The sequence below is a fragment of the Nostoc sp. genome (assembly GCF_036917635.1).
Lineage (GTDB): Bacteria > Cyanobacteriota > Cyanobacteriia > Cyanobacteriales > Nostocaceae > Nostoc.
The window spans coordinates 1-57,671 of sequence record NZ_JBALCW010000023.1; the positions used below are offsets into that span (position 1 = coordinate 1).

Consider the following 57,671-nt stretch of genomic DNA (forward strand, 5'->3'; position numbering starts at 1 on the left):
TCTGTGAGGCTGCTAGAGTATGGCATTACTACTTTATACAACTTTTGCGCTCACTTTACTTCAACACAGTAAAAGATGTCAAATGGGTTCTATATTTGGCTCGTAGTTGCGCTGTCTTCGCTAAAGCGCAACTACGAGCCAGTGATGATTATTTGCGCCCACTTACTTAATAGGCGAGAAAATATTCTAGTTGCTAGTAGGCTACGGATGGAGTCGTATCGTTTGAAGGTGGAAAATAGAGAAGATGGCATTGACTAAGAAGTTACCACAATATTATTGGTAAACCAGCAATGACAGAAGCAACACCTGTCCAGAGTGTAAACCGCTCAATATCTACTTCATCCAAAGCAATGCTCATTTGCTTAATTGCTAATACAAGCGCTGTCAGTAGCAGCACAAATAAGGCAAGGTACTCAAAATTAATTATCATTCATCCTCCCTATCTCTACAAAAAAGTAGTTCTAATAGGTTTTTACCAAGCTTTGGCAAGGGTTTTTTGTTTCAGATTTAACAATTCTGGCTAAAAATTATTGAACAGCAATAAATCACAATATTAGTCAGCAAAAGCGATCGCAGCTACTGGAACTCGGTAATTTTGGTAGTAGTACGGAGATTAGCGATAGGCACTTGGGACTATCGTAGACGATCAGGCTACGGGACACTAGCAAACCAGCAGTAGTAAATTCGATTTGGGTTGAGATTTTGGGTGTTTGGAGTGTGTATTTGGGAACACTAACTAAAGAGTCCTTCAAGTTAGCTACAATTCTATGACTGTAATGGTTCTAGATATTCCCGTTGACTTCAATAAAAGCCAAGGGGAGCAAGAGATTTTTAATCCTCTCAAAGAACTTGAGAGTAAGTGTTATATTTTCCATTCAGTCCGATGGATGGGTAGCCATAACCTACAACTCAAGCTAGGAAAGGGTGAAGCCAGATTTCGCAATCCAATATTTATTCCATCAAGCTTAATTTTTGAATGCCCAGTTATAAAATATTCTTTTAATTCAAGAGCAAAATAACTTAGATAATTGGCCAATAGGATAAATCGCCCCAATAGAAAAAATAAGGATGAAATGTTATCACTTAAGTATTGGGATTTTTGGAAGTTATTGTTAATAATTAAAAATCGGCTTTCATTTAAGTTGCGATTTAATTTATATGTTATGTAAATATTTCAAAACAAATAAAGATATTTGAATATAAATAATATTTAATGCTGACATACTTGACAAACTTATTGTCCATCTATCCTGTCAATAACCAACCCGTGCAGATGCTCTTAAATCTTGAGTAAATCACTACCTTAAATCGGCTTTAATTCTAATTCCTATGGCTACGTTACTAAAACCTGCATCGCAAACCAATATTTTACTCGTAGATGATAACCCTGATAATCTACGTCTGTTAGCCAAAATGCTAGAGTTACAGGGTTATATCGTTCGCAAATCGCTCAATGGCAGAATGGCATTACAAGCTGCTGGGCGAGAGCCACCGGATTTAATTATGCTCGATATTAATATGCCAGAAATGAACGGCTATGAAGTTTGTCAGGAGTTGAAACTTATAGAAACAACACGTAATATTCCGATTATTTTTATCAGTGCGATAGATCATCTCAAGGATAAAGTACGAGCCTTTGAGTTGGGAGCGCAAGATTATATCACTAAGCCATTTCAAGAGTTAGAAGTACTAGCAAGAATTAAAAATCAATTACTTATTCAACAACAACAGCAACTTCTAGTTCAGCAAAATCAACAATTAGAGGAGGCAAAAGCAGCAGCAGAAATAGCTACTCAAGCTAAAAGTGAGTTTTTAGCCAATATGAGTCATGAAATCCGTACACCAATGAATGCGGTGATTGGAATGACGGAACTATTGCTTGATACAAATATGGATAAATATCAGCAAGATGCTGTTGAGACAATCCGCTCTAGTGGAGAGTTTTTATTATCTTTAATTAATAATATTTTGGATTTTTCTAAGATTGGCTCAGGCAAAATGAAACTGGAAGCAGAACCATTTGATCTAGTAGCTTGCTTGAAAGAATCAATAGCCTTACTCGCTATCAATGCCGCAGCTAAAAAATTAGAAATTAGCTTTAATTTAGCAGTAAATGTACCCAGAATAATTATAGCAGATATTACTCGTTTACGTCAGATATTAGTTAATTTATTGAGTAATGCCATCAAATTTACTCCAAATGGCAGTATCACAATTACAGTTACAGCCCATATTGTAGGTGAATGTAGTAACGTTACAGCATTAAATGGTGAGGCTACTTATCAGCTAGAGTTTGCTGTTAAAGATACAGGGATTGGTGTGCCAGCAGACAAACTAGATCGATTGTTTCGGTCTTTTAGTCAAGTTGATTCTTCGACTACTCGGTGCTATGGAGGCACAGGTTTAGGATTAGCTATCAGTCGCCAACTGTGCGAATTGATGGGCGGAAATATGTGGGTAGAGAGTCAGGTAGAAAAGGGATCTACTTTTTATTTTACTATCGTTGCCTTGGCTAGTTTCCCCTTAGTAACGGCAGACACTAATGTTCAGTTGGATACTAACCAAACAAGTACTCAGCCATCCGAGCTGATCTTACTCAACTCTGCGATCGCCCAACAGTTCCCCTTGAAAATTTTGCTGGCAGAAGATCATCCAGTTAATCAAAAGCTAGCTTTATTGATGCTCAAACGATTGGGATATCGAGCCGATGTTGTCAGTAATGGATTAGAAGTTCTAGAAATTATCCAGCACTTATGTTATGACGTGATATTCATGGATATTCAAATGCCTGAAATGGATGGAATACAGACAACTCAGTTGATCTGCCAAAAATATCCAGTTGGTTCTCGTCCGCGAATTATTGCCGTGACAGCGCGTGCTTTTGAGCGCGATCGCCAGGAATGTCTAGCAGCTGGGATGGACGATTATATCAGCAAACCCATCCGTATTGAGATGCTGGCTCAAGCTTTAAGTCGATGTGTATCGGTAGTTTTTAGAAATTCTGATTTCAAGTCCAGCAACTGCTCAGATGTTGCATTAGCAGACTTGCCAGCCATTAATACTCAAGCTATTCAACAGATCCGCGAGATTGCAGGAGAAGATGAGACATTTTTAACAGAAATTATTGATTGCTATCTAAAAGATTCTTCACAAATCTTGGAACAAATTCGGGTTGCTCTGACTGAGGGTGATGCCACAACTTTAAAGTCCCTAGCCCATAGCTGGAAATCCAGTAGTGCATATTTAGGAGCAACGACGCTGGTGCTTCTTTGTCAAGAAATAGAAGCGATCGCTTTTTCTGAAATCACCCATGTTTCAGAGCGGCTACATCATGTAGAGGCTGAATTTGAAAGAGTCAAAGCAGCTTTATTAGTACTCGAACAACCCAAAAATGATGGGTGAAGGCAGGGGGAGCTCTTGAGGCTCTGTGTCCTCTGCGCCTCTGTGGTTCGTTTTGTCCAAAAAGAGCAACGGCTTTTTGAAAGTTTTATGATATTTTAGCCACAGTTTGGGTTAGAGTTGGATCTGCGCTTCGCAGCAGCGCTTCGCTATGGCTTCGAGCTGGAAGTTATCTACCAAATATTTTAGAGCATTGGCCAGAACTCCCTCCTGGTTGGGGATTTGAGCGATGAGATTGTAGAGTTTGGCATCGTTAAGATCCAAAGCTGCTTGATGCACCTGAATAATCCACTCTGGCGACATTACCTGAAAATCTTTGGCAGTTAGAGATTTCTGAACTAAGGTTTGCTGATCTAACCTTGGTAAAGCATCTTCGCGGTAGCGGTAGCAGACTCCCAAGTAGTGCGCTATCTTATCTAATAAGAAAGTTTGTAGAAATGGTTTGGTGATGTGGTCGTTACAGCCTGCCTGAATGCTGTTGGCGTAGTCTTCCTCAAAGGCATAAGCTGTCAGCGCTATAATCACCACGTTTTTACCTACTTTACCTACTTCCCTCTCTCGAATTTGCCGAGTAGTTTCGTAGCCATCAATTCCCGCCATTTGAATGTCCATTAAAATCAGGTGGGGCTGCCATTTTTCCCACAGAGCGATCGCCTCATACCCGTTTTGAACTGCACAGACCTCGAACCCTACTGATTCCAGGAGCCTAACGAGCAGCTGACGGTTTTCTCTAAAGTCTTCCACCACTAGAATCCGATAAGTCGGCTGTCTTGCTTCTAAACCGATAACAGTGCGAGTTGTTTCAGAAGCGATGATATCCACTGAGTTTACCAGACTTAGTAAAACCTCACAAGTGAAGGTTGACTCTTGATCCAGGGTGCTTTGCACTGTAATATCACCACCCATTAAACGGGCAAACTGACGGCTAATCGATAAGCCTAAGCCTGTACCTTGAGCATGGCGACCTCGTTCTGTTTGTATGAAGGCTTCAAACACAGTTTCCATATCAGACTGAGCGATACCACATCCAGTATCCTGGAGTTCGAGATGCAGGGTGATGATTGGTTTGGAATCAGAGGTATCAGAGGAACTGCGTTGTATTGAATCAACTGAGTTAAGCAAAGCTTTTAATCGCAAGGTGACACTGCCTGTTGTGGTAAATTTAATTGCATTACTTAATAGATTGAGGAGAATTTGCCGCAGTTTTGATTCGTCACCATAGACATAGTGAGGAACGCTCTTATCTTGGTGTGTGATCAGATCAATTCCTTTCTCTAAAGCTTTGAGAGCAAGCATATCTGTGATGGAGTCGATTAGCTGATGCAAATCGAAACTGTTTTCTGTTAGCTGTAACTTACCCGCTTCAATTTTGGACATTTCCAACACATCGTTGATCAGGGTTAGCAAGTGTTCTCCACTGCGGCTGATGATGCCTAAATGCTCTTGAAACTCAGATGGAATTGCTTCGCTACGGTTCATCAACTGAGTAAATCCCAAAATGGCATTCAGGGGAGTCCTGAGTTCGTGGCTCATTTTAGCGAGGAACTGACTTTTGGCACGGTTAGCGATCGCGGCTTGTTCTGCGGCTTGTTCTAGGGCTGTCTGGGAAAACTCCAGCACTACCAACATTAGTGTATTTCGCATCTCAGTAGCGGCTTCCAGTTCCGCAGCCTCCCAAGGCAAAGAAGTTTCTTGCATGGTTTCTTTCCACAGTTGAAACGACTTGCGGGGACATAATTTCATTTCTCCAATTTCGTTGATTGTTACCGCATCCTGGGGGTTACCCGCCCAATTCACCGACTGGATTTGCTCTGCCCGAAACCAGATAATGTGGTAAGACGTTTTTTTTACATGGTTGAATAAAATTGAAATTGCCAGGATGCCGCTAGCTTGATCTTTAAATGCCTCCGCTTCTGGATATAAACGGGAGACGGAATCGGTAGCAAACACTTGTTCTCCCTTGTGTTGCACCAACCATTTTACAAGCTCCAGTACCTGGGTAGCCGATGGTGTTTGACCAACTAATGTCAGATGACCATCAAGCAAAATCGCGGCTCCTTGAGCATGAACTAGATCCAGCAATTGAGGAGTATGTCGGCTCAACACTTGCTCAATCAAATTGGCATCCTGCAATAACGTATGTTGCAGTTCATTCTGAATCGCTTTTACCTGCGTTCGGTAAATATGGAATTCTCGTTCTTGCTGATGCACCAGTTCGATGGAGGCAAACTGTGCTAAAAATTCACAGGCTTTGCGAGTTTCATAATCCACTAGTTTTGGGCTGTAGTGGTGACAGGCAATTAATCCCCAGAGGCGTTTGTCGTTGAGCAACGAAATTGTCATCGACCCAGCAACCCCCATATTCTGTAAATATTCAATATGATAGGGAGACACTCCCCGTAACAGAGAATTACTCAAATCAAGGGGTGCATCCGTCAGAGGATGGTTGGTGGGAATCAGGGAGACAGGGGTGTAATTGACATCGGGAATAAATCGCATCCGGTTGCGGTAAAACAACTGGCGGGCTGGCGCGGGAATGTCTATTGCCAAATAGTGCAGTCCCAGATAACTTTCTAGATGCCTCTGTTTTTCCTCCGCAATCACTACACCACTATCGTCTGCCTCAAAGCGGTAAATCATCACCCGATCAAACCCAGTCATTGCTTTCACCTCTCTGGCAAGGGTTTGAGCCAAAGAGGTCAGGTTAGTAGCATTACGAAGATTAGCGATCGCACCTTGCAGGCTGTGATAGAATTCAATTGAATAGGCGCTTTTGATGGATTGTTGAGGTTCTAGTTCTAGAATCAACCCATCTAGCATCCGGTACATTACACCTGTGAATGTCTCATTTTTCGATTGCCAATCAGTCTGAGCAACCTTCCGCCGCGTTTTTAGCTTAAACGGATTGCAAATCTCTAGGTTGTTTTGAGCTAGATACCCAATAAGTCGCTGCACTTGAGCGTCAGAAAACAACCTCTGTAAAGGTTGACCCAGTAATGCTTCTGCCGAAATTCCAAAAAACTGTTCCAAGTTTTCACTAATCTGCAAGATTGTGAGGTGTGGCTCTTGCAGCATTAGCAACATTCCATGCGGCTGAATATAACCGGGAGCATACACCGATTCTTCACTGCACACTTCTAAAGCCGTTAGTAGGGAAGGGGTGACTAAGGTTGGATTTGGTGACTGCATAGCTGAGGTAAGTGGCTTTGGAAACCAAAAAGTTGTGAATCTAAATTGAAAATTGCAGGATTGGCTCAAACCTACACGGTAAGGAATTTTACCCAAGACCAGTTTAATCCTTCTCTAATCTTTGTGGATAGAGCAATTAATTTTCGCTTCTTCAATAGACATCTCCGAAAAAGAATGTAGAGACGCTTTCTTCGTAGCGGCACGAAGTCCAATTTCGCGTCTCTACAAGGGTTATGAATAACGCATATTTAATTTCTGGAGATGTCTAATGGAAAAAAATATGTCACACAAGCAAGTAGTAAAAACCGACTACAAATCCTCGACTGGTTAAAAAGTGGACAAGTGACAAGTAGGCAGGCGATCGCATTGGTCTGGCGCATAATATAGTAGCGCTAAAGTACAACTCCCTTGACTTTTTGACTCAATGACCGCTTCTAATGATATTTGGCTACCTGCACCGACAAATTTAACTCTATTACAGGATGAGATTCATGTCTGGCGCATAGAACTTGACCAACCAGAACTACAGCTGCAAAATTTAGCAGCAACTCTTTCCAGTGACGAAATTACTCGTGCTGAACGGTTCTATTTTCACGAACATCGCCAGCGTTTCATCGCTGGTCGTGGTATTGTGCGAACTATATTAGGTCGCTATTTGGGTATCCAGCCGCTACAAGTGCAGTTTAATTATCAACACCGTGGCAAACCAGTATTAGCAGATACATTTGCCGATAGTGGACTGGAGTTTAACTTGTCTCATTCTCAAGGGTTGGGTTTGTGTGCGGTGAATTGCACCCGCCAAATTGGTGTAGACCTAGAATATATTCGCCCGATGTCTGATTTAGAAGCTCTTGCCAAACGGTTCTTTTTACCGAGAGAATATGAGATGTTGCGATCGCTATCTCCCAACCAACAGCAAGAAGTATTTTTCCGTTACTGGACTTGTAAGGAAGCTTATTTAAAAGCAACTGGAGATGGACTATCCCAATTAGAGCAAGTTGAAGTATCGCTGACTCCCACAGAACCAGCTAAATTACAAATATCTGAAGACTGGAGTCTTTTTGAACTAGTACCTGCTAACAATTATGTTGCAGCTGTTGCTGTAGAGAATTTTGCCTGGAACTTAAAATGTTGGCAGTATTAGTCATTAGTCATTAATTATTATTTCTTCCCCTGCTCCCCCTGCTCCCCCTGCTCCCCCTGCTCCCCTGCTCCCCCTGCTCCCCCTGCTCCCCTGCTCCCCTGCTCCCCTGCTCAAGAACAGCTTACTTATCTTCCTGCATATTTCTCACAATTTTTGTCACCAGGTTTCTGGGTACAAATCTGACGCATTTTGCCAGTAGTTTATTCATAAAACCTGGAATGACAATGGTTTTGCCCTTCATTAAGGCGCGAAAACCAATTTCGGCTACTGTTTTTGCATCCATCATTTTCTTGCCCTTGAGCAACTTAGAGTCAGCCATTCCGGTTCTTTCATGAAAGGCAGATGCGGTTGAGCCTGGGCAAAGAACTGTCACAGTGACACCTGTACCTTCTAATTCATTAGCGATCGCTTCTGAAAAAGATAAGATATAAGCTTTGGTAGCAAAATAAACCGCCATCAACGGCCCTGGTTGAAAAGCAGCAGCTGAGGCAACGTTTAATATTTTCCCTTCACCTTGCTTTACCATGTGTTTCACAAATAGCTTAGTTAAATGAGTGAGACACACCAAATTTACCTGTAGCATTTCTAGTTCAGTAGCTAGGTCTGTTTCGTGAAATAATCCATAGATGCCAAATCCAGCATTATTTACCAGCACATCAACCTGAATATTAGCAAGTTGCAACTCTGCAAAAATTTCTTCAGGAGCGGTTGATATGGATAAATCCTTGACAATAGTTTTGACAAGATTTCCAAATTTTTCTTGGAATTTAGCTGCAATTTCTACTAATTTTAACCCGTTTCTGTCTACTAAGACCAGGTGGTAATCATGAGCAGCAAAAATACATGCTAATTCGTAGCCAATTCCAGCAGCTGCCCCAGTAATAAGAGCAGTTTGTTTGCCCTGAATTTGATGTGTTGTGTTCATGTAATAATGTTGGTGAATTCAACTTGATGAAGCTGCGTTGCATTTAGAGTGGTTCTTGCTCTACAATTAAGTACGCGTAATATCGTAATTGACAATAAATGTCTTGAGTTATTACCCTTTCAATTGCTTGTGTAATGCGTTGAATAGATGTAGCAATCCAAACGTAAATTTAGGATTTATACATCGAAGAAGTTAGGCATTAATGAAGTTGGGTTATTTTAAACTACTAGCGCTGGCTTTTGATTACCCACAAAAGCAAGCAGGTAAAATCAAACTTTTATGCCCGACACTAACATTCTATCCTCAATTACTTCTGTCAAGGGGTGAATCCTAAAAATTTACATTATTGAGCATAAAAAAACAGGGCAATTATATTGCCACTGTTGATGTATGAGTTGTTGCTGGCATCTGAAATATTGGATATTCAGTAGTACTGAGTTTTAAAAAATGGACTAAATCAAATTATTTTGTAGGATGTGTTACGGCTTCGGTAACGCACCGGAATTATCCTGAATGGTGCGTTACTTTACTAACACATCCTACGCAATTTCGGAATTATTAAGCGATATTTAAGAAACCGGTTTGAATCAAGTAAGCGGTGTAAGTCATAAACAATTGAGAGTCAATTGGAGGACAAACAATAGAACTACCTACTAGTGCATTGAGAGTATCTTGACAGCTAATGTGGGGTCTTCTAGCTTGTAAGTACAAATCAGGAATAGTCAGTTGTTCATCAGACCAGCGTTCTAGCAAAAATGGTCGTAGAGTATATAAAGGATTCTCTACTGAAGACACATTATCGATTAACTCCGATTGCCATTTTTCGTAGGGAATCATATCAACTGAATAACCAAAAGAACGTATCCACTCAACTAACGTTTTCAAAGAAACAGGTTGGGGATGTTGTAAATTGAAAGCTTTACCTATGGATTCTTTTTGTCGTGATAGATAAACGATCGCTTTACTTACATAATCCACAGGAGACATATCTAACATATAATCTACATCAGGGAAACTTCCCATTTGTAGACAGCCTTTGGTCATCAAATTGATAAAGTCATGTGTGTTACAAATGCCTGTTTTGCTATCACCTGAAATCAGTGGTGGTCTATGGATAGTTACAGGAAGTCCACGGTCACGAGCAATTTTGACTAACTTTTCGGCTACCCATTTAGTTTGTGAGTAACCAAGATAAATACCTTCCCAATGATTGAATTCATCCTGCTCTTTAACAACCTTACCAGCATAAGCTGTGGATTCAAAAACAGCAACACTAGAAACGTAATGTACAGGCTTGACTTTAATTTGACATGCCAGCCTCAAAACTTCTTGAGTTCCTAAAACATTGGCTGCCTTCAGTGCTGAGTATGGAAAAACATAATTCAACAAAGCACCACTATGATATATAGTATCAATATTGGCAGCTAAACTTTGAAACTGTTCCGAACCAACGCCTAACAATGGCTGAGATAAATCGCCGATAATAGGAATAATTCTGGAATTAAATTCTTCCTGCCAAATTGCATACTGGTGCAGATTTTTTTGGAGTTTGCTTTTGCCTTCTTCGGCATTAGCAGCACGCACTAAGCAATAGATATCCGCCTTAGTTTCTTGTAGCAATTCCCGGATGATAAAAGCTCCTAAAAAGCCGGTTCCTCCAGTTAAAAAGATGTTTTTAGGTTCACCCACAAGCACATTAGATGCCGCACCAGGATGGATAGTGGGGTCAAGAACAGCCTCAGCACTTAAATCTAGAATTGAGGGTGCAGTGTTTGTATTAGAGGATGCTGCCTTTGTATCTTGAACTGGTGGACCATCTTCCACTTCTTCAGCTAAACGCTGTGAAAGAGCTTCAATATTTGGGTAATGCCACAGCAGCAAAGGAGATGGTTGAAATCCGAGCAATTTTTCTAAATTACTTACTAGAATCATTGCTTGGGCTGAATCCAAACCATAGTTTTCTAAATGTTCTTTGACATCTATTTCATCAGTTGGTACTTTTAGCAATTTAGCTAAGTTAGACACCAAAAATGTTTGAATATCGGCTGCTGTAAAAGACTGTTTTATAGACATGTTTAAATCTCCGTTAATGTAGAAGGAACAGGATGATACTGACTGTAATAATCGGAAGCTTGCAGCCCTTGAATTTTCAAATTTTGGACACGATACAAAAAGGCTGCACCAGTCATAATTTGATTAGCAACATCAACTACCCGACGATTATTTGGTTCAGACAGGTAGGAACCCCGTACCCAGTCATTGAAACCGCCCATTGCGGGGCCACACCAAATTTGATAATCTACTTCTCTACCTTTTTCACCAGAACTAGACCACCGAGAAGATAATCCTAAATACCAGCGGAAAATCAAGGCCATTTTCAGTTTAGGATTATTGACTGCTTTCCCAAGTTTTTCAGGATTTTTTTGGGACAAATAAGCCGCAGTTCCTTCCCATACTTCAGCAATAGTTTTGCGAAAAACTTGTTTCTCTAACTTTTCTCTTTCTGCTAGAGGAATGTCTTCAATTGAGTTATAGCTGCGATAGAGTTCAAATAATTTTTGCGCTCGCATGGGAAACATCGTACCCCGTTTGAGAACTTGTAATTTGACTCCCATTTCAAACATATCAGCGGCTGGGGCCATTATCATATCAGCCATTTCGGCTTGGGATAATAACTTTTTGGTATGTTCACAAGCCCCAGATTCAACGCATGACTGATTAATTGAACCAGTCATTATATAAGCAGCACCCATCATAAAGGCTGCTAATGCTGATTGTGGTGTGCCAATTCCCCCTGCTACGCCGATTCTAATCGGTGTTTTGTAATGATATTGGGCTTGAATTTCATCCCGCAAGGCAATAATAGAAGGTAATAAACAAACCAGGGGACGGTTATCTGTATGTCCCCCAGAATCAGCTTCGACGGTAATATCATCAGCCATCGGAACTTGGGCTGCAAGAGTTGCTTGTAATTCGGTAATTAATCCTTGTTCAAGAAGTTCTTTGACAATTCTAGCGGGTGCTGGTTGCAGAAATTTTGTCGCAACTTCTCGGCGAGAAATTTTGGCGATGACTTTATTTTTGATTTCAATTTGATTGGCGTTATTTAAACCCAATCCAGCAAGACGGTAATAAACTATGTTGGGTGTCAAGTCGAGAAATGCAGATGCTTCTACTGTTCTCACTTGATATTTGAGATATAAATCTACGGCGCGGCGTTCAATTGCCGGTTCGTTAGGGCTATGAATTAAATTAAATGCATAAGGCCCTTGAGGTAAAGCTTCTTGAATGCGATTTATGGCTGTTTCTAAACGGTCTGGAGTTAAACCCCCTGCACCAAAGGAACTCAGTATTTGCTCTTTTCCAAGTGCAATGACCATTTCTTCGGAAGCAATTCCGCCAGCCATTGCGCCGGTGACGTAAGCATATTTTACTCCATGAGAAGAGAGAAAATTCGGGTCTCCAAATTGTTGAATACGGATTGGTGCGGCAAATGTTAGCAGTTCTATTTGTGCTGTTGTGCCATTATCACCAGGGGATAAATATCCCTCATTTGTAACTCCGATTTTTCCGGCAATTTTCACGATGTAGCAGGGTTTATCTAATACCATCAATTTATTTTTGATGGTTTGTTGTTCAAAAGATACAGTTTCTAATGAACCTTTCCAAACTTGGTTTTTGTTATAAGACCAGGTGGAGAAGTTAAGGCCATTATCGTGTTTACTTAGTACCGTATCTACGGTTGTCACGGCAGTTATCCCTCGGTTTACAAGCAATTGATGATAGATGTAGACTCTCTAAAGGAGTCTACGTTTTATTTTTTTTAACGAACCGCAGAGGCGCAGAGGACACAGAGCAAGAAAGTAATACCAATTCTCTAGGAAGATGCACGTAATAATTAAACGAACCGCAAAGGACGCGAAGGGGAGGCAGCGCGCTCTTGGGGGTTTCCCGCATGAGCGACTGCCGTCGCAAAGGAAGAGAAAGTTTAGAGAGAATTGGTATAAGATATTAAGATTCTTCGTTAAGCAAGTTTTGGGCGCAAGCTAGTTGCAATTGAATTATTTCGCTCATTTGTTGACTGTAATCTTGTCTAGCTTGTAAGAAGGCTGTGTGGGCTTTAGTTATTTTTGAATTATTAGCATTGAGCTTTTGATACTGGGTCTTATTTAAATCGAACATGCTGATGATGCTACTAATTTTTTGAGGAATTGGCTGTTGGATTGGGCTTGATTCAGAAGATTGTAATTGTTCTTTCGTTTCAAAACCGTTATCAATGATATTTTTCGGTTTGACTTCTTCTGGTTGAGTTGCGGATGGCAAGATATTTTTTGGGATTATGTCGTTGGAAGTGTTAAGATAATCTGTGATTTCAGATTGTTGGATGTTAGGTATATTTGGATGCTGTTTTTTGAAGCGATCGCTCCTAATATCCCCAACTAAATCTTTAAGTATTTTGCGATTTTTGTCGCTCAAAATTGTAGCAGCAATTGCTTTTCCACCCAAGGTAACTGTTCTCAATGTTGCTTTAGTTTTATTAGCGGTTTCTTGGGCTTTGCTATACAGTGGTGATAAATCTACGTTCACCTGATGACTGAGTAGTTTTGCTAATGCTTTGACCATTGAAGCATGGTCATCCATCCCTCGACGATTCAGAGAGACTGTAATATGTTCTTTGTTCCCAAGAATTTTATCAATCCATCGGGAACAAACGCTACCAGCACCCGCTTCTAAAAATATTCGCACGCCATCACCGTAAACACGATTAACTAATCGGGGAAAATCAAGTTCTTGGCACAATCCTTTGGCGATGTTGTGAGCAATCGCACCACTTTCAAGTACAATGGGTTGATAATCGGCGGCTGAATAAAAAACAATACCGGGCAGATTTTGCGATGGTAAGGTATTTACCTTCTTGATTTCCCCGTACTGCGATCGCATCGCTTCACAATGTATCACATGATCGAAGGGAGCGGGGAAAGAATTACAACCTAAAGTTGCAATCACTCGCTTACAGGCGGCATCTTCACCAGCAATTAATACTTCTTCTGGTGTGTTAATTTGAGTTAGATAAACACGAGTCTCATATTTCAGGCATTCTCTAACTTGGGATGGAGTCGCCATGAGAACATAGGTATTCCAAAAATTGTTGTTTGGTGCATCTGTTAATCCCCAATATTCCCGGACAGCATTTTTAGGGCCAGATAATTTATCACCAAATAGAGGTGATGAGTTTAAGGTATTACTTCCACCCTCAAAATCACTCCAAACTCCTTGGGCAACCATCATGCTAGTTTCACCCAAGCTATACCCAAAAACGCATTGTGGTTTGACTTGAAAATCATCTCTAAAAATTGCCGTCATGTATCTAGCAAAGGCAATTTCACTTTCAAACATTGCCAGTGAATCATCTAATAATTGTTTTTCGAGAGTTTCTAGTTGCCTGGTTGTCAATTTTGGTAAACTTCTGGGATAAACCAACTTTTCCACATCGGCAGCCCGGTTGTAGAGATTGTTACTTTTTAAGTCTTCAAAAACTTTCGGAAATAACCGGAAGACACTGCGACCAATGCCAATATAAGAATTGACTGCTGCGGGATAAACGTAAGCAACTGTTCCAGTTTTACCTAATGGTTTGGCGGTGAAATAACTTCCGATTGGTGTTTGCCAATCTGTGCCGTTTTCAAAAGCATTATTTACACCTTTACGAGCCGATTCAATTTCTTTGAATAGTTCTTTGGTGTTACGTCCTGTGATAGATAAGACGTATTTGGCATTAGATTGCTGTTCAAAAGTAGCGAATATTTGGCTAGCGGTAGCTGATAAAGAAGAACTCGCTTCTATGGTATGTTGGAGATTGTTGAGAAGATCGGAAATAGTGGTGCGATCGCTAACTGCGATAGGAAACAGATGAAATGGCATTTGTTGCAAATATCTGTTGTCGCGCTCCTCTTGGCTGGGTTCCTCCGATAAAATTAAATGGGCGTAACTGCCATCTATACCAATACTATTAATTGCTGCTATTCTGCGTGTAGCGCCTTTATCGACAAACCAAGGTCTTGATTCCATTGCCACATAGAAGGGGCTACCTTCCCATACTTGCGGTGTTTTTACACCAGACCATTTGGGAGTGGCAGGAATATATCTATAATAAAGACACAGAGCCGTTTTGATTAAGCTAGCAATTCCCGATGCTGTATAAGTGTGGCCGATATTCGCTTTAACGCTGCCCAATGCACAGTGCAAACCATTGCCCACTTGCGGATAAGCTTGCAATAAACCTGTGATTTCCGCCTCATCCTGCTGGGGAACGCCACTACCAAAGACTTCTACATAATTAACCTCTGTAGGTTGAATCTCAGCCATCTCGAAAGCTTGTTTGCAGACATCACTGATAGCTGAAGCATCAGGTTTTACCAGAGCGTCACTCAAGGTAGAATTACTTTGTGCGAAACTCATAGCATCAATTACTGCATAGATGCGTTCATTATCTTGTTTAGCAGCTTCGTAACGTTTGAGGACGACAGCACCCGCACCTTCGCCAACTGTCCAGCCATTTGCTTGTTGGTCATAACCCAAGGTGTTGACACCCGTGTTAATTGCTGCGAATTGGTTGCGAAATAAGATATTTTCCACACCACCTGCTAAATCTACCGCACCCACAACCACCGCGTCTACTTCTCCCGTAGCGAGTAGCATTTGGGCAACCTCCAACGCTTTCAGGGCGGAATTTTCGCCAGCGCTGACGGTGAATGCAGGGCCAGTGAAATTCCATAAAGCAGAAATCCGGCTGGCCATGATGTTGGCGATGTGACTCACATATTCGCCAATTTCTACTGGTTGGTGAATGCTATCTTTAACAATGGTTTCCAATTGGCCCAGTTGTTCAGCAGGTAAAGAAATTCCTTGATTGAGTAAGCCGTCCTTAACTTGCCAAGATAAATCCCATCTTTGTTGTAGCTGATGTACTGAAAATTCTGTCTCAGCAGCGACAATCACAGCGACATTGCCACCCTCTTGTAGTTTCGCATCTTTCACGGCGCGATCGCTAACTTTCAAGAGTAACAATTGTTGCGGGTTTAACTTATCTATTTCATTGGGTGGGATTTTGCACGATAAAGTATCGATTTCAAAATCTTTGATATATGCCCCAATTGGCGCTTTCCCATCGGTTAAACCGTACTCTTTAAGTAAGCTTTCTTGATTTTCTATCCCATGCCATCTTTGAGGCGGTAGAGAAGTAAAATGTTGTGTCCCATCATAAATACTGCGTTCAAAAGCATCTAAACCATTGCAGTTACCAAAAAAGGCATCCATGCCCACAATCGCAATTTTGACAGGTGGAACAGGTGGAGTTGATTCAACTGATTGTGTTGTATTTCCTTGTTCTAAAATCAGATGAGAATTAGTACCGCCAAATCCAAAAGCGCTAATAGCAGCCCGTTTAATTGATGCGTTATTATTAGGCCATGCTGTCGCTGTTCTAACGATTTTGTCGGCAGAAATTGTACTTTTCTCTGATGTTAAAGGTTCCGAAACATTCATGGTTGGTGGAATTAGACCATGCGACATACTCAAAATCACCTTAGTTAAGCCAACCATGCCAGCAGCAGTTAACAAGTGACCAGTATTTGCTTTCGCAGAACCCACCAGAGGCGCAGCTTGATTTTGACCAAAGAATGTTTCTATGGAGTTAAATTCTGTTGTATCTCCGAGTAATGTGCCGGTAGCGTGACACTCTAAATAATCGATGGTTTTGGGGCTAAAGTTTGCCTCATTGTAAGCTCGTTCAAAAGCTAAAACTTGTCCTTTCGGATTCGGGCTGAGTAAATGCTTACCCTTGCCATCATTTGAAAGCCCATTACCGCAAATAGTAGCGAGAATATTATCGCCATCTCTAACAGCATCAGAATATCTTTTTAACATTACCATCCCCACACCATCGGCGGGAATTAGCCCTCTAGAGGATTTATCTAAGGGGCGACTGATGCCGTTTTCTGCATACCCTTGAACACCGGAAAATAACATCCGCACGAAAAGGGAATCTGCACAACTGATGGCTCCAGCTAACATCACATCAGCTTTGTGTGACCATAAATAATGAGATGCTAATTTAATGGCATAAAATGATGACGAACAAGCAGCATCGAGACATAAATTAATCTGTGAGAGTGAGAAAGCTTGAGCAATTATAGATGCTGGTAAGCCAGATATTAGGGCATTGTGAAAAGACGCTTTAGTTGCAGTTGGGACAGCTAAATCAAAATCTTCATACTGCAAAAGTTCTCTGACAGCAGGGTTAATAGTTTGCTGGTAAATTGGAGAGAATAACTGGTTAGATAATTTGGTTGGGAATGACAAATTACCTAAAATTACGCCACATTTTGAGAGAACAGTTTGATTACCCCAATAACCACTGTGTACAATTGCTTGTTTAGCCGCATACAATGACCATTTGAAAGTGTTATCTAAACTATCAACAACCTCTGATGGTAGATTGTATTCAGATGGATTAAATTGGAAGTTGCGAATGTACCCACCTTTAAGGGAATAGGTTTTGTCTGGTGTACCTTTAACTGGATTGTGAAAGATTGTTGGGTCTACTCCGATTTCTTCGACAGTTGCAGAGGATGTCGAATCTTTTTGATTAACAATATTCTGCCAGTATTCTTCAGGATTTTTCGCATCGGGGAATAGGCATGATAATCCGATGATGGCTATTTTTTCCACTGTTGATATGCTCCGAGTTTGGGTATTTAGCAAGAGATAATTACAAGGCAGGATTTACGCCGTTCCCCAAACTTCAAAGATGCAACTTATAGTAACCTTAAGATTGCTACTACAACATTTCATTAATTCGCAGCGAACTCTCTGCGTTCCTTTGCGTTTCCCTCTGCGAACCTTTGCGTTTAAATTTCACCCCTCAATTCCTCACTAGCTTCTGAGCAATTTCATTGACCAAATGATGGCGTGTGCGTTAAGCATTCGTGAGTATATTTTTCCTTGGCGATCGTGTATGATGAAATTTGCGATCGCACTACTCGGTGTTTTAGATTTTACTTCACAAGAAACGTAAAATGTTTCGTTATGTGGTACCATCGCAAACTGTTCAAATCTTTCGACTTTTCCCGGTAAACAACCTTCTTGGTGAAAGTGTTGTGTCCAAACCCATAAAGCGTGCATACTCAAGTCAGTTGTGTAAGGATTCACCCATTGGACGGGGAATTGTCCTTGTTGCTGTGCAGTGAGTTCTGGCCACAGACATTCTGTTGTGATTTTTTCAGGACTGATGTTTAAAACTCTCTTAATTTCTTGAAAACCGGGGCCGTGAAATAATGTCGCCTCACCATTTTGGTAAAAAGCTTTGCCGGTAGCTGTGATGATATTATCTGGTTCGAGATTGAGAGATTCATAGATGGGTGCATCTGGGATTTCTCGCTGGAGATGGAGTTGAGCGCTAAAATGATAATGGGTTTTACCTTCAGCATTTTTACTCCAGATTTTTGCTTTAAGTTCGATGCTTTCAAGGTTAATTTTGGAAATTTCTTCTACTTCTAAAATATGTTCATTCGCCAAGGTTTCATTAAAAGTAATCCCCTTGAGAACTTTGAAATCTTGGTAATAAAACAATCGATAACCAGGATATAATTGTTCACAGGCGTTGATAATCCAGGTCATTGCACAAGTTGCCGGTAAAACTGGAGAACCAGCAATAGTATGATCGTGCAAAAATGGGTTAGCCTCCAATGTCATTTGGCGACGAATGCGATAAGTTCGTAATTCTGAATCTAACTCCACCGCCATTGGAACGAGTGGACTACCAATAACAACTTGTGCCGTTGCATGATTGGCGTTACCCATTTCTTTAACCAGCATTTGCGCCCCAACTGCAATAGGAATTATGTCAATTTTTCGCTCTTGAAAAATCTTCTTTAATTCGGCTGTCACCATCCCACTATCCCAAGCGCCCCAATTGATAGCGACTACATGACATGAGGGATATTGTTGCTTGAAAATATGGGCTGATTTGTTCAGAATTTCATTTGCGATCGCATAATCAGATTGTCCAGGATTTCCGTAAAAGCCGGTGACTGAAGAAAACAAAACTAAATGTTTAAGTTGATTCGGATTAACGCAATTTAGTAGATTTTCTAATCCATGAACTTTAGCCGTGTAAACTTTTTCAAAATCTTGTTCTGTTTTCTTTTCAATTAACTTATCCGCTAAGTTCCCAGCGCCGTGAATAATTCCAGTAATTGGGCCGAAATGTTGTACAGCATTTGCAAGTTTTTCTTGTAAAGCTTGCATATCTGTAACATCAACGCTGATATATTCGGCTTTAGCTCCAGTTTTTTCAATTGCGGCTAAAGTCTTTTTAATTTCCCGACTGGAGGTAATTTTGTTATATATTTTTTGGACATTCATGGGTGTGGGCTTCTCCCCTTGCGAAAGAAGATTTTCCATGATGGATTTTTTCAATGCAGAGTCATCAGAATTTTGAGCAAAATCTGGCTCATTTTCTAATAATTGAGAGCGACCAAGGAGGATGAATTTACCGGGTTCCTGTTGGGCTAACCTGATAGTACACTCAGCCGTAATCCCTTTTGCACCGCCGCTCACAACAAAAACTGATGATGGGGCTGTTTGTATCATAAATCCTCTGATATAAATTCGTAATTCGTAATTCGTAATTCGTAATTCGTAATTAAAAGATGCTCTAGAAAGCTGGTTACAAATTCTTCCCTATCTCTTCCTCTCTCTCCTCTCCGGTTCCTTTGAAAAGCTTAGTAGAACTTTGCCTCAGTTCATAGCGAATCGACTCAAACAAACTTTGCGTTCCTCTGCGCTTTACTCTGCGCCCCTTTGCGTTTAAAATCAAACCCTTACATTTCACGCAGAGGCGCAGAGAGAAGAGATAGAGGGATTAACTAATCAGCTACAATGGTGACTCGTCCCTGTGAACCATACCCAACCTCACTAATATAAAGATTAGGATCGTGAATTTCCGCTATGATGTTCTGTACCGACTGCTTGGCATCAAGTCTAGGACTTAAATCGATCGCACGGGTAAACACCTTTGGCCATTCCCATCTCAGAGTCTTGCTCAATCCAAATAAACCAGCAGCGATCGCCCCAAAGTTCACTTTATACTCTAAACCGAAGGCTCCATCAAGGTGAGCAACTGTGCAGAAACAACTACGTCCATGCTTTGCGGCTTCGTTGAGGGAGGGTTTCAGGTGTTTCGCCATCAAAAATACGTGCTTGACGATCGCCTTTTCTGCTTCGTTATAAGGGATTGTTCCGGTGTTATTTGCGACAAATATCGGATGTAGATGGATGAAAGCCCCGATCGCTCCACAGTGAGATGCGATCGCTTCTAATTGTTGTTGAAGATGTTCTTCACTCAAGTTTGCTAAGGTGACGCGGGTTACTCCTGTGGGTAAGGGCGCTTGTTGGGCGATGAGCGATTGGGGAAAGCTGATAACTACTACTTTCCAGCCTTTCTCAATTAAGGATTCAGTTAATTTATAAGTGGTGAGGGAACCATCATCGGTAATTAAACCGATGTGTCCCTCTGGTAACTTAAAATCCAAATAATCGGGTTGTGGTAAGCTTCTGAGTTTGACCGGATGGCGCTCGATATTATGCTCTAATTCCGGTGGTTGTTGGACAAACTCAGGCTCAGACTTTTTTTTTTCACCTCCAGCTAACTGCTGTAGGTAATCAACAATTTGACCGATGGTGCGGAGTTCTCCGAGTTCTTCGATATTTGGCTTGGGTAAGTTGGGGTACATTTCTTGCATCGCCCCTAAAATTTCTACCCGTTTGATCGAGTCAATCCCTAAGTCGGCTTCCATGTCCATTTCCAGTTCCAGCATCTCCACTGGGTAGCCGGTTTTATCGCTGGTGATGGCTAACAGGGTTTCACCTAAGTCTGCAAATTCATCACTTATAGCGGCTTCTGGTTCTGGTTCTGGGGTGAATGCAACAACTAGGCTTGGTTCAGGTGCAGTTACTACCTCAACTACAGGTACAGCCTCTACTGAAATCTCAGTCCCCTGTTGTACTTCGTGAACTGCAATTTCTACAGTAATACTTTTGGAAGTGTGAGATTGCAGATACTCGACAACTTGACCGATGGTGCGTTTTTCTGCAAGTTCTTCTAAATTAGGCTTGGGTAAGTTGGGGTACATTTCCTGTAGCGCCCCTAAAATTTCTACCCGTTTGATCGAGTCAATCCCTAAATCAGCCTCCATATCCATGTCCATTTCCAACATCTCGACTGGGTAGCCCGTCTTATCGCTGGTGATGGCTAACAGGTTTTTATCCAAGTCAACAATATCGATGGTTGCGCCAGATACAGGTGTAGCAGTTGTAGGCGCTGGTTCTGGGATAAATGCAACAACTTCGTTGACTGGAGGTGAGCTAATTTTGACTACAACCTCGCTTTGAGGTTCTACAACTGGAGCAGGTGGCTCAACAGTGGCGAAGTGCGGAGTCGGAAGTAGAGACGCGATTGATGGCGTCTGTTCCGCAGATACAGGAGTTTCAACTACAGGCTCTATAACAGCCGGCAGAGGTGCTTGAGTAACATTTAAGCCATTTTTAGCTACAGGCTCAATTACAGGCAAAGGTTGGCTTGCTACTATCTTTGTAACAGGCTCAGTTACAGCTAAAGGTTGGCTTTCTACTATCTTTGTGGCGGCGGGTACTGGTGCTTTTGTGGTGAAAGGAATAAACTCGCTTATCTCTGTTAGTTTGCTTCCTCCCTCACCAGAGATGATTTGAGAATATTCTTGCTGGATGAGTTGGAAAAAGTTTTTAGTATATTCCAACTGCTCTTGGAGATATTGTTCATGGATGCGTAAAGTTTCACCTTGTTGGGAGTGAAACTGCATCATGCTCCGCTCTAAGCTTTCCATGACAACTAGCTTCATTTTGCCAGTTTCGGCTGTTGATTTACTTTCACTCAACAAAGAATTCTGCTGCTGCATTAGTTGGAAAAACGCTCTGGCGTATTCCATTTGATGGTTGAGATAAGTACCGTGAACTTGTAAATTATCGGCTTGATTTTCCTGGAACTGTGTCAGGAGATATTCTAAACTTTCTAAAAGTTGTTGATAATTTGTCAGTTTTTCTGGCGTTGGTTGCATCTTAGATTCCTGGGCTGGTTGTGAAAGGGTCACAGGATTCATTTGTTGCTCTGGTTGGGCGATGATTTTAGTAGCGATCGCAGTTGTTTTTTTATGTCCATTAGTTTCGATCGCTGCGATAGTTGGAGTCATACCTGGGCTGCTAAACAAAGGAGCCGCATCAGCATATTCAGGGGTGGGTAATGTGACTTTATGCCCATCCTGCAAAGCTAGAGCGAAGGCATTTTTCGTTTTTTCGGATCTGTAGTTTATCCCGTTTAAACGGACATTTAATGTCTTCTTCGTCTCAATTGGCGGTATAGTTTGGGGAAGTTGGTAAGGATCGAGATTATTCAAAGCCAAACCAATCACTCGCAATTGGACAACTGCTTCTCTCAAAGAGCGATCGCTATTCTTTTGAGTGCTGGGGTTCAGAGATACAGTAATATGAGGGCGATCGCCAAGAATATCTTTTACCAAGTTGGTCAAAATTCTCCTCGGCCCAAATTCCACAAAGCAAGTACCACCGTCCGCATAGATATTTTCAATTTCCTGTTTAAACAGCACTGAATTAGAAAGGTGCGTTTCCAGGATTTTTTGAATATTTTGCGCTTCCTTGGGATACTGCTTACTGGTAACATTGCTGTAAACAGGGATTTTTGGACTTTGGAACTTGACAGACTTGGTGGCGATCGCAAATGATTTCTGAGCAAAGGCGATTAACGGTGTATGGAACGCTGCGGAAACAGGTAACAATACAGCTGTATATCCTTTCTCGTGTAAAGCCTCTCTAACTCTGACGATTTCTGCGGTGGGGCCAGCCAAGACAAATTGAGTGGGAGAATTTTGATTTGCGATCGCAACTTGGGGAAAATGTCTCAGCACAGCTTCCACTTTGCTGATATCCTCTTTCACAGCCAGCATACTACCCGCATCATGATCCGGGTCTTCGGGAGCCGCCATTGCTTGACCCCTAGCCTTCACCAAAAACAAATAATCTTCGGTACTCAAAACCCCCGCAGCCCATAGCGCTGTGAGTTCCCCAAAGCTATGACCAGCCACAAAATCTGACTTAAACCCAGCTTGTTGCAATATGCTGTACATCCCTGCACTCAACACCCCAATGGCTGGTTGAGCGTATTCTGTGCGTTGTAAGGCAGCAATTTGGACATTTTTTTCTGTCTCTGTAAACACAGGATGAGGGAAAACGATTTCTGATAACGGCTGCAAATTATCCTTAATTAACAGGCTATCCATATAACCATGCAGACGGCGCATCAAAGGGAAATTCATTACTAGTTCGCGCCCCATCTCCAAGTATTGCGAACCTTGACCAGAAAATAGAGAGACAACTTTTCCGCCCAACTCCATACCAGAGGAACGGTAATAAATCCCTTGGGGATGCTCCCAAGATGCTGCTGTACCCTTATGTTTCAGCCAGTCAATGCTAGTTTGCAGCAACTTGCAAGCTTCTTCGAGATTCTCAGCCACAAACCCAAATCTGGCAGCAGAGAGGGGAATTTGTTGTGATTTGCATTCCTTGACTAATTGGGCGTAGTGTAATTTACTTTCAGGCGATACTCCTGCGGAGTCACTTCGTGAACGCAACTTAGCTAAAATATCTTCCGATTTGCTCAACAATTGGTCTACTGTCGGAGCAAATAACAGTATTTCAGTAGCATCAGTGTGTAAGCGGTAAGCGGTGTTTTGGTCAGCTTCATATTCTTCCAAAACGACGTGATAATTAGTTCCACCAAAGCCGAAAGAACTCACCCCAGCGCGTCTAGGTGCTTCCCCTTCTGGACGAATCCAAGGTCTAGTTTCGGTATTCAAATAAAACGCCGAATTTTTGATATTGAGTTTAGGATTCGGTTCAGTAATATTAATTGTCGGCGGTAATACTTTGTGATGTAAAGCCAAAGCAGTTTTAATCAAACTCGCCGCACCCGCCGCCGCTTTTGTGTGTCCGATTTGTGATTTTACACTACCCAAAGCGATGTGCTGCTTTTTGTCATCATGAACATCAAAAAAGTCTTTTAAAGAACCGAATTCTGTCGGATCTCCAGCCATTGTACCAGTGCCGTGTGCTTCCATCAAACCAACAGTAGCGGGAGAGAAACCGGCATCTTCATAAGCACGTTCTAAGGCTTTAACTTGGCCTTCTTTGCGAGGAGCATAAATGCTCTTGTAACGCCCATCGCTGGAAGTACCAATACCTTTAATTACGGCATAGATTTTATCGTTGTCCCGTTCAGCATCTTCTAACCGTTTGAGGACAATCATCCCAATACCTTCACCCAGCATCATCCCATCAGATTTAGCATCAAAAGGTTTGACATTTTCACTAGGAGTAACCGCCGGTGTTTTGCTGAAAGATATGTAAGCCATGATGGTGTTATCGGTATCAACACCACCAGTCAGCATCATATCCGAACGATGTTCAACTAGCTCACTAATTGCCATTTTCAAAGCACCGAAGGAACTAGCGCAAGCCGCATCAACAACACAATTCATCCCGCCAAAATTTAGGCGATTGGCAATTCTCCCCGCGACTACGTTAGCTAACATTCCAGGGAAAGCGTTCTCATCCCATTTCACATAAGCACTTTTGATTTTATCAACGATTTTTTGGGTATCTTCGTCAGATAAACCACTGCTTTTGAGAACTTTTTCCCAAATCGGATATTCCAATCTCGCAGAAAGTGGCATTCCTAATTGCTTGGCCATAGCCACGCCTAAGATTACCCCAACCATCTCGCGGTTAAACTCACGTTTTTCGCCATAACCTGCATCTTCCATTGCCTCTTTTGCAACTACTAAACTTAGTAGTTGCGATACATCTGTGACTTCCAAAATGCTAGGTGGTATGCCGAATTCCATCGGGTTAAAATCTACCTCAGGAAGAAACCCGCCTCTTTTACAGTAGGTTTTATCTTCAGTAGTTCTGGGATTGGGATCGTAATAATCTTCCACACTCCAGTGCGTGGAAGGAACATCAGTAATACAGTCAATTTTATTTACGATATTTTGCCAATATTCGCGCAGATTTCGGGCTTGAGGCAATAGAGAAGCCATCCCAACAATCGCTATAGGATTGTGTTGCAATTGTCTGTTAATTCTGTTAATTGACACTGATTTATCTGATTTATCTGACTTCATGCTTTTTTCCTCTATAGACTTCATTACAGCCTTTTCACAGTTATTGATAAGGCTTTCTAACTCCGCTAAGGCAGTATCAATCGAATAAGCAGACATAGGGCATAGTTAGTACTGTGGATTGTGTAGCTACAGTAATTCTGTTGCCTACTAATTAATGAAAAACTCTGGTTTGGTAAGCAATTAGCTATCTTCTCTTTGCTAAACGCTTGTCTTGAAATCAACACCATACGATACATACTGCCGGGGTAAAGCCTTATGTTTCTAGGCGACTTTGGCACACTGCGATCGCAAAAAAATGTTATGCAACGCTAGATTATTGATGTTGTGGCAATAGTTCGATGACGTTGTTAAAACTGGTAAAATAGTCTTGGAGTGTAATACCTGCTTGACCTGTGAATTTAATCCATTTGTAATGGTAAAGATTTTGAGTAATGGTATCCTACTGGAGTGAAGGGAACTGAGGAGTAGCTAAGAGAACAGAAACGTTTTTTCACCCAAAACCGTTTGATTATCTAGGCTAATCACAGCAACATAGCTATTATTAATGACAACGTTCTGTACCTTGTTCAATGTCATAGCCAGTTTCAACGTCTGGGATAATATATTTTATGCTATTTTAACCAGGAAAGTTGACAATTTAGTTACACAAAAGACACCACCTTTAATCCGAATTTATGCAACTTGAAAAAGTACTTAAACGATAAACAGGTGAGAAAAAAGCAGTTATCTCTAGTTATTTTTAATTTCAAAATTTAAGTTAAATAACTAGTTTCTCTAACCACTTTAAAGCATGGAATTAATAAAAACACTAGCATACTTTACAGAAACTAAATCATTCCTTTAAACTTATTTTATAAAGAAACTTCCACTATTACCGATCTGAATCCTTACTAAAATTCAGCACTAAAGTATAATTTATGACTATATAATTGTGTAAGATATTTTGTTATCTACGGGTTAGCCAAAAATTTCTGCTGGATTAAGTTAACAATGCAAATCTGTTGTCTAGTAAATAACAATTCCATGAATACATAGATAAATTGAATAACCATAAGTATGTTTTCTCAGATAAACATCATAATTGAATCAAAGTTTTGGGTTATTTTTCAATATAAGTCAAGTTAAGACGCAAAGCGGTTATTTATAAAGCAAATGTTAATTTTTAGTATGTTCCTTGATAAACATAATTATGATTACACCCTTTAAAAGAGGGGAGCATCCCGTCAGGTGCAAAAACCTTGATAGCCCTCATCCCCTAACCCCAAATCCCATCATTTGGGAGAGGGGGAACTAGAATTATGTCTCCCCTCTCCCAGATGATGGGCTACGGTGTACACACAAGTCTTTCTCAAGGTAATTGTGGGTTTATCGGAGCAGCAGAAAAAACCTTACCCTGGTTCTGCTACGCTTTCACCTGTCCCTCTCCGATGCTTTGGAGAGGGATGTCGGCCAGGACAGGGTGAGGTTTTGGAGGACTTTTGAGGAATTTATTCCAAAGCGGGATGACAACGAAGCAGAAAATTTACAAGTATGTTGGTAATTACAAGGGATTGACCCCTTGTTAAAAGTAAATAAACTTCCCTCACAGTATACTCGTGTATTTTTAGATATGCGTTGACGTAACGCACCAAAGGTATCGCTTCATGCTTTTAATTACTATGAAGAAAGCTGATAATAATGTCTAATAGTACACAACCTTCCTAAGAATAATCTGTTAGTAATATTAAACATGCTTAAGAACTAACTATATGTTGAGATTAAATTACTAGGCAAGGAATTAGTAATGAGTAAATTTATTCAGTTTATAATCAGACTGTGATGAAATATTTTAGTTAGATAATCATGACTTATACAAATTAAAGTACTTGACAAAATTATATTTTGTTGTCATACTAAATGACAAGTTTATCTAATTTTTGAGTTCATTTTTACCAACGCTTCGTTGTTCTTGAGAGTTAAATTTTCTGGCTATCGCTATTGTATTTTACGCTACGGGATTAGATGTCAAATTAGGATATAACTTAGGAAGCTTTGAAGTAACACCACCATTAATTTTCACGCCCCAATAGTGAGTTTTGGCGGCAAAAGCGTACAACAATTGATATAAAACCAATTTAGACCCATGTACTTTATTAAGGTAGAAATCTTAGAGGAAAAGCCCTCTTGGTAATTTGCGGATGAGTCTATATCTAAGCAACTAAATATAACCAGGCTATCCCCTAGAAAACAGAATTGGAATGAAAATATGGCAGTAAATAAAGAAAGCCGATTATTCACAAAACCCGTAGGGCGATCGCAAGTAATTTTAGCAGCTTCTCTCACCTTGGCGGCGGGATTAATAGCTTTTTATAGTTTGATACCGTTTTGGTCTAAACCGAAAGTTGTGACACCACAAGCGAATCCTCCAAAAGCTGCCACTCCTGTGAAACTTGCTGTGACAGCCTTGGGACGTTTAGAACCAGAAGGCGAAGTTACTTCTTTGACTGCTCCCGCTTCTAATAACGGGGTACGAGTAGAAAGACTGTTGGTAAAAGAAGGCGATACGGTTAAAGCAGGGCAAGTACTGGCATATCTAGAAAATTATGGTCGTTCTAGAACCGCATTGCAACAAGCTTTAGACCAACTGCAAGTTGCCAAAGCTAAACTAGCGCAGGTGAAATCTGGAGCGAAAACCGGAGATGTCGATGCTCAAAAGGCAGCGATCGCCCGTTTAGAGCCACAATATAAAGGAGACGTTGCCACCCAACAGGCGACAATCGCCCGTATCCAGGCGGAAGTAGACAACGCTCAATCCGAAAACGATCGCTACCAGCAATTATATAGACAAGGTGCGATCGCGGCTTCAGTAGCAGATACCAAAGCTTTGCAACTCAAGACTACACAACAGCAGCTAACAGAAGCCCAAGCCACCCTCAAACGGACTCAAGACACCTACCAAGAACAACGCAAGCAAGCACAAGCGCAACTCACTAGTATTAGTGAAGTGCGTAGTGTAGATGTTCAGGTAACACAAACCGAAGTCAACAGTGCAACAACTTCTGTTCAACAAGCAAAAGCCGACTTGGATTTAAGTTACATCAAATCTCCTATAAATGGCAAAATTTTGAAAATTCACGCCAAAACCGGAGAAGTAATCAGCACCACCAGAGGATTTGCTGAGATAGGTAAGACATCTCAAATGTATGTGATTGCAGAGGTGTATCAAACCGATGTTCAAAAAGTGCGTGTAGGACAAAAAGCCACAATTACCAGCACTGCATTTACTGGAACAATAAAAGGAACTGTAAAAGAGATTGGTTGGCAAGTTGACAAGCAAAACATCTTCAGCCTAAACCCTGGCTCAGATACAGACCGCAGAATAATTGAAGTTAAAATCTCTATCGATAGTCCCGCAGATAGTGAAAAGGTTGCTCGTTTCACCAACTTACAGGTAGATGTAGGCATTCATATTTAGTCATTGGGGATGGGATATTGGTCATTCACAAATAACAAATGACAAATAACAAATAAATCCATGATTTTCAAAATTCCTTTAGGATGGCTACAGCTAGCCCAGCAAAAAGTTCGTTTAGTAGTAGCTGTCGCTGGGATTGGTTTTATTGTGCTGCTAATGTTTGTGCAACTTGGTTTTCAAGATGCTCTCTATTCAAGTGCGACCGCAGTACATCAGAATCTCAAAGGAGATTTATTTTTAGTTAGTTCTCAATATAAATCTTTGACCTCAAATCAAAGTTTTTCGCGGACTCGTTTGTACGAATCTCTGGGGTTTGATGGCGTAGAGTCAGTTAACCCCATGTATTTGCAATTTGCCAAACTGAAAAATCCAGCAACTGGTGAGAAATATTCAATATACGTTATTGGTTTCGATCCAGGTAGACCTGTGATAAATCTCCCAGAAGTTGAGAAAAATTTAGATAAACTGAAAATTCCCGATGTCGTGTTTTTTGACCGGAGTTCTCGCCCAGAGTTTGGCCCAATAGCTCAAAAATTTAATGCGGGAGATACTGCACAGACAATTGAAATATTTCCCTTCAATTCATTAATTGGCTATAGAGTTAGAATTGGTGGCTTATTTAGCTTAGGGCCTTCCTTTGGGGTAGACGGGAATTTACTTGTCAGTGACTCAACTTTCTTGAGGATAAATCCCAATAGTCGTCCGGCAGATATGATAGATATCGGTTTGATTTCCCTCAAACCTGGTACTAATCCAGAAACAGTACTAAAAAATTTGCAAGCAACTTTGCCGAATGATGTCCAAATTTTTACACGTCAAGGTTTCATTGATTTTGAGAAAAAATATTGGGCTGTTAGAACACCGATTGGTTTTATACTTAACTTGATGTTGACAATGGCTGCGGTTGTTGGTGTAGTTATTGTTTATCAAATTCTTTACAGCAATATTGCTACCCAGTTCGTTGCTTACGCCACTTTAAAAGCCATAGGTTATGCCAATAGATATTTGTTGAACGTGGTATTTCAGCAAGCTTTGATTTTATCAATTTTAGGTTATATCCCCGGATTTATTACTTCTGTTCTGTTATATAGCTTTGCAGCAGAAGCAACTAAATTACCAATATTTATGACCATAAATAATGCACTGATTGTCTTAACTTCAACAGTTCTCATGTGTATAACTTCAGGTGCGCTTGCTATCAATAAACTCCGCTCCGCAGATCCGGGAGATATTTTCTAAATAAGACAAGTTGCTCTCAGCAACTTTTTAAAGGTAGGTATTTCGCTACAGTCTACTGTTTATAAAGTCAACAATACTAGGTTTGTAGTCAGCGCTTTAGCGCTCAAATCAAAGACTAAAGTCCTAACTACAAACTTATTCACCCATCAACGTTGGTGTGATGGGCTACTAGGCTTTTGCTTTAATCCAAAATCTCAAATTGGTATACGTCAGATATGAACCTCAACAATAAAACTCTCCTAATTACTGCAATTGATGAATTTGTCGGTTTGCGTACAGCCGAGTTAGCAATAGCGCAAGGAATGAAGGTTCGTGGACTACAAACTTCTCCAGAAAAGAACAAACAATTAGAGCATTTAGGTGTTGAGATAATTATTGGTAATATCAGCGATTCTGCTATTGCTCAAAAGGCTTGTCAGGGAATAGATATAGTTTTACATACAGAGCAAATTGCCGAAGAAGCTGGCTCAATTAGCCATTTTCGTGATATCAATGTTGGCGGTACTGTCAACATGGCTAAAGCCGCTAAACAGGCTGGTGTCAAAACATTTGTGCATCTATCTAGTGTGATGGTTTACGGTTTCAACTATCCTGATGGTGTTACAGAATCGGGCCCCCTCTCTGGCGAAAATAATCCCTACTGTCAAACTAAAATAGAAGCTGAAAAAGCAGTTTTAGAACTGAATAATCCCTCAGATTTTGGCATCATCGTAATTAGGGCTGGAGATATTTATGGACCAGGAAGTATCCCCTGGATAGTCAGACCAATTCTGATGATGCGTCAAAAATTATTTGCCTGTGCCAACGATGCTAAAGGAGTGATTAATCATGTATATATAGATAACCTGATTGATGGCATCTTTCTAGCGATAGAAAAAGAAACCTATGGTGAAATATTCAATATCACCGACGGACAAGAAACTTCCTGGAAAGAATATTTTATGCGTTTAGCAGCAATGGAAGGTTTACAAGCACCCCTTTCATTATCGAAAGATGAAATCAAGTTGTTTCTAAAGCTACGTGTTCAAGGACAAAAACTTTTTCGGAAAAAAGTTGATATCTTACCAGAGTCTATAGATTTTATGACTCGTCCCTATGCTTGTTCTATTGTCAAAGCCCAAAATCTGTTAAATTATAAACCAACAATTGACCTAGAATCAGGAATGCAGCGAACACACGAATGGCTGCAAAAAACAGATATTCAAAGTTTGATGAAATAGTCTTTTGGAAGTGGTACTGCAAGGCGAAAGTCAAAATAATTCGTCATTCGTGATTACGAATTAGTAATTATTCGGTCAAGCTAGTGCAAGAGGGTTTGTAGTAAGCAGAAAGCGTGCGTAGAAAACAAGGACTAAAGTCCTTACTACGAACTTGTTTAACCCTCAATTCAAAGCTGACAGACTAATAAGTAAGTGGGCGCAAATAATCATCACTGGCTTGTAGTTGCGCTTTAGCGCAAGACAGCGCAACTACTGTCTAGCTACTTAGGGAGAATATAAGGATTAGAATAGTAGCTTGGGTTAAGGAACGAAACCCAACATTATCAAGGCTTTGTTGGGTAACGCTTAAGCTCAAGCCAACCTACTAAATTCTAAATTCTGACTTCTAACTTCTGACTTCTGGATTATTACGTTGCATCTGCCTAACAATTATCTGCAATTAAGCAATAATCCACAGTTTTTTAGAATACGTGTTTTATATGAGTAGCAATCAGCCACGATTGAGCATCGGGTTACCTGTATATAATGGTGAAAAATTTATCAAAGAAGCCATAGATTCACTCTTGGCTCAGACCTTTGAAGATTTTGAACTAATTATTTCAGATAATGCATCTACAGATAAAACTGAAGAAATCTGTAGAGCTTATGCCGAGAAAGACCAACGTATTTGTTACTACCGCAATGACAAGAATATCGGTTGCGCCCGTAACTTCAATCGAGTTTTTAAATTGTCTTCGGGTGAGTACTTTAAGTGGGCAGCCTATGATGATCTACATGCTCCAGATTTTATCAAGAAGTGTATTGAGGTGCTTGACCAAGATCCTACCATAATCTTGTGTCACTCCCAGACATATTTCATGGATGAAAAGGGGAGTTTTCTCCAAAATTACGATATCAAACTCAAGGCAGATGCACTAAAACCACACGAACGTTTTCACGAATTGCTGACCAAACATTTATGTTATCAATGTTACGGTGTAATTCGCGCCAGTGCCTTGAGAAGGATACCGCCTATGGGTGGTTATGGTAATGCAGATGGAATTCTCTTGTTAAGACTTGGTATTCTCGGTAGGTTTTATGAAATTCCTGAATACCTATTTTTTGCCAGAAGCCATCCACAACAATCAATGAGTATGTATTTCCCTAATTATTTGTTGTTTACTAACAACAGTAAAAAACACTCATTGAGTATGCTGCCTGATTTTTATGCGTATGCAGTGTGGTTTGATTCAGCAAAGAAAGGACAAATTTTATTGCCACATTGGAGAATCCTTTGGGAGTATGTACTCTCTATATGGCGGAGTCCCTTGAGTTTGTATGAGCGGCTGTGTTGTCATAGAAGTTTACATCAGCAGTTAAAAGGTACAGAATATCTTCTGCTGAAAGATTTGCTAATGGTGGTGCAAAAACTTTGGGAAGGTTGGCAAGCAGCATCAATTAAAAAACAGCAAGTCAGACTTTGAACAAATAAGTTAAAAAATCAAAGCTGGTAAATACAGCTTTTTCTTAACCCACGAATCACCTATTATTCACCACAAAGCTATGTTGAAACTATCTCAAGTTTGTCATGTTTTGCTTGCTACTTTAGCGAGCATCAGCTTTGCTAAAACAGTGAATGCAGAGCCAACTGCAACACTAAATGTTGTAGTCAATGGAATACATCACCAAAAAGGTGAGATTTGCTTCAGAGTTTACGCAAGTGAACAAGGATTTCCGATGAGTAATTCTAATGGATCTCAAAGTGGCTGCGTTAAGATTACTGGCAATTCTGTAAAAAAACAATTTACCGGTTTGAAGCCTGGAACTTATGCTGTCGCTGTAGTTGACGATCAAAATGGCGATCGCAAACTCAATAAAGACTTTTTCGGTATTCCTAAAGAAGGTTTTGGGATTTCCAAAAATCCAACTGTGTCTATACAAACAGGTTCGCCAAAGTTTCGTGATGCCAGTTTTGTTGTAAACAAAAATACAACTATCAACATCATCATGAAATATTCGCTGGATTCGTAAAGGAGTGGGGAGTAGGGAGTGGGGAGTGGGGGGACTGGGGACTCGGAACTGGCTCTCTACAAGAAAGATATTTCTGATTCCCAATCCCTAATCCTTAATCCCTAATCCCTAATCTCTAATCCCTAATCCCTAATCCCCAGTCCCCAAGCCCTTATTCTGTCGGAGACTAAAAATTTAATGGAAGATTTGGCGATATTTTTGTCTAAGTCTTTGATGGGTTGGCTGGTTATTCAGGTGTGTTTAACGCTTGTCTTTATATGGTATTTGCGCTCATCTAAAAAAAAATTATTACCAGATGAGCAGTTACCCAAAACAGCAGTGATTCTTTGCTTACGCGGAGCCGATCCGTTTTTGCCTAGATGTTTGCGATCGCTCCTAAATCAAAACTATCCCCAGTATGATTTAAAATTGATCGTTGATAGTCACGAAGATCCCGCTTGGAAAATTGCCAGTGAAACCATCACAGAGCAAGAAGCGACTAACGTTCAAATCAGCCCTTTGAGAATAGTACGCAACAATTGTAGTCTCAAATGCAGTTCTTTAATCCAAGCTGTCCGTGAGTTGGATGATTCTTACAAAGTGGTTGCTTTAGTAGATGCTGATACTATAGTGCATGTAAATTGGTTGCGAGAATTAGTCAGTCCTTTGGGGGATGCGAAAGTAGGAGCAACAACGGGTAATCGTTGGTATGTACCTACAGGTAAATATTGGGGATCTATAGTACGCTACGCCGGTAATGTATCCACTGTTGTGCAAATGTTTCTCTTCCAAATTCCTTGGGGTGGAACTTTAGCTGTGAAAACAGAAGTACTTCGCCAAACAGAACTGCTAGATAAGTGGGGACAAGCTTTAGGCGAAGATTTTATGATGCACGACATCCTCAAAAAACAGGGATTGCAGGTAAAGTTTGTGCCTTCGCTGCTGATTGTAAATCGTGAAGAGACTAATTTATTCAACTTAATAGATTATCTTAAACGCCTCATGCTGTATTCTCGACTGTATCACCCACGTTGGTTAGCTTTAGTTAGTGAAGCTGTTTCTAGCATTTTGTTTCCGACTACAGTCATCATTTTAATTCTTGAGTCGTTATTAGAGGCAAAATGGGAAGGTGCGGCTCTCTTGTTAGGCTGCTATGGAGTTTATACTGTCGGGTTACTGTTGATAATGCTCGTGTTGGAATTAGAGATACAGCGAGTGGTTCGCTCTAATAACCAGGCGATGCCTATCGGCAAGCCGTTGCACGTCTACGCAAAATTATCAGTTGCTACAATCATCAAAATGTTGATTGCGATTCCCTTGACACAGTGGGTTTATGGGTTAGCGATGCTATCATCCCTGTGGGTTTCAACAGTTACTTGGCGCGGTGTTTCCTATCGGGTTCAAGGCCCCTGGAATGTCCGGCTAGTTGAATATCGCCCTTATCAATGGTTGGATCAGCCTATTGATAGCAAGGTTTCTCTTTGAACTAAATCGTTAAATATGAACTAGGGCATGAAAGTTATTACACTAAACATTCCCTAGTCTTTAAATTATATAATCTTATATTTAGTATAACTATCTTAGTTATAACCTTTGTCAAAATACACGTTTTGGCTTGTTAATTACCAAAATCTATTCGTATTAATGGCAAGGGTTTAGACAAATATATTAAGGGGAATTTTGGCTTAATATTTTGGAGGTTTTGATAGCTTCTAATCCAGATTTAAAAACATCCTCTTCACAATGAATAACTTCGTATAGTTGAAAACGCGTAAATCCTTAGTCTAACTGTATTAGTCGGAATTTGTGAGCAGAATAATCAGGATGTTGATGAAGCATTTTCTGCGTCAGTTCTAAATTCAAAACCAGCATTTTTGTGAAATATTCCTTTTTTTATGACTAAGAAACCACTTCGGATTGCACTGTTTACAGGATTATACGCTCCTTTCTTAACTGGAGTTTCCGTAGCAGTCCACCAACGGGTTCGTTGGTTGCTAGAGCAGGGACATGAGGTTTTTCTAATCCATCCACAAATCAACGATCGCTATCCCAAAAATGTTGGCGATCGCCCGATGCCAGGTTTAAATGAAATTCAGTCTTTCTCCAACTTCTCTGCTTACGCATTCCCCACACAACCACTGCTATTTTACAAGTCTCTTCCTCAACCGTTGAACTATCGATATTGGAGCGATACCAAGTTGCTGGAGAAATTCCAGCCTGATATTATCATAGTTGAAGAAGCCGCGCAAATGAGAGGTTTATACTCATTTTTCTTGCAAGGTTATGGTCGCCCAATCGGTACCGAATACGCAAGAAAAACAGGTACGCCAACAATATCACTCTTCCATACAGATATTGTTGCATATATCAAATATTACTTTGGGGATAAATTCTTTAATTTGGTTCGTCCCATCATCCCCGCTTTAGTTAAGCAATTTAGTGAGTCTTATGACTTCAATTACTTTTCTTCTAAAGAACAACTCACTAAATACGAAGAACTGAAATGCCAACGTGCCGAATATGTCCCTTATCAAGGCATTGATTGCGAAAAATTTCACCCGCGAAACATTTCTTATAACCCTATTCCTAACGACAACCGACCAACTCTCTTATTTGTTGGACGCATCACCCCAGAAAAGAATGTCAACCAACTACTTGATATATTTCCGCTCATCGCTGCCAAAATCCCTGATGTTCATCTGGTGATTGTTGGTAGTGGCCCACTAGATGAGGAAATTCGTCAACGGGCCGAAAAATTTGGATCGGGTATTACTGTATGGGGCGAGTCTCACGGTACAGAACTTTTAGGTTGGTTTGCCAGAGCGGATGTCTTTGTCAATCCCTCCATTACGGAAAACTTTTGCACTACAAATAATGAAGCGCTAGCGTCTGGAACCCCTCTGGTTGCAGTTATTGCACCCTCAACCTCAGAACAGGTATCTCCCGGTCGTAACGGCTTTCTTGCCCAACCCAACAACCCCACAGACTTCGCCCAAAAGGTGATTGCGATTTTAGAAAATCCCGATTTGAAAGCAGATATGACTCGGAACGCTCGCCCCTCGATACTCGAATTTGATTGGTCGGCATGTATGCAAAAACTTGAAGAGAAACTTTACCAAATCGTTGAAGAAGGCAGAAGCAGCAAATCATCCAGTCAGGGAAGGGTTAATCGAACTCAGGTTAATTAGCGATCGCTTCAGTTTAACAAAGGCTGTTACTTCAAGGGTGCGATCGTAGACCGCGCACCATATCATGTCAGCGTAATTGGCACTGGCTCCCCTTAATCCCCCTCATCGCTTGCCATGAGGGGAGACAAAGCATAGCTTTGGCTCTTTGGGGTTCTTCGGATTTAATAAGTATACATGCTGTAGGGGCAATTCATGAATTGCCCTTACCTGAAAATAAAAGTTTCGGCTATTGTTTGCGTAAGTTCTAAAGCAATCAAGCGGACATGATATAGCAGTCCTAAATCATTCGTGAAAATTATATCTCTCTTTCTTCTTTCTTTCCTTTGCGTCCTTGGCGTCCTTGGCGGTTCGTTTCCTAATCTATATTTTTCACAACTCAAATAGGATTGCTATATAAATCCCCCCTACCCACCCAAAACTCTGTGGGCGCTTTCATATTTTTGCAGCAGATTGAATAACTAATAGACATCTCCGAAAAAGAATGTAGAGACGCGAAATTTCGCGTCTCTACAAAGGTTTCATTTTGCAGATATTTTATTTCCGGAGATGTCTAATTTCAATCAACAGCCTTCTTCACTGCATTACTTGCATCTTCAGCTGTGCGCTTAACATTTTTACCAGCATCTTCAGCCCCACGCTGAACATTCTTTGTCACACCTTCGGTTGCATTCTGGGTATTTCCCTTGAGATTTTCAATTCCTCGTTGAGTACCCTTAACTACGCCTTCTCCCAATTCATTAGCTGAACTGCCGATATCTTCACCCAAGTTCTTCACTCTTTCACCAAGGGATGTACCTTGTTTGTAATTTTGACCATATTGTTCTGGGCTGTCAATTCCCTTCTGGTCAATATTTTTTTGAGAATTTTTTGCCAGTGCATCAGCTCTGTCGTTAGCTGCCTTTTCATCTAATTTCGCTCTGGGATCTACATCACTAAAATTATTCATCCCACCAGCCGGAGAGGAGAGAGGATAATCTTTTGTAGAATCGTATCGTTGAATATAAGGTGACTCAGGCTGTGGTGGTTCTGTTGCTATTCCTGGGCTACTACAAGCTTGGGTCACAAATAAAAATGTTCCTGCCAAAAAAACAGTTAAAACTTTCAAGGGACGAATGCTTTTGAGCCAATTCATTGCTTTTTTCATACTTCTACTCCTTGCATTTTTCTGACTAAGTTAAACTTCAACCAAGATGGCATTTGCAATTAATTTTACATCCAAGGCATTCAGAAAAATAAGAGTTTTATCTGCCTACTGCTGGATTTTTTTGTAATTCCGGTCTAGCAGCAGCTTCATCACCCTTATCTTTCAAAAAGCCGGAAGCTTCTTCAACATTCTCTTTTACAGTCTCAATCCGATCTTGAATCCGCTCTCCTACCTTTGGTTCATCCTGAATCAAACCACCTGGTTCAGGTTCTTGGAAGTCCTTGTCTGTGATAATTGGTAGTTCTGCTTCTTTCTCGATTCGACCTGCTGGTGTCTCAGCACCAGGATAGAGTATCTTGGATTTTCTATTTGTTGTAGCAATCAACAATTCCGAACTTGGTTGTAAGCTAGCTTGGTCGCGTCCCTGATTGGCTTTTGGATTTACTATTTTTGGATCGGTAGACAATCTGTTGTTGGTATAGTTGTCTCCTCCATTCTTATAAGGATTGTTTGCTCCACCAGCTTGTACAGCAGGATTTTGTGGATTTGCACCTTGAGCATTTGCCCCACTACAAGCAGTGCTAACTATCAACAATAGTCCAGCTAAAAAGATAGTTACTATCTGGCGCAATCTTATTTTTTTCAAGAATAGTCTCACAGTGTTCACGTAGTCCTCCTTACCAAAATATTAATAAGTTCAGATTTTGCTGAATCTTTGGAGTGGTCAGCAAGTTTTTGTGCTTGTTTTGGTTCGCTCATTTGATAACCTTTTTAAGGATATGAATAATAAAATCCACTTGACCTCTAGCGCAGGCTACATTTTAATTACTACAAAAATAATATTTTTATCTAACTCTAGAGAGATATAAAATAAAGTAATATAGGTTGCGTCATGAAGCAATTTTTAAGTTGGATAATTTTGGGCGGAACGCTGTTTTTTTTAGCGAAAGCTCTGAAGGATAATTGGATTGGAGTGACTGCTATCCGCATTGATGCGGTAGGATGGGCAATTATGGCGATCGCTACAGGCATCACTTTACTAGCACATACTTGGGCTGGCTGGATCTGGACTTGGATTTTGCAAGAGTTAAATCAACCTGTATCGCCTCGCCAGTTCATCCAGGTTTATCTAAAAACGAACATAGCTAAGTATTTACCAGGTAATATCTGGCATTACTACGGGCGAATTGTCGCCGCCAAAAATGCCAATGTTTCTGCTGGTGCAGCCACCTTAAGCGTTTTGCTAGAACCCCTACTCATGCTAACGGCTGCTTTAATCATCATTGTCTTATGCAGTAGCCAATTTGCAGCAGCTAATAGTACTTTTGTTCTACAAATATTACAATTGCTGAGTTTAGCTGTAGTCCTTTGTGCGATTCATCCTTGGTTTTTAAACCCCGTTATTCGCTTTTTCTACAGATTGAAAGCAAAAAAATCTGCTGCTACCACTGAGACAACTGTTCCCTTGAGTCTTAAAAGCTATCCCCTACGCCCTTTGTTAGGAGAATTGGGCTTTATGGGACTACGCGCCACTGGGTTTATATTAACTATGTTCGCCTTGGGTTCGTTGAATGTGAATCAAATTCCTTTGTTATTAGGGGCTTTTAGCTGCGCTTGGTTATTGGGGCTTGTGATTCCGGGTGCGCCTGGTGGGTTAGGTGTGTTTGAAGCGACTGCGTATGAACTTTTACGACACCATTTTCCATCTGCTTTAGTATTTGGTGCGATCGCTCTATATCGCCTCATTAGTATTCTAGCTGAAACTGCGGGTGCTGCTTTAGCTTGGTTAGACGAACGCCTTGCTAAATCATGAATCAAACGACACTCATTTTTGTTTATCTACTTTCATCTGTGAAAACACCCGATAAGCATCCAGATTTAAGTGCGGATTACTGCTTTGCTCTTCTTCCATCTTAATCAAGTTATATTCTACATTTTCTGTGTAAATTGCAAACGTTATATTAAAAATTTCCATAAAATTGATTACCCACTTACACTCATCTTCAGGAAATTTTTCGTAATAACGAATCAGATGAGCAATTTTAATCTCTAAATGCCTACGAGAATTTCTACAAATCAAAATAGTCTTTAAGAGGATAATAACCAATGTGAAAGAGTGACCTTGGCTAAGTAATAATATAAATAACAACGAAGGTTCTTTGCCGTTTTCTATTGTCAAACAATCAATCACTCGATTACAGGTTCTCAAAAATAATTCTTTAGTGATTACTTCTTGATTATAATCTTTCTTCCATAAAGATAATGTTTCGGCAAACTGCTGCCGCAAAGTCTTGACTAATTCTTGATTATCTACAGAGAAAAATAGATATTTTTCTATACTTTTTTTAAATTCTTCAAGGGTTTGTTCTTGAGTTTGCTTTATAAATATATTGGCAATATTCTCATGGCTAAACATACCTTTTTTTAAAACAATTGCTTTTATTAAATGCAGAACATTATCTCCTAATACACTAGGATTTTTGTAGCGTGTTGTGCTTGATGCGGCAGATTGAGAACGAGCAATATACATCGCTAGTTCAAACTTAAATTTTTCTTTTATCTGTCTATAAAGCTTTCTGGTAGCCTCTTGTTGCTCTTTTGGATTATTATCATTAACAGATTGAGCAACTAATAAGTAGGAAGTGTAACGATTAGCCCAATGACCTTTAGATAATTCGTCATATTTAGCAGCAAATAGGTTTATTTCTTGATAGTCTTTGCTGTTGATAAAATTATGAAGCCAGCTTTTACAGATATTTATTGCTGGCAAATAATTTGGTTTTAATTCTAAATCTACAATAACAAACAAGTTAACTAGTTTTTGGATATATTTTTCTTTTCTATTAGTTTTCCAATTGTTTATTATTATATATATACAGCGCTTAAGTGTATTATGAAAATCATCTTCTTTGTCATCTAAAAAAATCTTGTATATCCCAGGTATGGAATAACAAAATTGTGAATCAAGACCATCTAGAAATAAAGCTTTAAATTCGCGTAAAACTTCATCTGGCGACATTGTATGGACAATTTGTATGAAGAAAGAATAAACCTCTTCTTGTGCAAATTGCACATTTATCTGTCTAAAGTTAGACGTAATATAAAGGGGGTATTCCTGACTAATTGATAAACTATTAGCGGTCATTTCAGTTATCAGGATAAAAAGAAAAGGTTTAATGTTGGTATTATTATCAGCTTAACTTGCGTGAACAGTAGCACCAATCTATTGTTGACATATTCAGTAATCTTTTTACACAAATTTGATAAACTCCGCCTATAAATAAAGGATTAAACATAAATTGTTTAATCCTTTATCAAATCCTCCAGTGGAATTGCTTACTCTTATAACGATTTTTATTTGCATAAGCTACATGGGTAGAGACACGGTATTATCCATACGTGTCAGCTTAAGCTTAACTGTTGGCTTCCTCACCCGCCTGGAATTAAAGTTCTTTGGCTTTTAGCTAAAGTCTAGTTGAGTAGACTAAAGATTCTTAGGTATATACTTAGGAACGTGGATTAAATAAAATGCAAAACTTCATTCTCTATCACGATCCCTCTCCGATATATTGGAGAGGGATTGAGGGTGAGGTAAGCCAGGGACATGACTTTTAGGTTAAGTAGACACCAATGAGCATTACCGTGTCCCTCAGAAGTATTCATCTATCATTATGCAAAAATACTCCTATACAAGGTATAGGAGTATTTTCGGTTCTCAAATGGGGGTGGAGGGACTTGAACCCACACGACCTTTTACGGTCAACGGATTTTCATTCTCCCGCAGTTTTCACTGCTACCTGATAGTTTTAGCATCAGGTTTTAAGAATTGGACTCTCCCTTTACCCTCGGCTTAACGTTAGGGTAGCTCCCGTCGGGTCTCTGCACCTTCCCTCAATTTTGGATTTTAGACTTCTGCTTCGCTCAGTCGAACGATTTTGAATTTTGGATTGTAGACTAATCGCAAATCTAAAATCGCAAATCTAAAATTTTTGGGCTTGGCTCAGGATTGCCATGTCTGTCACTAGATTTAGGTTTCCCTGAGTTTGAGAGCTTCCACTTGAGGGATTTCTCCTTCAAGGCTCAATTATTTAAGTCCGTAGCGTCTACCATTCCGCCACACCCCCGCAGGTGTTTTCCAACTAGCATAACTAGTTATTTTTTGGAGGCAGCAAATACCTCCTCATCTATTCCACCATCAATTGTGTCTTTTGTCCAACTAGATTAAAAATATTTTTTCCAGATTCAGCGATCGCTTTTTAGAGTTGCAAGTTTTCCTTGTTTCCTCGTAATTAATCTGGATGAGTTTTCCATCTTGTCTGACTAGAGCATTTATTTGACAGCAGATTTTAGATTATAGCATAACACTACCTTTTGTCAATCAATCTGGACATAGAGGAATTTTGGGGTAGTTATATTGAAAGCATGATGACTATAGTTTCCTCAGTTTCGCTCTTCAGCCTATGATGGAAAACAGATGCTTAAGACTTGAAAGTTTATGATTGTCGCCCTGTTGTATCTGATTTTGGCTGGAGCTTACCTCCTGGTAATCCCAATTGCTATTTTGCTGTACCTGAAGCAGCGTTGGTATGTAGCTACCTCCATCGAGCGTACCTTTATGTACTTTTTGGTGTTCTTCTTCTTTCCGGGTTTATTGGTTCTATCGCCGTTTCTAAATTTTCGACCCCAACGGCGACAAATTGAAGTTTAACTAAATTGGTAGGTCATAACTCTCATGCGACGGATTGACGCTATTGGAATTGGCTTGGGCGTTTTTATTGCTGGCGGCTTGGCTTATGTAGGATTACAGCTAGTCGGTTTGGATAATCAAAAAGCTGGTATATGGAGCCAAGTGTTACTAATCAGTGGGTTAGTTGGCTGGTTAGCCACCTATTTTTTCCGCGCGGTGGGACAAAAAATGACCTACCATCAACAACGGGAACAGTATGAGCAAGACTTTTTGCAAAAGCGGTTAGATGAGCTTAGTCCCGAAGAACTAGCACGAATTCAAGCCGAAATAGAACAAGAAGAACAATCTCAGGTGTAAAGTTATCATTGGTCAGTTGTTATTTGTCCTTTGTTTAGTTACAAATGACCAACGACTAATGACCAATAACCACTGACTAATGACTAATTACTAATGACTGCAATTTCTGATTGCTTTGAAAGCCTTAAGCAAAATGGTGAGTGCGCTTTAATTCCGTTTATTACTGCTGGCGATCCAGATTTAGAAACAACAGCAAAAGCGTTGCAGATTCTAGATCGTAGTGGAGCCGACATTATAGAATTGGGTATACCCTATTCCGATCCTCTGGCTGATGGGCCAGTAATTCAAGCTGCTGCTACTCGCGCCTTGCAAAGGGGTACGAAATTAGAGCAGGTTCTAGAAATGTTGCAAGAAATTACTCCCAAATTGCGATCGCCTATTATCCTATTTACCTACTACAACCCAATTCTGCACCGGGGAATTGACAAATTTCTCTCTTTAGTTGCGGCGGCTGGGGTGGCGGGATTGGTAGTACCAGATTTGCCCTTGGAAGAAGCAGCAGAGTTGATCCAACCAGCTAGTGAGATGGGAATTGACGTAATCTTGTTGGTAGCGCCCACCAGTTCTGCCCAACGCATAGAAGCGATCGCTCATTCATCGCTTGGATTTATTTATTTAGTTAGCGTCACCGGAGTTACAGGGGTGCGATCGCAACTGGAAAACCGCGTGTCTGATTTACTCAAGCAAATTCGTAGTGTTAGTGATAAACCCATCGGTGTAGGCTTTGGTATTTCTGAAGCTGCACAAGCCCGTCAGGTACAGGAATGGGGCGCGGATGCTGCGATCGTCGGTAGCGCTTTTGTGAAACGGTTAGCAGAAGGTACCCCAGAACAGGGACTTTCGGCGATCGCCCAATTTTGCCAAAGTCTCAAGGCTGCCATCAAGACCAACAGCACCAGTACAAATACTCCTCTTGATTAGACGGGAAAACTAGATTAAAAAAAGTATAACAGTGTAGTTTTTCTATGCTTTTGGTAGACAATTTGACCGTTATGGTTTTGAATATTAACATCAGATATCATGATGTAAAAAAACTAGCTGACCGGGTGGCTTATAGTTTGAGTATTATGTGAAGTCAAGTAGGCATAATTTATGAGTGTGAGAGTGAGTCAGTCACAAATGGTTATAATTAGGTCGCAATTGAGGAGCAAAGGCGATGAGTGAGAGTATGGCGTTTATCGGCGGGGTTGCCGTAGCTGGGCTGGCGGCTCTCGTATTGCTTAAAGGAACAAATACCCCCCTACAGTCTAACTTTGCTGTTGCTCCGCAAATGCCAGGGGCTGTAGTAGCGCCGGGAATACAGCCACAAATGTATCCTTATGGGCCTTATGGGCAACCAATGTATCCCAGTCAGCCACCCACTGCTGCCAATGCTGACCAGCGTCTGGAGGTGGAGAAGCTGAACACGCAGATGCAGTTGGAACGTTTAAAAAACGACAATGAACAGCTGAAGGTGCAAAATCAACAACTCCAAGGTCAAGTTCAAAATTTTAATACTCAGCAGCAGTGGCAACAAGCCCAGCAGTATAACCAACAAAAAGTAACAGCACTCCAGCCGCAAAATTCTTGGTGGTCTTCACCCGTGCTTTGGGCTGTAGGAGGCGCAACTCTCACTATTGGTGGTGGTGTTGTCGTCGCTGGTGTATTGGCTTTATTCTCACCACGGCAGCGTCCAGCCCGTACTGTACAAGTAATTCACCCTTACCAAGGAAATACACCACCCTTGGTTCCAGTACGTCGTGCTGAGTTTTTGCCTGCTTCGCGGATGGAAGCAAGACGAGTTGAAGCCCCAGAATACGACGAAATGCAGTAACACCACAAGGCGGAAGTCAAAAGCCACGCATTCACGCATTCAAAAGTTTTGTATATCAAGGCTTTTGCAAGTTTTAAAATTGTAGCTTGATTTACGCCGCGCTGTACTAAGCTAAAAAACATCTAATTTGCATAATCCAATTAAATATAACTCTTGTGGGGTAGGCCGAAAAGCCCGCCCAGTTTATGCAATTTAAATGTGGAACAGCTTAGTAGGGAAAATCAAACCACAGATTAACACCGATTTAAAATCTCGTTTCCAGGTAGAACCTGGAAATGTTTTTTATTATCAGGACTTACGCACAAGGAACGGAAAATCGAACCTTATTAGGACGCAGAGAAGCCAGTGCGCCCTTGCGGGTTAAGAGACTTGAAGCAACTGGTGCGCCACGGAGGAATAAGAGGAAAGAGAGTTTTTTTGCGTAAGTCCTAATTATAAGTAATTACCCGAAGTTGATATTATTGCCGCGAATTCAGGAGGCAAAGCCTAATTTTAGGAATGAGGTAAACAGTGTTTAAAAGCCACTTTCTGGAGTTTCTGTAGCATTAGGACTTTTTGTAGTGGCAGGTTGGTTAGTATTGGGAAGTTTATGTTGGGTAGTCTTTTGATTACCTTGATTTTCTAGTTTAGTTAGTGCCTGTTTTGCCAGATTTTCGGCTGCTTGTTTAAATAAGGGTTCTATTCTGTTTCGCCAGTATTTAGTATTAGGCAACTTTTCTGGATGGTTTCTATAATCTAAAACTTTATCCCACTTACCATCATCTATTGCTTTGTTGATTTCATTAGATAACGCCTCCGCCTTAGTCCAATCTTGCTGCCACTCGGCAATCATTTTACCCGTTTCTTTGATACCAGAAGCGGCATTTGCTGGAACCGATTTTAAAAGTGCGATCGCTCTAACTATATCTCCTGATTCATACTTCTGTCTTGCTTGTTCTATAATATTGGTACTGTTATCAGTAGGCTGCGATCGCTCTGTTTTCCCTGCATCGTCAGTTGACCCCTTCGGCTTTTCTGGTAATGCAGTTATTACATCGCTAGATTTTGGTTTTCCCTTGGGAGTCGAGCGAGTCGCAACCAAGCTACTATCATCTACAATCTTAGTTGCAATGCCTTTTTCGCGCAGGCAAGAACCCCATTCTTGATTATTGGTTATCACATACGAGCGTACCCAAGCCAAATCACCAGAGTTAAGTTTAACTTCTATCCAACCTTGTTTTGTCCGTTTGCCAGTCACCTCGAAATTGGTGTTATGATCACCAACTGTTTGCACAATATCAGAATTTATCGAACTAGGTTCAGAACGAATATTAGAATTTCTGACGACAACAGCCGAGCATTTGTTTGCTAAGGTAGTGTCCTTACCTGTAAGATTCAAAGCTAAATTTTTCACACTTGGAGATATATTTGCTACCAAAGCAGCCGTACCACCTGCCAATAATATCGCAATTAATATCGGCCATGGGTCGGATTTCTCAGAGTCTTTACGCGCAGGTTTAGCGGAGACAGGATTTGCTGGTGCAACTGCAAGAGTTTGCAGTCGAGATACTTGAGGCTGGGATTTGACTGCTTGGTAACTAGAATTTTTGGCAGATTCTTGAGGTGGGGAAAGTGCTGGTATAATCGCCTCTTTACATGCTTGCAGCGCTTCCGTGGCGTTTTGGTAGCGGTCTTTGAAGTGATAACTCACCATTTTAGACAATACTGCCGCTAGTCGAGAGTTCACGGTTACAGATTGCTCCCAGATGATTTCACCCGTATCCGGGTTTTCTTGCAATTCTGTTGCCTGTAATCCTGTTAATGCTTGAATAGCAATGATGCCAAGGGAATAGATATCGCTGTTGGGACGGGGTTTACCTTGCCCCTGTTCTGTGGGCATATAGCCAGGAGTGCCAATAACCACTGTGGCAGAGGGTTGTCCGCCCACTGTTACCAGTTGTGTACGCAGTTGTTTTACTGCCCCAAAGTCTACTAAAACTAACTTATTATCTGAGGCGCGGCGGATGATATTGTCCGGTTTTATGTCGCGGTGAATCACGCCTTGGCGGTGGACAAATTCGAGAATTTCTAGAACTTCTTGCAATAGTTGAATTACTTGGCTTTCATTCCAGCCCTTACCAGATATAAGTTCTTCAGCTAGGGTATGTCCTTCAATATATTCTTGTACTAAATAAAATTCTTGGTTTTCGTCAAAGTATGCTAGCAGCCTGGGTATTTGGTCATGATTGCCCAGTTTTTCTAAAGTTTCGGCTTCGCTGTTGAACAGACGTTTAGCAGTATCAAAAACTCTGGGGTCAGTTCCGGGTTTGAGGTGCTTGACAACGCAGAGGGGATTGCCAGGCCGCCTAGTATCTTGGGCTATGTAGGTTTGACCAAATCCTCCCATTGCGAGGACTCGAATTACTTGGTAACGATGGTCTAGTAGCTTGCCTATCATGTTCACTCCCCATTATTACCTAATTTTCCAGCTGGTAATAAATATCTCCAAATTTTCTTCAATGAAATCCGCTATCTTGAGAAAAGATTTAGATTAAAAACGCAGCTTTTTAATAAACACAGACTGTTTATTTTTCTTTTAGTGTCCCTGTTTACTACCAATGCCACCTAAAATAACAAACTCAGTTGCATGGCAGCAGGCTGAAATCCTCATGCAGCCTGCTTTCATTCGCGTTATCGACAATATCCGCAAGCAGCTTGATGAATCTTCTTGGACGGGAACTTACCACGATGTCTTGATTTGGCCGCCTAGCACCACTGATGAAATCAAAGTATTGGTGACTGAGTTGTTGCAAGCAATGGAAACTGCAACACCCAAAGAAGCGGATGAAATCAGAGAGACTCTGGCTCGTCTGCCGATGCCCCATCCAGGATATCATCTACGTTTGCAGCGTCAACAGCAAGAAGCGAGTATCGATTTGTGGGAATTGTGTTATCAGGTATGTTTTATTGAATACACCTCAGAGAAGGAAGCTGCTGATATTGATAGTAGTTTAATTGATGAACTGGGTGAAGTGGATTGGCTGCCTTTGGATGCTAAGGCAAAAGAGTTAGTTAAGCAGGCGTTTGCTAAATTGCCAGAAAGTTGAGAAAATTAGGTGCGACGCCGACTCTGAGGAAATAAGCAGTACTCACACCTTTGGTTCGCTCGTTCAATTATGAGTTTCCGCAACTGGGCTGATACATAAGTCATGGATTGTGGCGTAATTGCTCGAAGACATGAGCTTTTGCCATCCGGACAAGATGTTCTATGGTCAGGTAGCGTTCTAGCTTTTGTTTTTTCATGAAAGCTTTAAGTTGAAATTAACTTGCTAAAGTTGCCTGGTCTAAGGCAGTGAAAGTATGCAAAATGAAATCATGTAACAATACTAGGCATACCCTTTTCTAAGGATTAATGTTAATGCTCTTATCTCTATGGAATTTGAATTCGATGGGCAAAAAAGTGCTTCAAATAAAGTAAAGCATGGTATTGATTTCATAGAGGCGCAAGAACTGTGGAGCGATATGAGCCGGGTAGAAGTTGCTGCTCGTGACATTGATGAACCAAGGTTTATTGTAATTGGACTTATAAATGGGAAGCACTGGTCTGCTGTCATTACATACAGAGAAGATCGGGTACGAATAATATCAGTAAGGCGAGCAAGAGATGAAGAGGTAGAAATATATGAAGGCTGAAGAATTTGATGAAAAATTTGACTCTGGAGAGGATATTACCTCTTACTTAGACCTTTCTACAATTCGTCGTCCTGGCTACGAGCAGCGACGGGTAAATGTTGATTTCCCCTTATGGGTAATTGAAGCGCTCGATAGGGAAGCAGAGCGAATTGGTGTAACCCGACAATCAATTATAAAAGTATGGATTGCCGAGCGACTCGAACAGCATAGTCAAATCAAAAATCTCTAAGAGAGTGAGAAGTAGGAGTTTGGGTATTTCAGATTCCTGTGTCATTAATTTCTTGACAAACCTGTTCAAACCATCGCTGTCTAGTATATTCCATGACCACTGGTAGCAGGAAAAAATGCTCACCGCTTTTTTCAATTAATGACCTTTGCAACAGGGATTTAATTGCTAAAGGTACAGAGACGCTTGAAATAAAATGTCACTATATCAGCAGCTAACTGGGTAAGGGATACTGGTTCTCGACTAATTGCCAGCCAATACATTACTTCCTCTTCTACTGCCGATAAACGCTGGAATTGTTGTTCTAACAAGTCGCCAATGTCCTCAAAAATTAGTATCCCCTGTTCCACATACTTTAAAACAGGGGCAATTCTACCATTAAAAAGCTCTTGGGTTCCGGCTGCTACCATCTTGAGCGCTAGGGGATTTCCCCCGTAATGCTCGATGAGTAATTGCCATTCTCGTTCTGTACCCGTGAATTGTCCTTTTTGATGAAATAACTGTTGTGCCTCGGTAGGATTTAATCCCTTTAATGGGAGCGATCGCACTTCTGCTCTTTCCCCTTCTAACGGTACAATTTCTCTGGGTTTTTCTCTAGAAGTGAACAGAACGCAACTAATATGAGGTACTTCGCCAATGCACTTCAGTAATTGACCATATCCCTCGTAACCAGGACGACATTGCCCTGCTTGACCACCAGCGAGAATTGTCTCAACATTGTCTAAAATCAGCAGACATCGGTTTGATTGCAAACATTCCATCAGCTTTGATAATTTGCCATCAAAGCTTTCGGGTATTACCATCTCCTTTCGCAACGCCCACAGCAAAAATTGCAGGATGTTTGTTATTTGCTCCTCTACTGGTGGTGCATTTAGCAAGCTTCGCCACACCACTACTTCAAATTCGCTTTGAATTTGCAGCCCCAACTTGACTGCTAAAGTGCTTTTGCCAATACCACCAATTCCCAGCAGTCCAACTAAACGACACCGTTCTTCTAATATCCAGTGTCGTAGCTGCAATAATTCTTCACTGCGACCAAAAAACACAGATACATCTGGTGCTTGTCCCCAATCATACTGTAGGTTTGCTTGTCGAGTTTTTATTGTTCGGCACTTTCTTTTGATTTAATTATAGGCTAGAAGAAAATCGGAGGTGTATTGAAGCCACAAACGCTTATTTGCTAAGATTTCCAGTGCGACAACATTGAAACAGGGCAACTTCTCATCACCATGCCAACATCTACAATTGACGATAAAGACGCAGCAGCTATCGAAGCCGCCAAAGTTGGGGTTGCTATATGCGATCGCACCGCCTGGGGACGCATCAAAGTATCTGGCGACGATCGCCTCAATTTCTTGCACAACCAAAGTACTAACAATTTCCAAATACTCAAGCCTGGACAAGGTTGTGATACGGTTTTTGTCACTTCTACAGCCAGAACAATTGATTTAGCAACCGCCTACGTTAGAGAAGATGCAGTAATCTTGCTAGTTTCACCCAACCGCCGCCAATATCTCATGGAATGGCTGGATAAATATATTTTCTATGCCGATAAGGTGGAATTATCTGATATTACACAATACACCAATACCTTCAGCCTGATTGGCCCAGGAAGCGACGCTGTTTTAGAAAAGTTGGGTATTGGCGAACTGATTGGGCAACCTTATGGTAGTCACAAAGTATACACGATCGCTGCGGCTGAAGGAGTGCGGATTGCTGTGGGTAGTGGGTTAGCCGCTCCCGGATACACGTTAACTTTCCCATATACTGGTAAATCTTCGGTGTGGAACAAATTGTTAGAAGCTGGGGCGGTAGAGATGAGCGATCGCGCCTGGGATGCTTTGCGAATTTTACAAGGCCGCCCCGCCCCAGATGCGGAACTCACAGATGATTACAATCCTCTGGAAGTTGGTTTGTGGCAAACAATTTCTTTTAATAAAGGTTGCTATATTGGGCAAGAAACTATTGCTCGATTAAATACATATAAAGGTGTAAAACAACACCTTTTAGGTATAAAACTCAATGCTCCTGCTGAAGTTGGAAGTGCGATCGCAGTTGGAGATGAAAAGGTCGGCAAACTTACCAGTTACACCCAAACCACTGATGGTTACTTTGGACTAGGTTACATTCGCACTAAAGCTGGTGGCGTGGGGTTGAAAGTCAAAGTGGGAGAAACTGAAGGTGAAGTCATAGAAATCCCGTTTGTTTCTCACGATTACCCATAACTAATTCAAGTCAAAACATCTTCTTTATCCCTAGCGCCGTAACAAAATTCATCTACCCAAGAAGCTATACTACGGGCATTAGTGGTTGCTAGATTCGCTTTGCTCTTAACATCTTCTGGTTGAATATTCGGATGCTTGCCGTTGCTTTTAACCTCAGTAGTAATTGCTAGCGATGCTCCTGAAGGGAGCCGCCCAAGGGGCGATCGCACTGGTTTACCATTACTGTTAATTTCAGTGGTAATTGCCAATGATGCGCCCACAGGGATTCGGGCAGATGGGGCATTACTTTTAACCTCAGTAGCTAATGCCATAGATGGCATATTTTTGGCTTTGCTGTTAAACTCACTGGTCATTGTCGCCGATGCTTTTGAAGGTAACTGACCAGAGTGCCAGCGTACTGGTTGATATTCCCTTAGCAAACCGGAGGATGGCGTTTTGGCCGGAGTATCTGGAGAAATTTTAGTTGCTGCTACTACCAACTCCGGTTTGCCTGTGCGAACTACTTCAGTGGTAGCTGTAATTAATGGCATAAGTTCATCGGCGCGTGAGAAGTTAGAATCTAGAGTCTTGGCAAGAGAATGAGGCGCAATTTTGCTGGCAGTTACAGCCGATGAGAGATATTTATCCTCAGAATGATTCTCATCTGGCGGTTCGCTTTCAACTTGGCTTATAGCCATAGAATTGTCTGATTTTATTAAACGTAACTCTTGATCGGGATTGAAGTTAAGACCTAAAGCAGCGACTATTTTATCTGGATCGTTATTCAGATCCAGCATAAAAGCAAGTATTTCATCAAACTGGGGTTCTAAAACAGAGAGTGTTGCCAAAATAAAACCGGACAAAGGACGGCGCAGACCATTATAAGTACCCCAAATTCGCATTTTGACCAGCCAGGAAATATTTTGCTCATAGTAACTTAGCCAGTTTTGTTTTAAGGATTGACGCAGCTGTTGGATATTCATTGGATGCCTCACTTCACTCAACAAGATTGCAGACATTAATATTAAAAATTTAGTTTGATTTCTGGGGATGAAACCGATAATAGAGCATCTGTTGGACTCTTTGACCACCTAGCAAATGATTTTCTATCAGTAGAGAGACTTCATCGGGTTGAACCCCGCTATACCAGACCATATCGGGTAATACCAGTACCATCGGCCCATTGCCGCATTGTCCCAAACATCTGCTAGCCGTTACTGTTACACCAGGGATTGGCAAAGCTGTAAATGCTGCTAAAACCTTAACTGCACCTTGCTTTTTGCAAGTGCGATTTTGACAAACCCGCACACATTTAGGAGAAGAGGGTTGGTCTATCGTGGGGAAGTTTGATGGTTGAGTTATGTTGTTCATTTGTCCTTTGTGCTTTGTCATTTGTCAGTTGTCAGTTGTCCTTTGCTAATGACTAATACTTCGGCTTACCTCGGCAACGCTTGGCACAAGTCGCCCAGTACAAATGACTAATGACAAATGACTAATCTATTGAAAGTCCTTTTGAGGCTAGCCATTCCGGGTTGAATATCCGCGATTGATAGCGGGAACCACTATCACATAAGATTGTGACAATGGTATGTCCTGGCCCCAACTGCTTTGCTAGAGCAACAGCCGCCCCAACATTAATACCCGTTGAACCACCCATTAATAACCCATCTTTCCTCAGCAGTTGGTAAACTACTCGCAAAGCTTCTTTGTCATCGATTTGAATAGCATCATCAGCAGGGGCGCCTTCCATATTGGCTGTGACACGACCGTTACCAATGCCTTCGGTGATGGAATTTCCTTCCATTTTGATTTCGCCAGTTTTGACATAGCTATAAAGTCCACTACCCAGAGGATCGGCAACAACGCATTTAATCGCGGGATTTTGTTCTTTCAAGTACAATGCTACACCAGCAAAAGTACCACCCGTACCAGTTGCAACTGTCCAGGCATCTATTTTACCATCTGTCTGTTTCCAAATTTCTGGCCCTGTGGTTTCGTAGTGGGCGCGGCGGTTGGCTAAGTTATCAAATTGATTCGCCCAAATCGCATTTTCTAATTCAGCAGCGACTCTGCCAGATAGCTTGACGTAGTTGTTCGGATTTTTGTAGGGGACAGCAGGGACGGCACGAATTTCTGCTCCTAATGCTATCAGTGCGTCTATCTTTTCTTGTGACTGGGTATCAGGAATAATAATTAGGCATTTGTAGCTTTTAGCGTTGCAAATATGTGCTAGTCCAATGCCAGTATTACCAGCAGTTCCTTCTACTACTGTGCCACCAGGTTTGAGTAGACCTTTCTCTTCGGCATCTTCGATAATGTAAAGTGCAGCGCGGTCTTTGACGGAACCGCCAGGATTGAGAAATTCAGCTTTAGCGAGGATTTCACATCCTGTTTGTTCACTGAAACTGTTTAAGCGAATTAACGGTGTGTTCCCAACAGCGCCGATGAAGCCATTTTTAATATCCATTTTGACTATACCTGTGTGAGAGTATCTATAAAAATTTTGGCTGATAGCGATCGCACCCAAAAACTCAATCACAATTTACGCTTTCCATTCAAACTCTGGGATATCTGCTCCCATCATGATGTTGCGTAGCGTTCCCACAGTGACCTCGCACGTCACCGCACCTGGTGCTAGGTCGGTAGTGTCAGGCTCAAGATAAAGTGCGATCGCCTCACAAATATTTTCTAAGGCTTCTTGCTCTGTTTCTCCTGCTGAGACACAACCTGGTAACTCTGGGCACCAAACAGCCCAGTCACTTGTTTGTGGATCTGGTTCAAGAATTACACGCCACTTCATTGAATATTTCCTTGCTTTAATTCTATTGTTAACAACAAAGCTAGGGATTGGTTGATCACGCCTCTGTGTGTCATAGCTTACCTGTCCGTTGAATTCAGCAAGCATTAAAATAATTCGTAATTCGTAATTCGTAATTCGTAATGACGCGACGATCGCAGATTCGCTAACGCTGCGTTATCGCAGACTCGCTACCGCTACGCTAACGTAATTAAGTTTTGTAATGGGGATTCTACTAATGATTTAAGACTTAGGTATTCATTTGCTGCTACCACACTTTATTCAAATTCAGCACAAACCCAGGTAATACCGATTCCCCGCTAACAGTCGCGGGATTTTCCAGACATTCCTCTGGTACACCAGGACGATAAATATAGACTCGGCGATGCTTGCGGTCAATTAACAAGCCTAGCTGTATTCCTGGCTCCTTCATATATTCCTCCATTTTCTCCTTTAACGGTTTGAGGTTATCAGAAGGCGATCGCAGTTCAACTATAAAATCTGGACAGATGGGGGCAAATTTTTGCTGTTTTTCTGGCGAGAGAGCATTCCACCGTTCCAATTTAATCCAAGAAGCGTCAGGCGAGCGCTCTGCACCCGTTGATAGCTTAAATCCTGTGCTGGAGTCAAAACAAATACCTGTACTATCTTTTTCTGCCCAAACTCCTAGCTGTAAGGCGAAGTTGAAGTTACGATTACCTGTCTCTGAACCAGTGGGCGGCATAATTGATATCTCTCCAAATTGATTCCGTTCAATCCGTAAGTCACGATTCACTTGACAGAAGTCAAAAAACTGATCGTCTGTCATTTGCATTGAGGGAGGAATTTGCACAACTAAAGGGGATGAAAGCATGATGATTTCCTCTAGGTTTTGCTGTCTACCTGACTAGGTTTATATTTCTTATTCTCACGCAAGTTATTAACTAAATAGCTGCTGGGATTGAAAGATAATAGCGGGAATAGTCGTTTTAGCTAAAATTTTACTGAAAGCGATCGCATTTTATCGTATCTAACTTCCAGCTTCAGTTTAACAAGCAATCAAGAATAAAATAGTAATTTTACTGGGGTTAGCGAATATTGGCGTAAGTTAGTATACTGCATGATTAGCGAGTAAATGCTGACATCATTTCATTGTCTTAGATGGGGTGAATACCGATGACATCTGAAAGAGATAGGGAAAAAGAACTTGAACACCGGGAACGTATACTCCGAGAGCGAGAAATTGAATTACGACTCCGGGAAATGGAAAGTAATATCCATGCTACCGATGCAGCTTTTCATCAAACTGTGAAGCATCAACCGAAAAATTCCCAGAAGCCTTGGATGAAAAAAGTGATTTTGGGCGGGAAGCTGTTTGTTCTTGGTGTGGTTGCGCTGGTTGCAGTGAGAATAGCCTCAGTATTGGCTGGGTTTATTATTGTTACAATCCTGGTATGGATGTGTTACAAATTATTTTTTGATTCCAAGAAAACCAATCTTTAATAAAGGTGTAACTATGATGACTGATCAAGTAGCAAGTGACAGATTTATCCAAGATTTAGAGCGTGTTGGTCAAGTGCGATCGCAGATGTCTATATGTTTGAATAAGCTGGCACAAACAATTAATCAAGCTGAATTGGCTGGAGATTCTTCATCAGGAAAACTTAGTTTAGAGCGAGATATCGAAGATATTACGCTAGCTAGTAAAAACCTCAGCCAAGGTGTCTTTCGCCTTTTGGTATTGGGCGATATGAAACGGGGAAAAAGTACCTTTCTCAACGCCTTAATTGGGGAAAACTTATTACCGAGCGATGTGAACCCTTGTACAGCAGTCTTAACAGTTTTACGCTATGGCGCAGAAAAGAAAGTTACGATTCATTTTAATGATGGAAAAAGTCCCCAACAGCTAGATTTTCAGAACTTTAAATATAAATATACCATTGATCCATCGGAAGCTAAAAAATTAGAGCAGGAGAAAAAACAAGCCTTTCCCGATGTTGATTATGCAGTAGTTGAGTATCCTTTAACCTTACTAGAAAAGGGAATTGAAATTGTCGATAGTCCAGGATTGAATGATACAGAAGCGCGAAACGAATTATCTTTGGGTTATGTAAATAATTGTCATGCAATTTTATTTGTGATGAGAGCTTCTCAACCTTGTACTTTGGGTGAGCGTCGCTACCTGGAAAATTATATCAAAGGTCGAGGGTTGACGGTTTTCTTTTTAGTTAATGCTTGGGATCAAGTGCGGGAATCATTGATTGATCCTGATGATGTGGAAGAATTCAAAGCATCTGAGGATAGATTACGACAAGTATTTCAGGCCAATTTAACAGAATATTGTACTGTAGAAGGTCAGAATATTTATGACGAACGGGTGTTTGAGCTTTCGTCAATTCAAGCACTTAGACGACGGTTGAAAAATCCCCAAGCTGATTTAGAGGGGACTGGGTTTCCAAAGTTTATGGATTCCCTTAATACTTTTCTTACCAGAGAACGGGCGATCGCAGAACTCCGTCAAGTCAGAACATTAGCTAGACAAGTTTGCAATCATACCCGCGAAGCAGTGGCTAGACGTATACCATTACTTGACCAAGATGTAAATGAATTAAAAAAACGGATTGATTCAGTAGAACCAGAGTTTAACAAACTCACAGGTATTCGGAATGAATTTCAAAAAGAAATTATCAATACCAGAGACACTCAAGCAAGAATGATTTCTGAATCTTTTCGCAGCTACGTTTTAAATTTAGGTAATACCTTTGAAAACGATTTCTTACGCTATCAGCCCGAATTAAATCTGTTTGATTTTCTTAGTAGCGGTAAACGAGAAGCATTTAACATCGCCCTACAAAAAGCCTTTGAGCAATATATCACTGACAAATCTGCTGCTTGGACATTAACAGCTGAAAAAGATATCAATGCAGCTTTTAGAGAACTTTCTCGCAGTGCTGCACAATATGGCGCGTCTTACAGTCAAATCACAGATCAAATCACCGAAAAGCTCACCGGACAAGACGTAAAGGTAAATACCACTACAACTACTGAAGAAGATAACTCTCCCGGCTGGGCAAAATGGGCAATGGGATTGTTATCACTATCTAAGGGAAATCTTGCTGGTTTCGCACTAGCCGGAGCCGGATTTGATTGGAAAAATATCTTGTTAAACTACTTTACTGTAATTGGTATTGGTGGTATAATTACGGCATTTACAGGTATTTTACTTGGGCCAATTGGGTTTGCGCTGCTAGGTTTAGGAGTAGGATTTTTGCAAGCAGACCAAGCGCGTAAAGAGTTAGTTAAAACTGCTAAAAAAGAGTTAGTTAAACATCTACCCCAAGTAGCACATGAACAATCTCAAGTAGTATACAATGCTGTGAAAGAGTGTTTTGACTCTTACGAAAGAGAAGTGAGTAAGCGGATTAACGATGATATTGGATCTCGTAAATCTGAATTAGATAATTTAGTCAAACAAAAAGAAACCCGCGAAATAAATCGTGAGAGTGAGTTCAAACGGTTAAAAAATTTACAGGAAGATGTAATAGCTCAGTTGCAAAAAATTGAGGCGGCATACAGCAATCTATTAGCTTATTATAGCTAATATATCTGATTACTCTCACTCTCGTTCCCAGCTTATAGCTGGGAATGCAATTCGTTGAGGCTCCGCCTCACATTCTTATTGCAATTCATTGAGGTTCCGCCTCACATTCTTATGATTATTGGAGGCAGAGCCTCCCAGTAGGCATTCCCAGCCTGGAGGCTGGGAACGAGGAAGATAGGGGAATTATGCAACAACAGTATGAAGGTTATAAGGATTTAGTAGATTCTCTGAAATTTGCATCTGCGTTATTGAATTTAGACCATAAATCGCAACTGCATCAAGATATAATTACCATTTGCAATCATCTAGTTAATCCTAGCTTTCGGATTGCGGTATTTGGCCCATTTAATCATGGCAAATCTACTTTACTGAATGCCATGTTGGGGAATCGCACCTTACCAATTGATTTAATTCCCACCACAGGCGCGGCAATTACTGTTAAATATGGCTCTGATGTGCGGACTCGGATAATGTTGCTAGATGGTACAGAAATCTATCGCAGTGGCACAGAAGTTTTACAGCAATTTGCAATTCTTGATGGAAATAGACAGATGCGAAAAGATGTAGCATCTGTAGAAGTTTTTTGCCCGCATCAATTTTTGGAAACCGGAGTAGAATTACTCGATTTACCGGGAACAAATGATCGAGATGAACAAGATAATTTAGTTCGAGAACAACTATTAAGTGCAGATTTAGTTATTCAATTATTAGATGCACGAAAATTAATGACTTTGGGTGAACGGGAAAATTTACGAGATTGGCTATTAGATCGCGGTATTAAAACAGTTATATTTGTTGCCAATTTTCTGAATTTACTCGAACCCGACGAGCAAAAAAAAGTCCAAAATCGTCTGCTGTTTGTTGCGGAAAGCTTTCGATCCGAATTACCTCCAGGTTTTAGTAATTTATATCGCGTTGATGCTTTACCTGCTTTAAGAGCCAGATTAAAAGGCGATGTAGCGGCTGCTAATAGTAGCGGGTTAGCGGCTTTTGAAACAGCTTTGCAAAATATTGTCGGGATTTTGCAACCAAATCGTGGTAGTGTACGGTTGCCAAGGTTGCAAGCGATCGCTTCTCAAATCCAATTCTCATTAAAAGCTAAAATTGACCCGATCGCTATTGAAATAAAATCCTTTGATGATAAAGAAAATA

Annotated in this window: 41 protein-coding genes and 1 pseudogene (1 of these 42 running past the window's edge); 23 read left to right on the forward strand and 19 right to left on the reverse strand. The window is 40.9% G+C overall.

The window, feature by feature from the left end; genetic code table 11:
• Positions 1–262: 262 nt before the first annotated feature.
• Positions 263–430, reverse strand: a complete 168-nt coding sequence (locus V7K32_RS07265; RefSeq protein ID WP_334991661.1) for a hypothetical protein — start codon at positions 428–430, stop codon at positions 263–265.
• Between the two features lie 899 nt (positions 431–1,329).
• Between V7K32_RS07265 and V7K32_RS07270 the strand changes: the two genes are divergently transcribed.
• Positions 1,330–3,402 (forward strand): response regulator, encoded by a 2,073-nt coding sequence (locus tag V7K32_RS07270; protein WP_334991663.1) that lies wholly within the window; start codon positions 1,330–1,332, stop codon positions 3,400–3,402.
• A gap of 111 nt (positions 3,403–3,513) precedes the next feature.
• Here V7K32_RS07270 and V7K32_RS07275 read toward each other — a convergent pair whose 3' ends face one another.
• On the reverse strand, positions 3,514–6,588 hold the full coding sequence (locus V7K32_RS07275; protein ID WP_334991664.1) for a response regulator: 3,075 nt from the start codon (positions 6,586–6,588) through the stop codon (positions 3,514–3,516).
• 261 nt (positions 6,589–6,849) lie between these two features.
• On the opposite strand from V7K32_RS07275, the gene V7K32_RS07280 reads away from it, so the two are divergent.
• Both V7K32_RS07280 and hetI read left to right on the forward strand, forming a co-directional pair.
• Positions 6,850–6,975, forward strand: a complete 126-nt coding sequence (locus V7K32_RS07280; protein ID WP_334991666.1) for a hypothetical protein — start codon at positions 6,850–6,852, stop codon at positions 6,973–6,975.
• 37 nt (positions 6,976–7,012) lie between these two features.
• On the forward strand, positions 7,013–7,732 hold the full coding sequence (hetI, locus tag V7K32_RS07285) for a 4'-phosphopantetheinyl transferase HetI (protein WP_334991668.1): 720 nt from the start codon (positions 7,013–7,015) through the stop codon (positions 7,730–7,732).
• 121 nt (positions 7,733–7,853) lie between these two features.
• On the opposite strand, the gene V7K32_RS07290 is transcribed toward hetI, so the two are convergent.
• From V7K32_RS07290 to V7K32_RS07320, 7 genes and pseudogenes are all read right to left on the reverse strand, one after another.
• Positions 7,854–8,657, reverse strand: a complete 804-nt coding sequence (locus tag V7K32_RS07290; protein WP_334991670.1) for an SDR family NAD(P)-dependent oxidoreductase — start codon at positions 8,655–8,657, stop codon at positions 7,854–7,856.
• Between the two features lie 558 nt (positions 8,658–9,215).
• The gene (locus tag V7K32_RS07295) at positions 9,216–10,730 is read right to left on the reverse strand and encodes a thioester reductase domain-containing protein (RefSeq protein WP_334991672.1); all 1,515 of its coding nucleotides are present in this window, start codon (positions 10,728–10,730) and stop codon (positions 9,216–9,218) included.
• Positions 10,731–10,732: 2 nt separating this feature from the next.
• The gene (locus tag V7K32_RS07300; protein WP_334991674.1) at positions 10,733–12,406 is read right to left on the reverse strand and encodes a PfaD family polyunsaturated fatty acid/polyketide biosynthesis protein; all 1,674 of its coding nucleotides are present in this window, start codon (positions 12,404–12,406) and stop codon (positions 10,733–10,735) included.
• A gap of 262 nt (positions 12,407–12,668) precedes the next feature.
• The gene (locus V7K32_RS07305; protein ID WP_334991676.1) at positions 12,669–17,387 is read right to left on the reverse strand and encodes a PfaB family protein; all 4,719 of its coding nucleotides are present in this window, start codon (positions 17,385–17,387) and stop codon (positions 12,669–12,671) included.
• Positions 17,388–17,591: 204 nt separating this feature from the next.
• Positions 17,592–19,310: an SDR family NAD(P)-dependent oxidoreductase gene (locus V7K32_RS07310; RefSeq protein ID WP_334991678.1), complete on the reverse strand. Its 1,719-nt coding sequence runs from the start codon at positions 19,308–19,310 to the stop codon at positions 17,592–17,594.
• A 275-nt stretch (positions 19,311–19,585) separates the two neighbouring features.
• Positions 19,586–25,045 carry a beta-ketoacyl synthase N-terminal-like domain-containing protein gene (locus V7K32_RS07315; protein WP_334991680.1) on the reverse strand — a complete coding sequence of 1,820 codons (5,460 nt, stop codon included), beginning with the start codon at positions 25,043–25,045 and terminating at the stop codon, positions 19,586–19,588.
• 217 nt (positions 25,046–25,262) lie between these two features.
• Positions 25,263–25,525 (reverse strand): annotated as a pseudogene (locus V7K32_RS07320) (hypothetical protein).
• A gap of 722 nt (positions 25,526–26,247) precedes the next feature.
• Between V7K32_RS07320 and V7K32_RS07325 the strand changes: the two are divergent.
• The 8 genes from V7K32_RS07325 to V7K32_RS07360 all read left to right on the forward strand — a co-directional run bounded on the left by V7K32_RS07325 (position 26,248) and on the right by V7K32_RS07360 (position 36,039).
• Positions 26,248–26,412 carry a hypothetical protein gene (locus V7K32_RS07325; protein WP_334991682.1) on the forward strand — a complete coding sequence of 55 codons (165 nt, stop codon included), beginning with the start codon at positions 26,248–26,250 and terminating at the stop codon, positions 26,410–26,412.
• 782 nt (positions 26,413–27,194) lie between these two features.
• The gene (locus V7K32_RS07330) at positions 27,195–28,403 is read left to right on the forward strand and encodes an ABC exporter membrane fusion protein (protein ID WP_334991684.1); all 1,209 of its coding nucleotides are present in this window, start codon (positions 27,195–27,197) and stop codon (positions 28,401–28,403) included.
• Positions 28,404–28,463: 60 nt separating this feature from the next.
• The gene (gene devC / locus V7K32_RS07335; RefSeq protein WP_334991686.1) at positions 28,464–29,642 is read left to right on the forward strand and encodes an ABC transporter permease DevC; all 1,179 of its coding nucleotides are present in this window, start codon (positions 28,464–28,466) and stop codon (positions 29,640–29,642) included.
• 215 nt (positions 29,643–29,857) lie between these two features.
• Positions 29,858–30,862, forward strand: coding sequence for an NAD-dependent epimerase/dehydratase family protein (locus V7K32_RS07340; protein ID WP_334991688.1), 1,005 nt, complete (start codon positions 29,858–29,860; stop codon positions 30,860–30,862).
• Between the two features lie 479 nt (positions 30,863–31,341).
• Complete coding sequence (locus V7K32_RS07345; RefSeq protein WP_334991690.1) at positions 31,342–32,325, forward strand: glycosyltransferase family 2 protein; 984 nt, start codon at positions 31,342–31,344, stop codon at positions 32,323–32,325.
• A 79-nt stretch (positions 32,326–32,404) separates the two neighbouring features.
• Positions 32,405–32,872, forward strand: a complete 468-nt coding sequence (locus tag V7K32_RS07350; protein WP_334991692.1) for a DUF2141 domain-containing protein — start codon at positions 32,405–32,407, stop codon at positions 32,870–32,872.
• Positions 32,873–33,049: 177 nt separating this feature from the next.
• Positions 33,050–34,336 carry a glycosyltransferase gene (locus V7K32_RS07355; RefSeq protein WP_334991694.1) on the forward strand — a complete coding sequence of 429 codons (1,287 nt, stop codon included), beginning with the start codon at positions 33,050–33,052 and terminating at the stop codon, positions 34,334–34,336.
• Between the two features lie 410 nt (positions 34,337–34,746).
• A complete protein-coding gene (locus V7K32_RS07360) occupies positions 34,747–36,039 on the forward strand; it encodes a glycosyltransferase (protein ID WP_334991696.1) in 1,293 nt (430 codons plus the stop codon).
• A gap of 556 nt (positions 36,040–36,595) precedes the next feature.
• Here V7K32_RS07360 and V7K32_RS07365 read toward each other — a convergent pair.
• Both V7K32_RS07365 and V7K32_RS07370 read right to left on the reverse strand, forming a co-directional pair.
• A complete protein-coding gene (locus V7K32_RS07365) occupies positions 36,596–37,183 on the reverse strand; it encodes a hypothetical protein (protein ID WP_334991698.1) in 588 nt (195 codons plus the stop codon).
• Between the two features lie 97 nt (positions 37,184–37,280).
• Positions 37,281–37,850 (reverse strand): DUF6658 family protein, encoded by a 570-nt coding sequence (locus V7K32_RS07370; protein WP_334991700.1) that lies wholly within the window; start codon positions 37,848–37,850, stop codon positions 37,281–37,283.
• Between the two features lie 225 nt (positions 37,851–38,075).
• Here V7K32_RS07370 and V7K32_RS07375 point away from each other — a divergent pair, with 225 nt between their 5' ends.
• Complete coding sequence (locus tag V7K32_RS07375; RefSeq protein ID WP_334991702.1) at positions 38,076–38,996, forward strand: lysylphosphatidylglycerol synthase domain-containing protein; 921 nt, start codon at positions 38,076–38,078, stop codon at positions 38,994–38,996.
• A 12-nt stretch (positions 38,997–39,008) separates the two neighbouring features.
• On the opposite strand, the gene V7K32_RS07380 is transcribed toward V7K32_RS07375, so the two are convergent.
• Positions 39,009–40,328 (reverse strand): hypothetical protein, encoded by a 1,320-nt coding sequence (locus tag V7K32_RS07380; protein WP_334991704.1) that lies wholly within the window; start codon positions 40,326–40,328, stop codon positions 39,009–39,011.
• A gap of 1,350 nt (positions 40,329–41,678) precedes the next feature.
• On the opposite strand from V7K32_RS07380, the gene ndhL reads away from it, so the two are divergent.
• From ndhL to V7K32_RS07400, 4 genes are all read left to right on the forward strand, one after another.
• The gene (gene ndhL, locus V7K32_RS07385; protein WP_100900242.1) at positions 41,679–41,891 is read left to right on the forward strand and encodes an NAD(P)H-quinone oxidoreductase subunit L; all 213 of its coding nucleotides are present in this window, start codon (positions 41,679–41,681) and stop codon (positions 41,889–41,891) included.
• A 24-nt stretch (positions 41,892–41,915) separates the two neighbouring features.
• Entirely contained in the window at positions 41,916–42,227 is a 312-nt protein-coding gene (locus V7K32_RS07390; protein ID WP_069069199.1) for a DUF3007 family protein, read from the forward strand.
• Positions 42,228–42,320: 93 nt separating this feature from the next.
• Positions 42,321–43,148, forward strand: coding sequence for a tryptophan synthase subunit alpha (gene trpA, locus V7K32_RS07395; RefSeq protein WP_334991707.1), 828 nt, complete (start codon positions 42,321–42,323; stop codon positions 43,146–43,148).
• Between the two features lie 235 nt (positions 43,149–43,383).
• Positions 43,384–44,040, forward strand: coding sequence for a heterocyst differentiation related protein (locus tag V7K32_RS07400; RefSeq protein ID WP_334991709.1), 657 nt, complete (start codon positions 43,384–43,386; stop codon positions 44,038–44,040).
• Positions 44,041–44,554: 514 nt separating this feature from the next.
• On the opposite strand, the gene V7K32_RS07405 is transcribed toward V7K32_RS07400, so the two are convergent.
• Positions 44,555–46,477 carry a serine/threonine protein kinase gene (locus V7K32_RS07405; protein ID WP_334991711.1) on the reverse strand — a complete coding sequence of 641 codons (1,923 nt, stop codon included), beginning with the start codon at positions 46,475–46,477 and terminating at the stop codon, positions 44,555–44,557.
• Between the two features lie 160 nt (positions 46,478–46,637).
• Between V7K32_RS07405 and V7K32_RS07410 the strand changes: the two genes are divergently transcribed.
• The 3 genes from V7K32_RS07410 (at position 46,638) to brnA (ending at position 47,941) form a co-directional block, all read left to right on the forward strand.
• Positions 46,638–47,126, forward strand: a complete 489-nt coding sequence (locus tag V7K32_RS07410; protein WP_334991713.1) for a hypothetical protein — start codon at positions 46,638–46,640, stop codon at positions 47,124–47,126.
• A gap of 325 nt (positions 47,127–47,451) precedes the next feature.
• Positions 47,452–47,712 carry a BrnT family toxin gene (locus V7K32_RS07415; RefSeq protein WP_334991715.1) on the forward strand — a complete coding sequence of 87 codons (261 nt, stop codon included), beginning with the start codon at positions 47,452–47,454 and terminating at the stop codon, positions 47,710–47,712.
• Positions 47,702–47,941 (forward strand): type II toxin-antitoxin system BrnA family antitoxin, encoded by a 240-nt coding sequence (gene brnA, locus V7K32_RS07420; RefSeq protein ID WP_334991717.1) that lies wholly within the window; start codon positions 47,702–47,704, stop codon positions 47,939–47,941. The genes V7K32_RS07415 and brnA overlap by 11 nt, the downstream gene beginning before the upstream one ends.
• Positions 47,942–48,099: 158 nt before the next feature.
• Here the strand turns inward: brnA and V7K32_RS07425 are convergent, their stop codons facing one another.
• Positions 48,100–48,984, reverse strand: coding sequence for an NB-ARC domain-containing protein (locus tag V7K32_RS07425; RefSeq protein ID WP_334991719.1), 885 nt, complete (start codon positions 48,982–48,984; stop codon positions 48,100–48,102).
• A gap of 183 nt (positions 48,985–49,167) precedes the next feature.
• On the opposite strand from V7K32_RS07425, the gene ygfZ reads away from it, so the two are divergent.
• Positions 49,168–50,163, forward strand: a complete 996-nt coding sequence (gene ygfZ, locus V7K32_RS07430; protein WP_334991721.1) for a CAF17-like 4Fe-4S cluster assembly/insertion protein YgfZ — start codon at positions 49,168–49,170, stop codon at positions 50,161–50,163.
• Between the two features lie 5 nt (positions 50,164–50,168).
• On the opposite strand, the gene V7K32_RS07435 is transcribed toward ygfZ, so the two are convergent.
• From V7K32_RS07435 to V7K32_RS07455, 5 genes are all read right to left on the reverse strand, one after another.
• Positions 50,169–51,125: a DUF5331 domain-containing protein gene (locus V7K32_RS07435; protein WP_334991723.1), complete on the reverse strand. Its 957-nt coding sequence runs from the start codon at positions 51,123–51,125 to the stop codon at positions 50,169–50,171.
• A gap of 49 nt (positions 51,126–51,174) precedes the next feature.
• The gene (locus tag V7K32_RS07440) at positions 51,175–51,513 is read right to left on the reverse strand and encodes a (2Fe-2S) ferredoxin domain-containing protein (protein WP_334991853.1); all 339 of its coding nucleotides are present in this window, start codon (positions 51,511–51,513) and stop codon (positions 51,175–51,177) included.
• Positions 51,514–51,634: 121 nt separating this feature from the next.
• A complete protein-coding gene (locus V7K32_RS07445; protein ID WP_334991855.1) occupies positions 51,635–52,609 on the reverse strand; it encodes a cysteine synthase A in 975 nt (324 codons plus the stop codon).
• Positions 52,610–52,684: 75 nt separating this feature from the next.
• Complete coding sequence (locus tag V7K32_RS07450) at positions 52,685–52,942, reverse strand: type II toxin-antitoxin system HicB family antitoxin (protein ID WP_334991725.1); 258 nt, start codon at positions 52,940–52,942, stop codon at positions 52,685–52,687.
• 265 nt (positions 52,943–53,207) lie between these two features.
• Complete coding sequence (locus V7K32_RS07455; protein ID WP_334991727.1) at positions 53,208–53,792, reverse strand: Uma2 family endonuclease; 585 nt, start codon at positions 53,790–53,792, stop codon at positions 53,208–53,210.
• A 302-nt stretch (positions 53,793–54,094) separates the two neighbouring features.
• On the opposite strand from V7K32_RS07455, the gene V7K32_RS07460 reads away from it, so the two are divergent.
• The 3 genes from V7K32_RS07460 to V7K32_RS07470 form a co-directional block, all read left to right on the forward strand.
• Positions 54,095–54,421, forward strand: coding sequence for a DUF3040 domain-containing protein (locus V7K32_RS07460; protein WP_334991729.1), 327 nt, complete (start codon positions 54,095–54,097; stop codon positions 54,419–54,421).
• Between the two features lie 16 nt (positions 54,422–54,437).
• Positions 54,438–56,519: a dynamin family protein gene (locus V7K32_RS07465; protein WP_334991856.1), complete on the forward strand. Its 2,082-nt coding sequence runs from the start codon at positions 54,438–54,440 to the stop codon at positions 56,517–56,519.
• Between the two features lie 185 nt (positions 56,520–56,704).
• Positions 56,705–57,671 carry the 5' portion of a dynamin family protein gene (locus V7K32_RS07470; RefSeq protein ID WP_334991731.1) on the forward strand. Its footprint extends 1,280 nt past the window's final position, so the window shows 967 of its 2,247 coding nt (coding positions 1–967); it begins with the start codon at positions 56,705–56,707; its stop codon lies off the right edge, out of view.

Coding starts and splice junctions, on each gene's coding strand:
- V7K32_RS07275 (WP_334991664.1), bottom strand. CDS start 6,588: ATGCAGTCACCAAATCCAACCTTAGTCACCCCTTCCCTACTAACGGCT.
- V7K32_RS07280 (WP_334991666.1), top strand. CDS start 6,850: ATGTCTAATGGAAAAAAATATGTCACACAAGCAAGTAGTAAAAACCGA.
- V7K32_RS07360 (WP_334991696.1), top strand. CDS start 34,747: ATGACTAAGAAACCACTTCGGATTGCACTGTTTACAGGATTATACGCT.
- trpA (WP_334991707.1), top strand. CDS start 42,321: ATGACTGCAATTTCTGATTGCTTTGAAAGCCTTAAGCAAAATGGTGAG.
- V7K32_RS07325 (WP_334991682.1), top strand. CDS start 26,248: ATGTCTCCCCTCTCCCAGATGATGGGCTACGGTGTACACACAAGTCTT.
- V7K32_RS07375 (WP_334991702.1), top strand. CDS start 38,076: ATGAAGCAATTTTTAAGTTGGATAATTTTGGGCGGAACGCTGTTTTTT.
- hetI (WP_334991668.1), top strand. CDS start 7,013: ATGACCGCTTCTAATGATATTTGGCTACCTGCACCGACAAATTTAACT.
- V7K32_RS07265 (WP_334991661.1), bottom strand. CDS start 430: ATGATAATTAATTTTGAGTACCTTGCCTTATTTGTGCTGCTACTGACA.
- V7K32_RS07345 (WP_334991690.1), top strand. CDS start 31,342: ATGAGTAGCAATCAGCCACGATTGAGCATCGGGTTACCTGTATATAAT.
- V7K32_RS07435 (WP_334991723.1), bottom strand. CDS start 51,125: ATGAATATCCAACAGCTGCGTCAATCCTTAAAACAAAACTGGCTAAGT.
- V7K32_RS07340 (WP_334991688.1), top strand. CDS start 29,858: ATGAACCTCAACAATAAAACTCTCCTAATTACTGCAATTGATGAATTT.
- V7K32_RS07310 (WP_334991678.1), bottom strand. CDS start 19,310: ATGATACAAACAGCCCCATCATCAGTTTTTGTTGTGAGCGGCGGTGCA.
- V7K32_RS07295 (WP_334991672.1), bottom strand. CDS start 10,730: ATGTCTATAAAACAGTCTTTTACAGCAGCCGATATTCAAACATTTTTG.
- V7K32_RS07355 (WP_334991694.1), top strand. CDS start 33,050: ATGGAAGATTTGGCGATATTTTTGTCTAAGTCTTTGATGGGTTGGCTG.
- V7K32_RS07445 (WP_334991855.1), bottom strand. CDS start 52,609: ATGGATATTAAAAATGGCTTCATCGGCGCTGTTGGGAACACACCGTTA.
- brnA (WP_334991717.1), top strand. CDS start 47,702: ATGAAGGCTGAAGAATTTGATGAAAAATTTGACTCTGGAGAGGATATT.
- V7K32_RS07440 (WP_334991853.1), bottom strand. CDS start 51,513: ATGAACAACATAACTCAACCATCAAACTTCCCCACGATAGACCAACCC.
- devC (WP_334991686.1), top strand. CDS start 28,464: ATGATTTTCAAAATTCCTTTAGGATGGCTACAGCTAGCCCAGCAAAAA.
- ndhL (WP_100900242.1), top strand. CDS start 41,679: ATGATTGTCGCCCTGTTGTATCTGATTTTGGCTGGAGCTTACCTCCTG.
- V7K32_RS07400 (WP_334991709.1), top strand. CDS start 43,384: ATGAGTGAGAGTATGGCGTTTATCGGCGGGGTTGCCGTAGCTGGGCTG.
- V7K32_RS07350 (WP_334991692.1), top strand. CDS start 32,405: ATGTTGAAACTATCTCAAGTTTGTCATGTTTTGCTTGCTACTTTAGCG.
- V7K32_RS07455 (WP_334991727.1), bottom strand. CDS start 53,792: ATGCTTTCATCCCCTTTAGTTGTGCAAATTCCTCCCTCAATGCAAATG.
- V7K32_RS07290 (WP_334991670.1), bottom strand. CDS start 8,657: ATGAACACAACACATCAAATTCAGGGCAAACAAACTGCTCTTATTACT.
- V7K32_RS07380 (WP_334991704.1), bottom strand. CDS start 40,328: ATGACCGCTAATAGTTTATCAATTAGTCAGGAATACCCCCTTTATATT.
- V7K32_RS07270 (WP_334991663.1), top strand. CDS start 1,330: ATGGCTACGTTACTAAAACCTGCATCGCAAACCAATATTTTACTCGTA.
- V7K32_RS07315 (WP_334991680.1), bottom strand. CDS start 25,045: ATGTCTGCTTATTCGATTGATACTGCCTTAGCGGAGTTAGAAAGCCTT.
- V7K32_RS07460 (WP_334991729.1), top strand. CDS start 54,095: ATGACATCTGAAAGAGATAGGGAAAAAGAACTTGAACACCGGGAACGT.
- V7K32_RS07415 (WP_334991715.1), top strand. CDS start 47,452: ATGGAATTTGAATTCGATGGGCAAAAAAGTGCTTCAAATAAAGTAAAG.
- V7K32_RS07450 (WP_334991725.1), bottom strand. CDS start 52,942: ATGAAGTGGCGTGTAATTCTTGAACCAGATCCACAAACAAGTGACTGG.
- ygfZ (WP_334991721.1), top strand. CDS start 49,168: ATGCCAACATCTACAATTGACGATAAAGACGCAGCAGCTATCGAAGCC.
- V7K32_RS07465 (WP_334991856.1), top strand. CDS start 54,438: ATGACTGATCAAGTAGCAAGTGACAGATTTATCCAAGATTTAGAGCGT.
- V7K32_RS07405 (WP_334991711.1), bottom strand. CDS start 46,477: ATGATAGGCAAGCTACTAGACCATCGTTACCAAGTAATTCGAGTCCTC.
- V7K32_RS07390 (WP_069069199.1), top strand. CDS start 41,916: ATGCGACGGATTGACGCTATTGGAATTGGCTTGGGCGTTTTTATTGCT.
- V7K32_RS07410 (WP_334991713.1), top strand. CDS start 46,638: ATGCCACCTAAAATAACAAACTCAGTTGCATGGCAGCAGGCTGAAATC.
- V7K32_RS07330 (WP_334991684.1), top strand. CDS start 27,195: ATGGCAGTAAATAAAGAAAGCCGATTATTCACAAAACCCGTAGGGCGA.
- V7K32_RS07365 (WP_334991698.1), bottom strand. CDS start 37,183: ATGAAAAAAGCAATGAATTGGCTCAAAAGCATTCGTCCCTTGAAAGTT.